Origin of the sequence: Caballeronia sp. SBC1 (assembly GCF_011493005.1) — a bacterium.
In the GTDB taxonomy this organism is placed as follows: Bacteria; Pseudomonadota; Gammaproteobacteria; order Burkholderiales; family Burkholderiaceae; genus Caballeronia.
Window position 1 is genome coordinate 1604932 of record NZ_CP049156.1, and the last position, 56417, is coordinate 1661348.

A 56417-nucleotide genomic window follows, 5' to 3' on the forward strand; every position below is an offset into this window, starting at 1 on the left:
TGATGACCAACGACTAGACGCGTTGATTACGTTGCGTCGCGCGGATGTCCGAGAAGGACCGTCTGAAGTTCAGCGTCGCCGACCACTTCGCCGCGCGAGGAGTCATTGCGCATGATAGAAACCATGCTAGCGAAGGCTAAGCATTGCTCCGGAGTCGCCATAGTCGCGCCAAGTCGCTCGAAACGCGCGAACGCTTCAATAACCTCCGACGACCCATACAGGCAGATACGGCATTTTGCGTCCGCAGTCCTAAAGCCAAGATCTCGCCCTTCCGGGGACTCACGATTCCGGCGCAGATTTGCATGCTCGGATACGGTCTTTAGGTAGTCCGTGTACGCCGCTGTCCTCAGTTCGCGATGGTGTTTTTGCTGGTCCAAATAACGCGTGAAAAGGTATTGAAGGCCAGCGCCGGCCACAACACCGACGAATGCGAATACCGCTGGAACAATGGACGCAAACGGCATAGCAATCCCCAATATGTCGCGGAACGCAGACACTACCGCGGATTCCTGAATCATCGCCTGAGTTCCGCCAGTTCGGCGTGTTCCGGCCGCTGCTTGTTGCCTGCGAATGGCCCTCACTTAAAGGGATAGCCGTCCCCGTCGCGTTCGCTTTGTCCGAGAACAAGCATCGTCGTCACATGACAACGATGCAACTGGCTTTGGTCGTAGCGCTCGCTCAGGATTGGACTGAAGCAGCAACAAACCGTGATAACCAGTACACGACGAGGGTAGGTCGTGAAGAGCTACCCACTCCGACGACGACGACAGACCGACAGCGCCGCTAAATCTGGCGCTGGCTACTCGACGCAGCGCCGCGCTGATGCGCTTGCTAAGGCATCTCCGGAACTGGCAAAGCAGGTTGCGCACGGTGAAGTGAGGATGACCGAGGCAACGCGCTCAAAAGCAAAGGCTCGAAAATTAGAAAGCCACGTTTTATCGTGGCTCTTTAATATTACTGGTGATACCGGGCTTTGAACGCCTGCGTCAACTTCTTGTTGGCGTCGCACAGTTTCATGGGCTTTAGCTGGCCGCCTGTGACACTGGTGAACGCGTGGGTTTTGAGATCTGTCGTGCCGGTGACGCATCCGCACTGTTCGCCGCGGTTGGTGTCCGGCATTTTGTCGGGTACGCCATTCGCATCAAGTTGCCACGCCGCGTCCCTATCGTCCAGCGTCAACTCGCCACCGGGAAGCGAGTTGGTGATGATCCCGCAACGGGTCTCCGCGTGGGCGGTGATCGATAGCGTCGCGAGCAGAAGTGCTGCCACAAGTGTTCGTTTCATTATGGTCCGGTTTTCGTTAAACGTGATGCGGTGAACGGAGAGACTTCGGAGGAACCGACGCGGCGCCGCAATACTTCGCGGCTAGCGTTTCGGCCCCGTTGTCGTTATCGGCATTTCGTCGTGAAAGGTTTAGCGCTAAGCCGGTTCGTTACTCCGTCGACGTTTCTTATAATGGCGATTGGAATAGTTTTCGCGCCGTGAAGGCTCCCTGATTGCTTGACGCGGCCGACGTAGAGCGGGGTGCCAATGGTCCCTTGGCGGGAACCTCAACCAGACTCCGCGTGATGACCTTCCGATCGTCATTGTTGCGCTTCACTTATTCCGAACGTTGGCAGACGATCGAATCCGCAACGAGGTCAAGAAGTTACCAAAGTGGAGCCGTGCAGAACGATAGCTTTGTGGTGACAGCCGAGTGGATCGACGAATACGCTACTGCTAACGGTGCATGGGCGGCCTCGCAGTTGCAGCAAATTGGTGTGACGTGGCCGCTGCGCGGATGGAGGCGCGACGAGGTGGGGCGCGCAACTATAACCGAGCAGAACGCTTTATTTGAGAGGCGGATCTGCTAAGAAAAATGCATCGCCGAGATGACATCATCTCTGTTCTATTCGCCAGGCCGGGCTAACTAGATGACCGTCATTCGAGTCGGTTGAAAACGGCCAAGCGATTAAGGGCTTGTAGTGCGGAACGTCGCAGGCCGACGCCGACCGATCGGGAGCGCACTGTTTCGGTTCTGCGTAGGCTGTCCAGGGTGCGGGAGCCGAGCCGCTCTGGCGCTCTGGTTTTCTGATTGGAGGAGTGCTCGAATGCCGTACAGTTTGACGCGTTCATATGGCAGGCGATTTCCTGCGGGAACGTACAGTACAAGTTCGCCACCGCGAGGGCGATAACGCCATACACGGCCAGATCGAGTCCGCCCGTCGCTGTCTGATACAGCGTCGCACGCAATTGTTTTTCTTCCTCCGAGCGATCGGTCTTTTCTTTCTCAAGTTCCGCGGCGTGCTTACGTAATTGATCGAGCGTCTCGCCGTGCTGGTTGGCAACCGTGGTCTTTAGGTCCCCGAGAGCCCCTTCAAGAGCGTCCAGTCGTGCATCGCAATCACGGGATGGAGCCGTGCTCAAGGTCACAGTACCCGTTGAACTCACCGTGCCTAACGCGGACACTCCAGCCACCGAACAAACGATGTCAGCCGGGAAGCGCGGGAATTCGCGGATTTGCTGTGCGATATAGGCCGGTACCGAGGGGAGGCTGAACTGCTGCCTCGTCCTAGTGACGCCAACCACGATACCAAGCAGACCGCAACCTTGCAGGCAAACACCCGCGACGCGTATTGACGGTTCCGCCCAGTGACTAAGGTACGGAATAGCAGAAACGACCGCCGTGGGAAGCAGCGCCCAAACAGCGTACTTAAGCCACGCTTGCCACGCCCACATGGCGCATAGTCGAAGCCATAGAAGCGTCAGCTTGATATGTCGAGACAGATACGCCGCCATGAGCTACCGCTCCTCATTTATTTATCGAAGGAGTATAGCCGCAGAGGTGCATCGCAACTGCCAAGATGGGCGCTGTTGGACCTACTGACTCCGACTGATGCACGCGAACTGCACACGAAACTACAGTCCGGAAACGACTTTTCAACGTGGTTCAGCAAGCGCGTAGAGAAATACAAATTCGTTGAAAATCAAGACTTTGGAATTGTCCTGCAAACGCAGGGAAAATCAGGTCGCGGTCGCCCGGCGAAGGACTACGCAATCACTCTCGAAATGGCGAAAAGGCTGTCGATGGTCGAGGAGACGGAGATCGGAAAAAAGGCTCAACTTTACTTCATTGAGAGCGAGCGCATTTCGTACGAAGCGAAGCAGTCATCGGCGGATATCGACGATCGCTTTGGATGCTTCAGGTCGCGGTGGCGGGAGGGGATATTACTGCGGCATATCCTTCGCCGGGAGCGGAGTGACATCCGTTGCCACCCAGTCATCCAACAGCGTCCGGAAGCACAGCTAACGCTTCTTTTGACCCAACGCAGCAGACGCGCGCTCGGCCGCGATACGGGCGGCTGCAGCCCTGTCGATGTGAGCCTGCAGCGCTACTTGCGATTGGGAGATTGACGCCTCGATGCGCTCGGCCAACGTGCCTGAAGCGGGCGCGATCGGGCTGAATTGTTTGTTCGGACAGAAGCTGGCGACCGCTGCCCGCGCGAGTTTCAGGCTGTGCTGCACTTCCTGCATCAAAACGTTGTAGGCGTTCACGTCGATGGCGGACTTGTTTTCGATCCAAGCATCGACGGTTTCGGCGATGCCATGCGAAGCGTCATAAAACTCAACAAGCAGAGTTGCGTCCGTTTCCGAAAGATTCTGGAACTGATGAGCCGACGGGTATAAGAGCGGCTTTCTAGGTCGAAACGCCGTCAGTCGGTCGCCTAGTGACTGGTACTTCATCGAAGCTGCAATGAAGTTTGCGGTGAGCCGCCCAAGGATAAAGACGTGCTGCGCGACGACGCGCGCCAGTTCGGGGGTGAAATAGGACCTCGCTGCTTCCATCCTGCGAGCCGCGTCTGCCTTTTCTGCTTCGGCCTTGGTGGTTTCCGAGACCCACGCGCCAGTGAATAGGGCGGCTGCACCGAACAGCGCTCCACCAAGGCTCGCGGCGCTCTCTCTAGTGGGGAAGTGGCAGAGTATGGCTACGCAGCCGACGGCGACGGTAATGGCCGCCATGGCTAGGTTTGGCTTGCCGCGGAAAAATGTCGTCACATTCTCCCGTAAGTTCACAAGGCCGTCGCCGATCTCACTTGGAGTTCTATCGCTCATTATTTTTCGTCGCTCCGTGCTCGAAGGCCACCAGTCTACTAGCCTTCGGCCGCGCGTCAGGGTCGCTGACGGCTTCCCGCTACAATCGCGCAAACAACCTCATGGTTACACTGGCGCATCCTCCCGCGCACGAACAGAAGGCGGCTCACCAATGCAACTTCAGTTATCACGCGGCCTCGACCAAGGACACCACGTCAGGCAGGGAACTGAATGGCTCGCCCTCAGTGATGCTGGAGCGCACACGGTTCCGCTGACGTATGCCGCGTTCGAATTTCGGCTGGCAGTCGAACGCCTCGCAATGCAGTATCTGGGGGAAGTGCGCGGGCGTCCACCGGAAGCGAAAGACCTCGAAGACTTGCGAACGTACAAGACGATGGAGCGCCTTATCTACAAGCTAGGCGGTCATCAACAGATGATAAACGGCCACTTCTCGTTCATGCGACTGGTGATGTCGCTCTTGAAGATCGAACAAAAGATAGTGACGCCTGACTTTGGAAAGATGTCGAACCAATGGCACACATGCAGCAATCTCTGCCACATCGGAGGCATCCTTTTTCTGCAGGATTCTGACTTTGTGCGAAGTGCGTTTGAAGAGTTATCCGCGATTGGCGAGGCGCTAGAAGAACAGGTAAGCGGACAAATTACATGGCCGAACATTACCGACGATGGTTTTCGCGCGCTGCGGACTGGCTTTATTGAAGGGAGCATTACGTCCGATGACGTTTTCTCGTCCTTGAAAAAGATCGGCATATGGGCGGCGGTGACTGTGCCCGACAAGGAGGGCTGGACGCCGGTCGGCGAGCCTATCATCCCCGATCCGCCGAGCGGGCCTGCAACTGCCTGACGAGCATTGCCATTGAGATTCGCCAACGCCGATATAGCGCTATCCCGGACCGCGCCGCACGGCCGCTCAATGGACGATCGCGGCGTGCGAAAGGTCGATTGCTTTGCCTGCCATGGTTTGTCCTATGCGTGATCGAGTTGGCAGAAGGGTTCTGCATATGCCGTCAGTTCGCATGTGCCGTAGCCGCTCGCCGCTTGGGCATCCTGCATGAATCGCTTCGCGATGGCCGGATGGGCCGTGTGTGAGATGCCTGCAAGCCGGGATTGAAGTTATGTGACACATGCCCCCGACGGGCGACGCGCAGCGTCTCACAGAGTCGCTACTGACTTGCCTGAACGACTCGGTGTGCATGTGCTGCAAAACCCGCTTCGAATAAGTAAAAGAGTCCTGCCCGTAAAAAAGTAGCGGTGGGTTTGACTGTGCCGAGGAGACTGTCGCGCCTTTGTGCGGTGACCATTCATCTACTCAAGAGGGCTCGCGCTTCCGCATGTTCCCCCAACTTAGGCACTGTTTCATCGCGGTAGGCGCTACGCCAAACACGACCATTACGCCGTGCCTCTGTTCCGCTAGGGCCGGGCCAGCCCCCCATCGGGTTTCTTCTATGCCGCGCTCCCCTATTGGCGGCGCTGGAAGCCCAAATGCAAAACCCCGCTAAACGCTAAGGTGGGGATTGAAGGATGGGCTAGATCCCGACCGCCAGATTTGCTCAATAGTCCCGTGAAGGACAAATCCGGTGGTCACTCAATCACCGCCTTAAAACTCAGCGGGGTTCGGGTAACGCGAGACTGCATGATACGGGACTATTGAGTTGCATGGCGGCCAAGCCAGCAAACGTAGATTCGCATCACGACATTTCCGTGTGCAAATCCAGCGAGGGGGATCGTAGTGCGCGATAGCCGAGACCCGCGCCAATGATCGCCCTGCGGGCTGTCTGCTTCAGTCGAAAAGCCTTGTTGAATAAGGGAAAATTGATGCGAGCAGTTGAGTATCATCGATCAGCGTCGCAGGGCTCGATGGGCAAGAATATTTACAGGCGGCCGCGCTGCTTGCGCGATGGCGTTACGCCGACCTTGACGTGGCGTTTGCGCTTCGGCTTTGCTGGCGGCACTACGGTGACGGCGTGGCCGTGCGCCGCCTGCTCCGCATCCGGATCGTTGAATGCGGCCCGTGGTTCGCCGGGAAGCAGGCCCCAGTCGTTGAGTTCGCGCCGCCATGAGCCATACTGCTGCGCGCGAGCTAGGGACTTTTCGAGTTCTCGTTCCGCTCTTGTTGCCATGGCTCAGTGGCTTACGCGCTCGCGTAGCGGCTATGGTCTAGGACGGCGAGGCCGATGGCGAAGCGCATGGCTTCATCGCCTTCTACGGTCGCGTAGTGGGCAGCTTGCGCGGTGACCCATTGCAGGGTGCCGCCATTGAACAATGGCCCGGTTGTCCTGGCGGCGGTGGGGCGGCGCAGGTGGACTGGCTGCAAATGAATCGTGCCGACGGGCTGAGGTTTGTTCATAAGTTTTCCGGTGTGTGGATGGTTCGGTTAGCGCTTGGCGCCGCCCATGGCGTACATGACTTCGATGTAGGCGCGCGCAGTCACCGCGATCTGTTTTGGATTGCTTGGGCGCTTCGGTTGCGCTTGTGCCAGGCGCTCGGCGCGCTCGGCTTTCTTCAGCGCCTTCTTCTCGGCCTTCGTGAGCTTGCGGGTGCGTTCGATGAACGCGGGCTGTGCGATCGGCTCAGGTGCTGGCTGCTCGTCCGGCTCGTCGCCATCCCGCTCACAAAAGCCGAGTTCGATGGCCGCGTCCCAGTCGCTGATCCCGTGCTCTGCTGCGTACGCGGTTACGTAGACCCTTACGCCGTCGGTTTCGATAAAGCAGCCATCCCACTCGCCTTGCTCGGTTTCGACGGCATCCGCAACGGACTCAGAAGCGCTCAGGACTGGCTCGACGGCTTCAGGCAATGCCACGGCATCGGCGATGGGCTCTAAAAGCTCTGCGGGATTGCCGCCGCAACGCTGGTTAACCCCGGAATCCCTGAAGCATCCGCGCGAATAGGAGCGGTTATTCTTTACAGAACTCGCCCTTAGCGTGCGCTCGCTTCCGCAATCGCACAGGAAGCGCCACAGCGCCTTACCGGTTCTATCCTTGCCCTCGTACGACACCGCCGTGAGCATGCCGAAGCGCTGGCCGGCGACATCGAAGACCTGCGTTCCCGGTACGCGCTTGATAGATGGCTCGCTGACGGGCTTGGCGACATCAACATGCGCAACGGGAGCGGGAACGGCAACGAACAGCTCCGCGGGCTTGTGGGCGAACGCGGGCCAGTCCTTTGCAATCCACTCGACGAAATCGGCGAGGTCAGAACCGAAGCCGTAGTCGGAAACGGTCTCTTCGAACGATTGGCGATACGCTGCATCCTCTTCGCGGCTGAGTGCAGGCAATGGCTGCGGCCTCGGCTTACGCTGCTTCGCCGCTTCACTCGGATCGCCGAAGACCTGATGCCATGCCGGGGATGCGGCCGGCGCGTCTACCGTCGGCGCTTTGTTCGGCGCTTCGATGCTGCCGTACTTCTTCAGGCGATAGCTTGCCGTTTGGTGGCTTACCCCGGCTTGGCGCGCGGCATATGCGATCGTGTCGGGGCGCGGCTTACGTGGTGCGGGCGTTTCGATGCTGCCGCTGTTCTTCTTCGCGCGAGACCGGGCAGTCCCGGGATTTACCCCGGCTTCGCGTGCGATATCGTTGAACGTCTTCGGCTTCTCGGCGGGCTGCATGACGGTGCCGCTCATGAAGCATTCGACGATCACGCAACCCGGATGGATGCGCGCGACATACCGCTCACACTCGGCGCGACCCGTGCGCAGGCCGATATCCAGCGTGCGCCACTCGCCAGCCGCATTCTCGATGGTGATCGTGGCTTGCTGAAGGTGCGCCCACTTGACCGGCTTAGCGCCTTTGGAATTAGCGCCGCGCTCGACCTCACGCTGTCTGTTAAAACAGTTGATACATAGAGTGAAATCTCGCACAAGTCGGAAGCGGCCGATGTACCGCGTGGCGGTGCTGCCATCGCGCTCGCAACGGATGCAGCTTTGGCTGTTCGCTATCGCGGAGAGTGTATGGCGGTCCATCTTTGGGGTGTCGCCAGCAGCGTGAGCGGCCCCGATTTTGCATCCCTTGCAGGATAACGGGGCATTTGCGCGAGTGTAGTTCGCGGCGCAGGCTTCTTTGGTGAGTACGCAACGGAGGCGATCGCACGTGAATACCTGAAGCGTCTCGAAATCCGGGTGCGGATGGAAATGGACAGATGCAAGGTCCTGCGTGAAGACGGGCAGGATTGTGCTGCGGGTTACTCCATTCTGATTTGCCCCGAATCCCATGTTTCCGCCTATCCGTCTAGTTCCGATAGATAGAGGCTCACGTCACTACTTTTTCCCTCAAAGTGGTCATTTTGCCATGTTGAATATAGGGAAAAGTTGGCCCGATCGGGCACGAAAAAGCCCGGGGTCGCCGGGCTCGTTGCTAACGCATTGCGTGAGGATTACTTAGCGCCAGCCGCGTCGCGCAGGCGCATGCAGAGCCCTGCGTCTACGGTGTTGATCCGGTTGTCGCGCACCTGACTAAGCGCGGCATCGGCCGCCAGTGCATCGGCGGCGCTGAGCTTCCCTGATGCCACTGCTGCCGATGCGATCGCCCGGAAACGCGCCGTGTCCTGGAGAGGCGCGATCCTCGATATCAAGACTGAGCGCTTAGCCACGGCAAGCCTCCTGGAGCGCCTTCATGAGATCGGGTGTCAGGGTGTTGGTGAGGTGGACGCAGGTCTGAATTTTTTGCGCGGTCTGCGGGTCAAGGCGACCATGGTGCATGAGCGTGCTTGCCGCTTTGAGCAGGTCTTCAGGCGACAACGGCTTCGGCTTTTTCTTCGCGGAAATCGACTGTTCACGTAAGGCAGAACCGCCGCTAAGATCGGGCATCGAAGTGCCATACCCGGCCGTGAGCGACTTGCGCAGCGGATTCGCCACGCCGAGATCCTTTGCGACCTTGTCAAACGCGGGTGTGAGGGACTTCAGCATAGAGCCCTTCGGCGCGGCCTTCCGGCCCGCTTTGAGTTGGCGCATGAGTTCCGCTTGGTTGAGGCTGTCCTCCGTCGACACTGCCTTTGCCATCTGCTCTGCGCCGCCGTTCTCGCGCACGTACTGACGAAGGCCGGCGAGCAGCTTGTCGAATGCGCCGGCATTCTTTCCAATGGTGCGCGGCACGCTGTTCGCTTCCAGGACGGCCTTGCGCTTCATGCCCGCACGTTCAGCTTCTGCATCCGGGTCGCGGCGGTGATCGACGCCGATCAATGTCTCGTCCTTCGTGCTCGAAGCGATTGCCTTCTGCGGATTGCTGGGCACGACCGAATGCGTAGAGTGCTGTCCGTTGCCGGTAAGGTGTGCGTGCAGCGCGGATGCATGAGCTTGGCTCTTACCCATGATCGAGTGGGTGCGCACCCCGAGGTTACCGAGCAACGCAGCGTGTGCCTTGCTCCCATCGAAATATGATTCGTACATTTTGGTTCCTTAGCGGCGTCCCGCGATGGTTTTGACGACGTTCGTCTAGTGGAATCGTGCGATCACGTCGGGTGCCGCGGAGTCCGGTTGCGCCATGCGGCGGAAAGTTGCGCCGCATGACTCAATTGCGTGAAGCCGCCTCAGTTTTGAGCTGGCCACTTGCGTACGCGCTTCGGCTTCGGCTTCGGCTTCGACTTGGCCGCCTCAAACATCGGCGCTGGGTCAAATCCCGGGAAGCACGCCTGAAGACCCGCCACCGCCTCGATGACTGCAGACCGCAACGGCGGCACGGTGGTTTTGCTCCTCGCGAGTTTGCTGGCGCAGCGGCTCACGTCAGATACCTCGTCATTCAAGCGCTTTTCTGCGCGCAAAGCCTTCTGGCTCGCCGATAGCTGTTCGTCTGAGTTCTGCGAATACGCGAAATCAAGAGCAACCATCGCATCCAGGTACACGTCGCCGTGCAGGCTTGCCGCGTACGCGAGAAGCACGTAGCGATGTCCGTAAGCGCCGCGCATGCTATTCGGCCCGGTCGTCACTGACTGCACGACAGGTGACCGTGAATTCACGGTGACCTTTGATTCGATTGATGCGATGAGACGCTTCGTTTCCTTCTGCCGCAAGAATGAGTACGGATCATCGTGCTTGGTAGCGAACCCGCGCTCGACCGCAATCTTATGAAGGTCTTTCAGGCGGTAAAGATTGGCGTCGTTCGTGGTGATCTGCGCGCCAAGCACAACCAGTTCCGTTTTCGGTTTATCGGGTTTCATCGTAGCGCTCCTATGCGCGAGTAGTGGGATGAAACCATCCTGAAATCACGACGCAAAACTGATAGCAACTTAGCCGCAGACCAAAAAGTTATCGACTCAGGTGACGCGAAAAAGTCGTGATACGAACATGCAATCAAACGACGCAACTTGAAACCAACCGTGAGGTACTGAATGTGAGTGACCAGACAACGGGGCAGGGCGCGGACCTTATCTCAATCGCAGACGTGGCCGCTTTCCTGTCTATTTCGAAGCAAGCCGCCGCCCGCATCGCTGCTGGCGACAAGACATTCCCCCGCGCTTTCAAGCTCAATGCGCGGACCCTGAAATACAGCCGCGTCGAAGTGCTCGCGTGGCTGGCATCTAAGAAAGGATGACGTGATGACCGCAACGAAACAGACCGCGAAGAAAACCGCCAACACTACGGAGACAGACGTGTCCGAACTGAAGACGAAGATCGAAGCCGCACGGAGCGCCCTGCAAAAGGCTCTTGTCGCCGGTGACCGCACCGACCAACTTCGTGCATACCTGCGCGAGTTGGAGGCAGAACAGCAGCGCGCAATTGATGCGCAAGCTGCTACCGAGGCCGCCAAACGCGTCGCTACGGCATCCGCAGAGGCTGAGCGTGAGGCCCGCATCCGTGAGGCGACGCATGAGCTTGGGGCGGCCCGCCAAGCGCGTTTTGCTGCCATCCATACTGGGCTTGTGCCAGTTACCCGCTCCATCTCCATCTAACCGATACCTGACATAAAGGATTGCTTACCATGACTCACATTCTCGAAAAGCTGGCCCGTGCCCGCGCCGCTCAAGTCGATGCCGCCACGGCCCTCGAACAAGTAACGCAGGCGAATTCTGCGCTTCTCGTTCGCATGGCAGAAAGTCGCGCCAAGTCAGAAGAGGCCGTCCGCGAAACAAAGGCAAATGGCGATCCGGATGGCAAGTGGGCGATGCAGTTGCGCCTTGCTCTTGACGACCAAGCCGACATTAAGAGCATGCTGACTGGCTCGCAGGCGGTGCTCAACGAGCGCTCTGCTGCGGCGTCCGCCGCTACTTCGGCCGCGCACTCGACTGAGTCGGCCGCGCGCACAGAGGAGACCGAGATTCAGGCCAAAGAGCTTGACGACGTTATCCGCGTACTCGACGCGAAGCTGTGCGAGGCCGTGCAGCGCCGCATGGCATGCCAGAACATCATGCATCCCAGCAAATTTGGCGCAACGTCGTGCTTCAAGTTCTACCAAGCGAGTTCGCTGCTGAAGAACATCGTGACCCATTCTCAGGTATCCGCCGGCAACGTCTCATAGGCAATCGAAGGCCCGCCACGCGCGGGGCTTTTCTGAAGCCACCATATGCCTAAGCGCCCTAAAGGGTGCAATCGATGCCCCGCAAATCATTTAACCTCATGGACAAGCATGCAAGTAAAAATCCGTAAGCCCAATATCAAGATTCTTCTGCACAAGGTGGTGACGCGTACGAGTGCTGCTGGCAACGTGTCAAGCGGCACGGGAAGCGGTGCGCCGATGGGCTTCTCGACAAACTCAATTGCGCCATCAACCTTGTCGGCCCCGCTGGGTCAGTCCGATTCAACGGCAAACATTGTTGACGTTACGCCGTGGCTCGGTGAGGGCTCTGTCGTACACGTCCAGAAATCGGTGCGTGACTCGGCGGGCGCGTTTTCGATTGACTTTGTCGATCAGGTGACAAATGGCTTGACGGATACCCTGTCTGCGCTTTTTGAGCCAAACGACATGATTGAGATTCGCTTCGCTTCGGATGCCTATAAGTACGCCGGCGCGCAAGGACAAAAGCTTCCAATCATGATGCGCGGCTTCGTGTCGAAAGTTAGTCGCAGCCAGACCATGAGCGCGGACGGAAAACCGCGCCGTACAGTTCATGTTATGGGCCACGACTATCACAAGATTTTGCAGATCATTCAGATTTTCAACATGCCGTCTACGCCAGAGGCCGCGAACCTCATTTCGAGTTTCCCGATGTTCTCGAAGTACGGGCCAGCCTTCAATGTCCTGAAATCTACAGAATTCCTGCTGACTGTTTTCGGTCAGATCGTCAACAAGTATATATCTGGCATGCAGGTGGCGGGTGCGACATCGGGCGCGGCGTTGGCCGAGATCGCGAGCGATATTCAGGTTCCCGATGCGCTCATGTCGGTGCAACTTGGCGCGTTCAACGGCGGCAATGTGCAGGAACTCCTGCAGGAATATCTCGACGTCGGGCCGTTCAACGAGTTCTTTATTGAGGACCGCGACGCGGGCACATGGGGTCCCGCTGGTCCGTATGCTGTCTATCGCCCCATACCGGCGCTTGGGGCGGCCACTCGCATGCCCCTGCAGCCGATTCAGAATTCCGTGACGACTGGCGTGGACCCGGCGAGCAGCCTGGCGCCGTGGGCGAATGTCGTGCAGATCGATTTGTCGTCAATCATCTCCCTCACTAGCGATCGCTCGGACGCGAACGTGGCGAACCTTTACTGGGTGGATGCGCCGCGCTTCAATATGAACTACGGCCCCCTGACAATGGAGTACGCGACTTACGCCGCGCAGCAGGGCGCAGTTCCGTTCTACCTGACCGGGTATCAGAACGTCAATCCGTTGCTCTACGGCCTTCGCAAGATGGAAGTTCATACGCAGCAGGGCGCCCCGACCGAGACCGACAGCGGGAACGGGACCGCTGCCGGCGCGCAACGCTATGCGAATAAAGACAGCTTCCTCTCATGGATCGACAACCGCCGCAATCTGCTGATCGCCCTGAATCAAGATAATGTCGTATTCGAAAGCGGCGACATGCGGCTCATGGGCCACGAAAAGATTCGCGCCGGGACTTACGTACAGGTCAACTACGGCAACCAGATTCAGTCGCTTCATTACGCGCATTCGGTGACCCACGTATATGAGCCGTTCGGCTCATACTTTACTGAGGTTTCATTTGATCGCGGTACTAATTTCATTGACCGGATCACGGCGAATAAGAGTGGGGTCTCGCCGTATTACTCGGAAATGATTCAACCGGGAGGTCAGTAACGCGGGGACCACAAGGGCAAGCGGGCAAGCGCTCGGCATCGTTGTTGCTGTCTACCCTGTGGCGCCCTTAAGTTTAGTCTAGGGGTCACGGGACCCGTCAGCCAATGCCGGAACGGCTCTCGTCTGACGCATTTGTCACGTTGACCTGGCGTCCGACTGAAGTACTCTCAGGCTGACAGGCATTTGGCTATCGACGCCAGGACGAACATTGGCGTAGTCGAAAGGCAGGGACCGGGCAGAAGCAGCCGGTCGACATAGTCTCGTGGATCGTCGACATTCTCTGTCGATTGGACGATGAGGCCAAGATTACATGGACGGTTCTAACGTATGCAGGCGGCCAACGGGGAGCAAATCAGTCTGGCTCTTTCGGACCCCTTCACATGCGGATTCCCGCAAAAGCAGCGTGAACACTCAAATATGATAGGGCCGATAAATAAAGTCGTTGCCGCGGATGCGCGAATTTAGAATCTCAATCTCGTTTATTCCGTCAATCCACCTTGGAGTGTACTTGAAGGAATTGTTGTTAGGGTCCTCACCGACCAGTTTGTCGAGGTTCTCGATCGAATCCGATAGTGTGACGTAAATCGATTGCTTTTCTCCTGCAATCCCCTGAAGAAAAGTACTTAATACGCCAGGAACTCCCTGAAACCTCTCTGGCTTTGACAGATCAGTCTTTGTTGAGAAGACGTAACGACACTCCGGCCGATGGTTCTTAATTTTCCCGACGAAAACTAACCAAATGGTGGCTAGCACATGATATTCATGTGCCGCGATCGGGAAGACTTCGTATCGGTTAGCGACAGCTGTCGACTTTTGCCGCTTCAGATCAATAGGTTGCGGATCTTTGGAATATAGCTGTTCGATAGGCGCAGAATGCTCGCCGGCTATTGCTCGAAAACTGGTTTTTGGAGTGTAGCGCCGATAACTGAAAACATTCTTTGGATCTAGCGAATTCGGGATATCAATTTCGAAAATATATTCTATGTCCACGGTGAATGCATGGTCGTTGCCATGGGCCTCGTCAAAAAACTCGATTGGTTGCGATAATGAAATAAGCACGGAGCCTTTCTCGGCTATGACGCTTTGAAGGACGGTATTCAGAAAGCAGGGCACACCACCGAAAAAAAAGCCCTCCACATCCTGATAGCCGGTATGAATTCTAAAGACATATCGCCGCGCTGGCTCTTTTCCCTGCGAGAACAGGTGCGCAACAAGGTAAAGATCCCACCACCAAAAATTTGGGGCCACCGCATCCCCTTGGTGTACCGCGATCGGCTTGATCTCGTATCGGTGCAGGTCATTCGGCATGTTATTTCTCCGCTGGTTATTACCTTCGAATTTTGACACTGTCTATGATAAGTTCGATATGGCAAATTAATTCTAGTACGTTTCAAGTATTGGTGATCTAAATGTGGATGTTTTGGCCATTGCTCAGCAATTCACCGGGCCACCATTTTTGGGGGTCGATAGTAATGTTCCGGTATTCGATTTCGCCATAACCTGAGTCGTTAACGGCTATATATACCGGAACCGGATCCCCGCTACCGACTACCGAGAATGTCCCAGCAGAGGATCCAGACACTAAATCGTTGACTTGAACAAGAAACGTCTCGCCCGTTAAGCGATTGTCCCCGTCCAAATAGATCGTGTAAGTCTCATTTTTAGAGGACCGCTGGCTTTGCGGGAGATCATCTGCGTAGTAGGTCCCTGATGGCGCGCTTTCGCCAAAGACCGTGTCTGCAACGTTCCAGCTTGCTTTACCTGAAATTACGCGAACACGCGCGCGAACGTTGAGGCCGTAATGAATCGGGTGCCCATACGGAGGATACGTGCCTGTTCCTGCGACAGGCTGCGCAATAGGATTGCCTACTGGTTCATCATTGACATCGTAATACTGAAACACGAATCGAACGTCATGGTTTGTCCGGTTCTTAAAAAGGTAGTCTTGACCATCGTCGGGTTCATCGGAGCGCTGCGGTTCGTCAGTTGAAGACATTGTTGCGCCTCCCTACCTGGATGAGTGATTGAAAGCCTACGTCTTATCTGTATTGGTCCAGCGTAGGATCAATTCGCGACGGTTACAAGGTTTGCGTCCGCTTTGTCAGTGAAGGATGGGTGCCCTCGGCACATGCCATAATCGACCCGCCGGGGCGGCGTCGCGGTAACGCGTTATGCGAACTGTGGCATGCGTCGCTTCATGAATGCGCGGTCAAGGCTGAGCATGCAGGCGTGAGCATCAATCTGGTCAGGGGGCATCGGTAGTTCTGCGTCGTTAAAAGCAGCTATGCGCAGTTTCATTTGCGCTATTGCCCGTGCTGACGGAGGCGTGCAAGGACTTGTTAGTTGATCGCTGTTAAAGTCAATCGCGCAGCGTGGCGTGCACAAGACGCGCTGGAGCACGCTTCGCCCATGAAGCAGATGACCGGTATTGACTCGATCTGAGTTCGCGATACTGGGCAATGGCTGGGCGGCAAGGCGGCCGTTGCAACGCTCGATTGATTTCAGCACCGAATGACCGCTTCGGGGAAAGAGCAGAGACCGCTTTGGGTCGTTCAGCGACATTCGACACGCTGCGGACTCGTGACGCAACCATAAAGCCAGTGCCCGAATAGCTTCCGGGTGCTGTCGCAAGATCATCCAAAATTCGGGGCGCCTTCGGGTGGCCCTCTTATTTTGTGTGGCCGGGGCCCTTAGTACTTTTGCCCGTTGAGCCGGGCCACGATATCAGTGAGCATGGCATCAATCTTCGGTTTGATCGCGTCCTCTGGCTCACCGTCCTCAATAGCCTGCATCATCTGCACGGTCTGCGACGCGACCCACATGAACAAGCCCGCGCCCGGGTCGCCGAAGGCTTTGGTCTCGTCCGGAAGCAGGTACATGCAGAGCGCCCGGCCGTGCGGCGTGAGTGCAATGGCTGCACTGGCGGCCCGTGCCTCGCGCTGAATGGCCTGTAGTGGATTCTGTGCACCATCATCGCCACGGTGCCACGCGGCGCGCAGGAACAGGACGCGCGAAGCGAACTGCCTGACGAGCGCCTCAATCAATTCCGGGCTGGCGGTGGACGGGCGTCGCGGCACCACTTTTTCGGTTGCTTCCATCGCTGCTCCCTTGTGAACGCACTTTTATTGTTTAAATGCCTAGAGCCGTTCCATGGCACTGTCCCGAGTTTGACGCGCAACTTGATCAACGACTTACTTCTTTGATTCGAAGTTGCCGGGCACGATGCGCGGCGCAACTGTCGAAGTACGAGCTTTTCGCGTGCCGGTCGTCCGTGGTCGTGCGGTTGCTTGCTTGGCTTCTCGGCACGCCTGGCGCGCTGCTTCGGGAATGTGTTCTTTAGATCGCGGATCTCGGCGTCGGTGAGCGTCCGGCTTCCCGGACTGCTTGCAAGTCATTGATTTCATTCAATTCCAGAGCCGATCCGCAATTACCCGCCTCCTCGCACAGCGCTGCCAGCGTAACCATTACGCCGCCGACTTCGCATCAGGCCTATGGCACGTTGCACGCTGCCTGCATCGCTGCGGCTGTCCCCGTGGTGGTTGAGGAGCCGGAGAACGTCCTTAACTGCCTGCTTAGGCTACTTCCGTTTGATCGACATCGATCCCCAGCTTAAAAATGACGCAACAAGTCAATGGCTTGTGCCCCGCTCAGGTCCAGAAACGCCGAAGCAGCGCTTCCGCAAGGACGATGGCTATGCCGACGGCGTACAGGCGCCACGTTGTGCGCCGCTCGAATGCTTCGATTGCAGAGTGCATCGCCTGAGTCCTCGATTCGACCGGCCTAGCCGTGTTGGATACACCATACAACAAAAGGGCGGGGTAAAACTGAGCTAATCTATGCCCGGTCGTGGAGGCGCTTGCCGGTGGCTCCCGTTAAAAGTCCCATGAGAAAGACCTAAATGAAAATGATGAGAGCGGCAACTATTCTGGTTTGCGCTATCAGTTGTCTATCCGGTGCGGCAGGTGCGGCGGTAGAGCAGGCGCATGGTGCCGCTAGTACAGCTAAGGGCGATGGCCGCCATGAAGTGGATAAACCGCCTTTTCAGCAGCCTATTTCAGTCAGTATCGTTAGATCGCCAGAGGATGAGCGAAGATTAGCCGATGGCGATCACAAGGAAGCAGCTAAAGAGTCGAACGATAAACTCGTTGCATATTCGACGGTGGCGCTTGCCGTGGTTACTTTGGCGTTGGCTGTCTGGACTGGGCTGTTATGGAAAGCAACGGTACGACTTGGCCGAGACGCGAAGGAAACCAGCGAAAGACAATCAGAAGAAATGCAAAGGTCTATCGCTGAAGCGACGAGGGCGGCGACGGCAATGGAGGCTGTTGCATTGGCGGCTGGGGTGAGCGCACGCGCCAGTACCGACAGTGTCGCAACATTAAAAGAAGTTACGACAAAGCAGATGCGCGCTTATTTGTCGGTTGTCATGAATGGCGGTGTTTTCCAAGAAAGAGACAAGGGGCTTTATTTTGGAATAAATCCGATTTTGACAAATAGTGGGCATACGCCAGCGCACAGCATACGTTATTGGGCAAAGGCTGGAGTGTATGATTTTCCTCTCCCCGATAATTTTGATTTTTCAGATGGCGAGGATTCGGTGGTGACTAGTTTTGCGCTGGGGCCGCATCAAACAGTTGTGTTAAATGCGAGGCTGCCTGACTTCGTGGATGATGGCGAGGCTCAGGAGATAAAAGCCGGAAGGAATAAGCGAATCCATATTTGGGGCAAGGTGTCGTATTTGGACGTTTTCGGACAGGAGCGTTTTACGCGGTTCTCGCATAATATTTTTTGGTTCGGCCCGGCAGGAGAGGAGAAGTGGAGCGGGACTTACTGTAGTCCATTTAGCGAATCTACATAGACGCCATACGTGTCTGCAGTGGATCGACTACAGGCATCGCTTTCCGGCGTCTGGTGGCGCTGGCGGCGGTTCTGATATCAGACCTCCCTTCCTGAAACGCTCGTCCACGAACAGAGTCCGTCTTTTTTCGAGCGCGACGAAATTTGACTTTGTCTCGGTGCGTCAAGCTTTGTGAGCAGAACCGTGGTTGGTATCCAGGTCGCGAGCGAGCGCCCTTAGCCGAACGACTTCGGATACCAGTCGCTTGATGCCGTGATCTGGACTAGCGACGAGCACTCAGTCGCGCCGTCGTGCGTGCAGTTCGTGTGTTGACGGCGACGAAAAATCGGGCAGTCTGGAGCGAGGCATGCAAGCTCCCGAAAACGGTAAGAAATGTAGGCGAATGAAGTCCCATCTGTAACAAGGGCCTAAGGAATAATATGACACACGGGCATACACGCGTTCCACCGAAAGGCGCTTGCATTTACTGCGGAAAAACCGGTTGCAAACTAACTGATGAACATATTCTCCCGTACTTTATTGGCGGGCAGCACGTGATAGATGAGGCGAGCTGCGACCGTTGTGCGAGGATTACGTCGAAATTTGAACTTGATGTTGGAAGGGATTTGTGGGGTGATGCGCGAGTAAGTTTCGGTGCGCCATCGAGGAGAAAAAACAAACGTCCGAAATATTTTTCTCATCCAAATAAATTCGCGCCTCATTATCCGATAAAGGTTCCGTTCTCAGATTATCCGGCCGCGATGATCTTCTATAAAATGCAGCCTGCCGGAATCTTGGTTGGCTTGCCGTCGAGCGTAAATCAGGCGGGGAGATGGGAACTTATTTCAATCGCAGATAAAGCCAAGCTCAATCAGTTCAAGTTAGAGTACGGCGTTGATCCGATTGCGCGATTTAAACATGTGCCGGATAGCTTTGCTCGCCTTCTTATAAAAATTGCATATGGTCAGGTGCTTTGTTCGCTCGATCCGGCAGACTTCAATGCGATCTGCCTCCCGTACATCTTGGAAGAAGGTAGGAACTATTCATATATTGTAGGAGGGCGTTGGGATCTTCCACCCCCCCTCAGCCGGGAATTGGTTATACGCTCAATACAAATTGCATAAAATTCTCGAACAGATTGTTGATCGTAGTTGATGTCCGACTCGTAGCTAATTGCGAAACTCCGGTTTATCACGTTGTGGTAGGCGATGTAACGGGAAAAGTCGAAATTGCCAAAGTTCTTGCGAAAATCGCGGCCACAGTATCGGTCGAAGTTGCCGCGGATCATAGCTATTCAAAGCCTTTAGATCCTAGTTTTCACTGGATGCCGGCAAGATGGCCATTGCCCGCGTGGCAATAAAACGGCTTTCCCAGAACCGTGAGAAGTGTCAGGCGCGGAGGTTTGGCGGCGCGTCTAGAGATGACCGCAGAGGCTGCTCCCATTCCGAAACGGGCGCCGGCCTCTGTCCCGGAGCGACCGGACCCGTTTTCAGGCGAATGATCCGGATTTATGACGCCAGCTAGCCAATAATGCGGGTTTGGATGCGCGGTTAAGCTATCGTCTGGAAAAGATTCGCTAACTAGTAAAAGCGGTATAGGTCACGGTGAGGCACAAATGGCCAGTTTTTTCGGGGCAATTCAGAATTGGTTCAAAGGGGATTTTTACGGCCGGCACCTTGGACTGATCCTCCAGGAAGTCGGGACTCGTCGGCCGGAGGCGGTCACGTCGTTCGTAAGCGATGTGTTCGGCATTCCCCGCAGGACACTGCGCAACGCGCGTTTTCAAGCCGAATATTCTTTCGTGGGCCAGCGAGGATGGCGTCGCGCTGACCTTGCAATTTTCATTGAGGATGAAGACGAGCCTGTCATTCTCGTTGAGATCAAATATCACGACAAGCCATTGCCCGAGACTAACTTGAAGCCTGCCCAACTCGCCGACTACAAAACTTGGCGTGAAGCCGACAGCAGCAAGCGGCATGTTCTATTGCTTACACGTGAGCTTTATCGGGCCGACGGTATCGAAGTCCGGCGTTGGGACGCACTGACCCATCACTTGCGTAGATATTCGGAGCGCTCTCAGTCCGATCTTGTTGATATGCTGGTTAGTTATCTCGAAGAGGAAGGCAACGCAATGCAGAAAATTGATGGTCACGCGTTGACTCGATACCTGAAGCGATTCGTGTGTGACAGGACTTCAGGCGCGAACAATTTCAGTGGGCCGATCGAATTCTCGAACTTGCTGAAGAACATGCAACTCATTTCCGGATTCTTCCACGGACACTTCAAGGCGGCATGGAAAAATGCCGGTGAAAAAGGGGAAGGCGACAACGGCGCGAGGAAAGTTGCAACTATTGATTTCAGGGTTTTTCCGCGTGTCAAGCCTGCGACCCGAGGCGGGTTGTTGGTCGATGACGAGGGGATGATTGTCGTCGACCGTATGAACGGTGGGCAAATCCTTGTCTTCGCCAGGCACTCGCTCGGTGGCGGCTCAAAATGGCTTCGAGTTAACTACGGTATCTTGCTCGATATCTCTCCCGGCGACAGAAACACCAACCCGCCGAAGACGTACCTTTTCGCCGAGATTTTGGGCCCTGGTTTGATGGTGGTGGAGAAGCGAGTTTGGATCCAGCGTCCAGTCAACTACGCATCCGTGACCGACGATGCAGATCGCACTTCTGGAAAGATCGAATCTAAGCTCAACAGCATCATCCTTGATGCTATCGACCAGACACTGACCGCAGAACTAATCTCGGTGCCAAAGCAGAAAACCGCGATCTCTATGTTGCGAGACTCTTTGGCGAGCGGTGAGCAACCGCTATTTTCGCCAGCGTCGAGCGTTTAAAAGTCCTGTTCGTCGCTTTTCTGAGCTAGCTGTTACGCAGGAGAGCGGATAAGCGCTTGCACGTTCCAAGGAGTGAATGAGCGCCGCACTCTGAAAACTGCCGATTTGCTGACGCATGGTTTAGTGTGCGGGTTGGATCGTCAAGCGACTATCGCGACTGGCAGCAGGTGCTCAGCAGCGCGAACGCAACGCGCGCAGACGCCGGCGTTGAAACAGGATAGCTAGGCGCCGATTGCGTCAGGGGGAAGGATGCCGTTCGATGGGTCCATGCCGCCTCCGCTCATAAAAGCGTGAAAAATCCATGTGGTCCAGATTTGGACCATCTTGCGCGCGCTTCGCGAGCCCGTTCCCGTGCCTTCATTAGCCGAATCAGCACGGCGGTCGCTTGCGCGCGTTCGGCCTGCTTCAGGTTCGACCTTTCCAGCCTATCCTGCCACGCGCTTCACGCTTCCAATGCTGCCCCGTTGTCGGCAACGGTGCTCACGCGTGCGCCTCTTCGCGCTCTTCCTGCTCGCGCCCAATCAGCGACTCTGCCGGGATTCCAAGGCCCTCATGCAGGCGCCGGATCATCGGAAGGGTAAGCTGGCGCGTGCCGTTCAAAACCTCATAGACGCGGTGCTTCGGCCCGATGTACGGAACCATGTCGCCGACGGTCAACCCCTGTTGGTCCATCCTGAACTTGATGGCCTCGATGGGGTCGGGCGGCGGAACTGGATAGTGCTCGTCTTCATATGCGCCAACGATCGCCATCATGATCTCAAGATGGTCGCCTTCCGGCGTGCCGCGATCCGGGTGAGCGTCGAACAGCGCCGAGAGGGTGTCGAGCGCCGCATCGTAGTCTTCCTTGCTGTGAATCGGTCGGATGTCCATGCTCATTTCCTTTGTTCAACGGTGGCCGCGTCCACCTTGTCGTACTCGGCATGCGTGCCGAAGAATTTGATATAGACCGCGCGGTATTCGTATTCGATCCCTGCGATCAGCCGATACTCGTTGCCTTTAATGTTGAAGACCACGCGGTCATTGCCGATGAAACTCGCCGACGCGAACCGGTTCTTTATGTCCTGGGGCGTCCGCCAGTCTGCGCGTGACGCCTCCGCGTACCATGCCCGCAAAGCCTGCGCGGCTGCGGGGTAGTCTTCGCAGGAGGCCATGTAGGTGCTTTTGGAGTAGATTCGCATGTAGACCATGATAGTCCCACCGTGGGACCTGGTCAAGCTGATCGCTTGAGATGCGAGGGGAAGAGCCGGTGCGTCGCTTAGAACCCGGCTGGCGGTGAAATGCTACAGCGGTGCTACGGGAGTTCTAAAATCGAGTCTTAGCTTTACTGGAAAGCCTCGGATGTTTGATCGTTCCTATCCATCATGGGCGCAACGCTGACGCGGCGTGGGCTCGGTTTTAAAGCTGTCGACATGGAAAACTGCTATTTGGGACGTAAGGTGCCTTTTCGGGCATGCCTTTTCGGGCACGGAATCCTTAATTTTACCGTAACGGGCAAAAAGCCGATCGGCCGGCCGAGCGAAGGCGGCCGCGCCAGCCGAACGTCCCAGCAGCGTCAGGGGAACGTCCCGTACGGAGTGCCGTCCCTGGTTTATTTCCGTGCATGCCCACTCACTTGCGCACCCGCATTGCGATGCAGGCTGAACAGGTCCGCCACCCCCAGCAATCCCACCGCCCCCACGATCAAGAACGCGACACTGAAATCCGCGGGCACGACCGTCTGAGCGTCATGACCATGCATCCATTCGGCCAGCCTCAAGGCGATCGCTCCGAGCGCGACGCCGATCCCCATCGTGAGCTGGAACAGTGTGCTCGACAACGCCGACGCGCCGCTCATCTGTGCCTTCGGGACATCGGCGAAACTGAGTGTGTTCAGCGCCGTGAACTGCAGCGAGCGTGAGAGCCCGCTCGCAAACAACACGGCGACGATGATCCAGGTCGGCGTCGTCGGCGATATCAAACTCATCACCGCCAGCGACGCAGCCGCCAGGATTCCGTTCACGATCAGCACCGGACGAAAACCGAAGCGCCGCATGACGGGCGTGGTGACAAGTTTCATCGACAAATTGCCGGCGAACACCGACAACGTCAGCAGCCCGGATTCGAACGCGTTCAACCCGAAGCCGACCTGAAACATCAGCGGCAGCAGGAACGGCGCCGCGCTGATGGCGATGCGAAACAACGAGCCGCCGCCCATCGCCACCTTAAAGGTTTTAATCCGAAGTGCGTTGAGATCGAGTACCGGCTCGGCCGCGCGCCGCACATGCCACCACGCGCCCACGCCCGCAAGAACACCGACCGCGGTCAGCCCGCTTGCGAATGCCCAGGGCGTGTCATTGCGGCCGATGAGTTCCATTGCGTAGAGCAGGGTCGTGCAGGCGAGGCCGCACAGCACGAAACCCAGAAAATCGAAGCGGCGGCTGGCGTGCTCGCGGGTGTTATCGAGGTAACGGAGCGCCACTACCAGGCCGATCAACCCGAGCGGCAAATTCAGATAAAAGATCCAGCGCCACGACGAATACGTGGTGATAAACCCGCCAAGCGGTGGCCCGATCACGGGCGCGACGAGACCCGGCCAGGTGATGATCGAAATGGCGCGCATCAGCCCTTCTTTGGGCGTGGCGCGTAACACCGCGAGCCGTCCGACGGGAACCATCATCGCGCCGCCAATACCCTGCAGCACGCGAGCCGCCGTGAACGTGGGCAGTGTCGACGTCATGCCGCACAGCACGGACGCAACCGTGAACAGGGCAATCGCGCTGCCGAACACGGTGCGCAGGCCGAAACGATCGGCGGCCCAGCCGCTTATAGGGATGAATACGGCAAGGGTCAGCAGATACGACGTAATGCCGAGGCTCAGGTCGACGGGGTGTAGACCGAATGACCGCGCCATCTGCGGCAGCGCCGTGGCGATAATCGTGCCGTCGAGGTTCTCCATGAAGAAGGTCGCCGCGACCAGCATCACGATGACGGAGGAACCGCGTGGGTTCGCCGCGCCGGACGTGGTGCGGGAGAGGTCAGGGGCCTGCATCGAATGCTTCTCTCTTGTTCAGATCTTGAATGAAGGCGGCGATTGAAAAGCTAATGAAAGGCAACTACGCCGCATGCCGTTAGCTTACCGGGATGGGAAGGCGCTGTGGCGATGGGCATCGATGCAGCATGGCCGGGGCTATGGTAGCTTCGGCACTCGGCTAGCGCCTTTAAAACCTGAACACGAACATGGGGAAGCAAGCGATGGAGTATCGGAAACTCGGTGGAACGGATGTCAACGTCAGCCTGATCGGACTGGGCACAATGACCTGGGGCGAGCAGAACACGGAAGCCGATGCGCACGCGCAACTCAACGCCGCTCTTGATTCCGGCATCAACCTGATCGACGCCGCCGAGATGTACCCGGTGCCGCCGCGCCCCGAGACGCAAGGGCGCACGGAGGCGTACATCGGCACGTGGCTGGCAGCGAACCCGGGCGCTCGCGCCAAGGTCGTGCTCGCCACCAAGATCGCGGGACCGGCACGTCAGCCGCACAATCCGCGGCACATTCGCGGCGCAGGCAACCAGTTCGACCGTCAGAACCTGACCGAAGCCGTCAATACCAGCCTCGCACGGCTGCAGACGGATTACGTCGATTTGTACCAGCTCCACTGGCCCGACCGCAGCACGATGACGTTCGGACGCACGAACTATCCGTGGATCAAGGACGAATATACGGTGCCTATTGAAGAGACGCTGACGGTGCTCAGTGATCTCGTGAAGGCGGGCAAGATCCGCTACGTCGGGGTATCGAACGAGACGCCCTGGGGTGTCGCGCAGTTCCTCCAGGCCGCCGATAAACTCGGCCTGCCGCGAATCGTGAGCATCCAGAATCCCTACAGCCTGGTGAACCGGACGTTCGAAACCGGGCTCTCGGAGTTCACGCACAAGGAAGACGTTGGCCTGCTGGCGTATTCGCCGCTGGCATTCGGCTGGCTATCCGGCAAGTATGAGGCGGGCGCGCGTCCGGCGGGCGCACGCATTACGCTGTTCGAGCGATTTGCACGCTACAGCAAGCCGCACACGGTCAAGGCCGTCAGCGGCTACGTGGAACTCGCGCGACGTCACGGCCTGAGCCCGGCACAACTCGCGCTGGCGTTCGTGAACAGCCGGCCGTTCACCACCAGCACGCTGATCGGTGCGACGACGCTCGCGCAATTGCACGAGAACATCGGCAGCCTGGACGTGAAATTGTCCGATGAGATCCTGGCCGAAATCGATGCGCTTCATGAAGCCCAGCCGAATCCCGCTCCCTGATCGTTTCGCTGAAAAGTGTCATACGCTATGGTTACGCTGACTGAAAACGGCCACGATTTTTTACCCATTGCGTTCGTTTTTGCATGGTTTCAAGCGTAAAGTTGTTGTCTCGGTTGATGTCGTAATCGTCTGTCATAAGCCGCGCCGCGCTTGGTTGGCGCGCGCTTCGCTGTTCTTTGGTGACGCGCCAGCTGTCATGGCACTACACTTGCTCGAAGGTCCCGGTTGCCCGCTGTGGTGCCTCTCGTGCCTCAGCGCGCCCTACGCAAAAGGAGTCGTCGCTCATGCCACAAACCCCCTCGAAGTCCTCTTCCGATCTCGACACCCTCGCCATCAACACCATCCGCACGCTGTCCATGGACGCCGTGCAAAAAGCCAATTCCGGTCACCCGGGTACACCGATGGCGCTCGCACCGGTCGGCTTTCACCTGTGGCAAAACCACCTGCGCTATGACCCGACCGAGCCGCTGTGGCCGAATCGCGACCGCTTCGTGCTGTCGGTCGGCCATGCGTCGATGCTGCTGTATTCGCTGCTGCACCTGACCGGCGTGAAAGCTGTCGATCACGCCGGTAAGCCAACGGATGGTCCGGCCGTGTCGCTGGATGACATCAAGCACTTTCGGCAACTGGATAGCAATACCCCGGGTCACCCTGAATACCGCATGACATCGGGTGTTGAAACCACGACGGGTCCGCTCGGGCAGGGGCTGGGAAATAGCGTTGGCATGGCAATGGCCGGGCGCTGGTACGAGTCGCGTTTCAACAAGCCGGATGCGCAGATTTTCGACTATCACGTGTATGCGCTGTGCGGCGACGGCGACATGATGGAAGGCATCTCGCACGAAGCCGCGTCCATGGCGGGGCACCTGAAGTTGTCGAATCTGACCTGGATCTACGACAGCAACCGCGTCACCATTGAAGGCCACACGGACCTGGCTTACAGCGACGACGTGGAAACGCGCTTCAAGGGTTATCACTGGAACACGCTCCACGTTGACGACGCCAACGACGGCGCCGCGCTCGAAGCCGCGCTGAATCAGGCGAAGGCCAACACCGACGGGCCTACGCTGATCGTGGTGAAGAGCATTATCGGCTGGGGCGCGCCGCATAAGCAGGACACCTCCGCGGCACATGGCGAGCCGCTGGGCGTAGACGAAATCAAGCTCGCGAAGAAGTTCTACGGCTGGCCGGAGGACTCGAGTTTCCTCGTGCCGGATGGCGTGTATGAGCACTTCAACGAGGGCATCGGCGCACGAGGCAAGGCGGCGCGCGTTGCGTGGCAAAAGAGTTTCGACGACTACGCGAAGAAGTATCCGGACCTGGCGAAAGAGTTCGCTCAGATCGAAGCGCATGAGCTGCCGGAAGGCTGGGACGCGGACATCCCCACGTTCGACGCCGATGCGAAGGGCATGGCGTCGCGGGAATCGTCGGGCAAGGTGTTGAACGCCATTGCGAAGCGTTTCCCATGGATGATCGGCGGTTCGGCGGATTTGTCGCCATCGACAAAAACCGATATGAAGTTCGAAGGCGCGGGCAGTTTCGAGTACGACAACTATGCCGGCCGCAACCTGCACTTCGGCATTCGCGAGCACGTGATGGGCGCAATTTGCAACGGTATCGCGTTGTCGAATTTGCGGCCCTACGGTTCCACGTTCCTGATTTTCAGCGACTACATGAAGCCGCCCATCCGGCTTTCGTCCATCATGGAAGTGCCGGTGATCTACGTGTTCACGCACGATTCCATTGGCGTGGGCGAAGACGGTCCGACGCATCAGCCGATCGAACAACTTGCGTCGTTGCGCGGCGTGCCGGGACTCAGCCTGTATCGTCCGGGCGACGCGAACGAAGTTGCCGAATCGTGGCGTGCCGCGCTGGCCGAGCCACAACGTCCGGCGTGCATTGTGGTGTCGCGCCAGCCGCTGCCGACTTTCGACCGGTCGAAATATGCTTCGGCGAAGGGTGTTCACAAGGGCGCGTACATTCTCGCCGACGCTGAAGGCGGCAAGAAGCCGGAAGTCATCCTGATGGCGACGGGCAGCGAAGTGTCTGTGTGCGTCGACACCTACGAAAAGCTCAAGAGCGAAGGGATCGCGGCGCGGGTCGTCTCCATGCCGTCATGGGATCTGTTCGAACGGCAGGACAATGACTACAAGGAGTCCGTGTTTCCGCCGGATGTCGACGCGCGCGTGTGCGTGGAGCAGGCAGGTTCGCTCGGCTGGGATCGCTATGTCGGCCGTCTCGGTTCGCAGATCGTGATGCATACGTTCGGGGCGTCGGCGCCGCTCTCCGACCTGAAGAAAAAATTCGGCTTCACGCCGGAACACGTCTACGACGAAGCGAAAAAGCAGATCGAACGCGTCAAAACCAGCCATAAGGAGTAAGCCATCATGCAGATCGGAATCGTGGGATTAGGCCGTATGGGCGCGAACATTGCACGCCGGTTGATGCGCGGTGGGCAGACGTGCGTGGTGTACGACCATGCGCCTGAAGCGACGCAGGCGGTCGTGGCCGACGGCGCGACCGGATCGAGCGATCTGGGCGATCTCGTGCAGAAGCTTGCCGCGCCGCGCTCGGTCTGGTTGATGCTGCCGGCAGGCAAGATCACCGAAGACACGCTGAACGATCTCTACGAGATCCTGGAAGCGGGCGACACGATCATCGACGGCGGCAACAGCTTCTACAAGGACGACATCGTCCACGCGGCGAAGCTGAAAGAGAAGGGCATCCATTTCGTCGATGTTGGCACGTCGGGCGGCGTGTGGGGATTGGAGCGCGGCTATTGCATGATGATCGGCGGGGAGAAGGACGTGGTGCAGCGGCACGATCCGATTCTGTCGGTGCTTGCTCCCGGACGCGGCGATATTCCCGCCACGCCGAATCGCGAAGGCCGCGATGCGCGCGTGGAAAACGGCTATATGCACGTGGGGCCGGTGGGGGCGGGTCACTTCGTGAAGATGGTCCATAACGGGATCGAGTACGGCCTGATGCAGGCGTATGCGGAGGGGTTCGACATCCTGAAGCACAAGTCGTCGGCGGATCTGCCCGAGGCGCAACGCTACGATCTCGATATTGCAGACGTTGCTGAGGTGTGGCGGCGCGGCAGCGTGGTGTCGTCGTGGTTGCTCGATCTGACCGCGGGTGCGCTGGCCGGTAACAGCACGCTCGATAAGTACTCCGCCGAAGTGGCCGATAGCGGCGAAGGGCGCTGGACTATCGAGGCGGCGCTCGAGGAGGCGGTGCCGGCGCAAGTCTTGTCGGCGGCGCTGTATGCGCGGTTCCGGTCGCGCGAAGAGAATTCGTTCGCCGACCGGATGCTATCGGCAATGCGGTTCGGGTTTGGCGGCCACAAGGAGTTCAGTCCAGGACTGAAGTGAGCTGAGTTTTTCGCTGCGCTTGCGTTTGCGGCAAGCGGATTGAATGACGCAAAAAATCCCGTTTCAACTCGCGTTGGAACGGGATTTTTTTGACCACAATGGCTTTGAGCGGTCCTGTATCCCAGTCATTCACTCAACGCATCATCCGTCGACGGAACAGCACTGCGCAGATAAAAAACGGCACGATGGCATAGGCCGCTAATACGGCCACATGCAGCACGACATGTTCTGCCGGCCGGTCGAGCATCGCGGGCCGGATCAGCGCGACTGCGTGCGACAACGGCAACAACAGCGAGACGTTTTGCGCAACCGCTGGCAACTGCGTGAGCGGGAAAAACACGCCGGACAGCAGCAACATAGGCGTGAGCGCGAGCGTCTGGTAGAACATGAAGAAGTCGTAACTCGGCGCCACCGCGGTCACAATCATCGCCGTGCTCGAAAACGCCAAACCGGTCAGCACGATCACGGGCAACGCATAGAGCATTGTCGGAAAACTCGCGTAGCCGAGCACGCCGGCCACCAGCATGATCGCAACGCCCGACAGCACCGACTTGCTTGCCGCCCACACAATTTCTGCGAGCACGATGTCGCCCAACGTGAGCGGCGTATGCATGATCGCTTCCCACGTGCGCTGCACATGCATGCGCGAGAAGCCGGAGTACATGGACTCGAAACTCGCCGACATCATCACGCTCGACGCCACCGTACCCGCTGCAAGAAACGCGACGTACGAAACGCCGTCCACGTGGCCGACCATTAGGCCAAGCCCGAGACCGAGGCCGAACAGATAGATCATCGGATCGGCGAGATTGCCGAACATCGACGCAATCGCGAGCTTTTTCCAGACGAGATAATTTCGCCGCCAGACTGACATCCAGTTCGATGCGTTGGCGGGCATCGCGCTCAGGAACGGCTCGCGCTGAGGCTTGCGCACCGTGCGGGTTACACGCGGCGGCGACGCAGCGGGCACAGACGATTCAGCGGTGTTCACATTCGGTTCGCTCGACATCGATCAGTCCACCATCTCGCGCCCGGTCAGGCGCAAAAACACATCTTCAAGATTGGCCGGCCGGTGCAGATAACGCACGCCGGGCCGTCCCTTTACTCGCTGATGCACGGGCGCGGGGTCATCGACGTAACAAAACAGCGTCTCGCCGCTGATCTCCATGCGACTAACGAACGGCAGCAGTTCTTCGCGAAGGGCTTGCGGATCGGGACCATAGATCTCGATCACGTCGCAGCCGATGACCCGCTGGATGAGGTCGTCGGGTTTGCCTTCGGCCACCTTGCGGCCTTCCTCGATCACGCACAGCCGGTCGCAAAGTCGTTCGGCTTCCTCCATGAAATGCGTGGTGAGCAGGATTGTCTTGCCGCGTGCGAGCAGCGAGCGCAGTCGTTCCCAGATCAAATGCCGCGCTTGCGGATCGAGGCCGGTGGTCGGCTCGTCCATGACCAGTACGTCGGGATCGTTGACCAGTGCGCGCGCCAGCGTCAGCCGCCGCTTCATTCCTCCCGATAACTCGCCGACCCGCGCGTTCGCCTTGCTCTCCAGCCGCGCGAATTCGAGCAGCGACGGCACCACGGCTTCAATCTCGCTGCCGCTCATGCCGAAATACCGGCCGAACACGAGCAGGTTTTCGCGGACGGTGAAGTCAGGATCGAGGTTGTCGAATTGCGGCACCACGCCCACGCGGCGCCGGGCGTAACGGGCGCGCGAGGGGATCGGTTCGTCGACGAGACAGATAGTGCCCGCATCCGGCGCGGTCAGGCCGAGCAGCATCTTGAGCGTGGTCGTCTTGCCCGCCCCGTTGGGACCAAGCAGGCCGAAACACTCGCCGGGTTGGACGTGAAAAGACAGGCCATTGACGACCGTCTTGTCACCGTAATGCTTTTCGACGTCGATAAACTCGATCGCCGGATTTAGCGGCGCGGCCGTCGTGCGGGTTGCATCGCTGGGTAACACTGCTGCATCTGACATGCGCAAACTCAGGTGTTGGGTCGGAGAATGGGTTTGAAGCCGGGTCTGAAGTTGGGCCTGAAGACAAGCTAACTAGTTTAATCGATTGCACCAACGAGGCGCGTCCCGCCTCGCACGCTGCACTGCGGGCGCGCACGCGGGTTATTTCGCGGTCGCCGGGCACTTTTGCAACGCTCGCATCAACGGCTGAAAAGTCCGCCCATCAAGGGATTCACGTTCCTGGCACGGTGTCCGCTTGGCGTTTCGCGAGCAACCGGGCCGCATTAGCGTTTTCCATCGTTGCCACCGTTTCAGCGACGCACCATGATGAAGGCAACGCGGCCCGGGTTTTTGTCGCCCACCTGGCCCACGGGGCAGAATCTGCAACATTTGACGACCGTTTTTTCGATGCCCTTTGCTGCCGTTGTGCAGCGCGGAGAACCACCATGGCGAGCTACCGAAAAATCCTGTTGTGTTACGACGGATCCCGCGAAGGGCGTAAGGCGTTACGTGACGGCGCGAATCTCGCGCTCGACCTGAAAGCCGAAACGCATGTGCTTGCCGTTGTCGACATGCGTTCCAGCATCGCCCAAAGCGCCGGCCTTCTCACCGATATGGCGTGCGGCCGTTTCGAAGACGCCGCCCGGGACATCCTGCGCGAAGGCGTGGAATGGCTGACCGAGCGGGGCGTGCCAGCGCAGGGCCACTTTGCGTTCGGCCATCCGATCGATGAAATTGCCGGGCTCGCTCAGAGCTTGCAAGTGGATTTGGTAGTGGTGGGACATCGGTGCCGCACGGGCCTTGCACGCTGGTGGATGGGCTCGGGCAACACGCCGCTCATGGATCGGGTGTCTTGCAGCATTCTGGTGGCGGTGTCGCCGACGGGCACATCTGCCGAGCAGGAGGATGCCGCGCATGCGGCGAAACCCGCGAAAGCCGAGGCGAATGTCTGATGTGGCCACGGGCCTGCTGAGAGCGGCAGGCGGCTAAACCGGTGCCGCTTTCAGCTAGCAAGCCGGCAATCGGCAGATAGTGGTGGGCAGACAGCAGCAGCTGGACGGACAGTCCCGTTGCTGCAAGAAAGCTGACGGCTCGCCTAGTCGTCGTTCAACTCCACTGCGACCAGTTTCCACGAAAACAACCCGTAGCGCCGGAGAATGGCTGAATAGCGTGCATCGCCGGCTCCATGCTGGTAGTTCACCGCGAAAGTATCGAAACTTCGATACCCCGCCGTGGTTTGCGGCGGCGATTTTGGTGCGGACGGCGAAGCGACGGCAGGTGCCGGTTGGGCGGGCGCGGCGGGTTGGGGCGCCTGTGGGGCTCCCGGAGCACCGACAACCGCGCCGCTCGACTCGGACGGGACTGGCGGTTTCTCGCCTGGATCGCCCCTTGGCGGTATGCCATTGAGAATAGCGGCCACGCCGTCGGGCGTTGCATACGAATCGACCAGCGGGCCGATTAGCGCCGCGCCAATCATGGCGCCGATCATCGCCAACGGATTACCGCTCTTCTGTATGTCGATCTTGCGGGTCAGCAACTGGCCGACCTGGTCCTTCAGACTTTCACGCAGCAACGGAAAGTCGACGTACTGATTCACGGTTTCGGCGTCGCGTGCGTCGGCGGCGCGTTTCAACCGGTCTAGCGCGATATACGGCGACGCATAAATCACACCGAGTACGGCCACGACGGCCACAACCAACAACGTAATAACAACGGACTTGCTGGTACGGGACATACGCTAAGGGGCCTTTTGGCTGATGAAGTGGATGCGGCTCGAATGCAAGAGCAGAGACTGGAGACGACTCAACCCCTAGATGGACCGCAACGGCGCCAGAATTATCCCCGCGTTATCCCTGTAAATATCATTGCTTCTTAAAATCAGGCGAGCAATCCGCCTTCAACGCCTGCCCGCTCCTCGTCGATACAGCGGTCGATCATGCGCGATACCGCTTCAATATTGCCGACCATGATGACCCGCGACTCGCCGCGATAAACCCGCACCGGCGCACGTTGCTCGGCCTGCGTATGCACCGACGCGCTCAGCGATACCCGGGCGAACGCCGGCTGCCGCGAGGGTAGAACGGGCAGTTCGTCGAAGAGATCGGGGGTGTCAACGGGCTTCGATGTCTTGCAGGAGATCAGCGAGCGCAGATGCCGCAAACGGCCGAACTCGCGGAATTGCCGGAACGACAGTGGCGCACGTGCCGTCGGCGCGAACGATGCGGATAAAAAAGAAGTAGAAAACAGCCGGGCGAATCGTTCCATGATGTTTCTCCGATAACCGATGATCGATAACAATAGGACGCGCGCCGGTTCATCGCGAATGCGATGTCCGTCACGCTTTATAGGGCCGGAATTCAAGCACAGCGCGGCTGGAAGCGGGAACACTGGGAACACCCGGAAAATACCCGGAACATTCACCGCCGCGCTGCAAATCAGAAATCAGCAAACAAGATCAAATCAGAAATCAAAGCTCGCCGGAACGAATCAACCCGACTGCAATACCTTCCAGCGCAAAGTCGTCGCTGCCTGAGGCCACGAAGATGTTCTCGTAATCAGGATTTTCAGCGATCAGTTCGACACCGTCTGGACGACGCTTCCAGCGTTTAACCGTTACGTCGTCGCCGAGTCGCGCCACGACAATCTGCCCGTCCTTTGCCTCGTTTTTCTTCTGCACCGCAAGCAAATCACCGTCGAAGATGCCTGCGTCGCGCATGGAAAGACCGCGCACTTTCAACAGATAGTCCGGTTTGCTGGAGAACAGTGCCGGGTCGCAAGCGTAATGCTGGGAGATGTGTTCCTGCGCGAGGATCGGGCTACCGGCTGCCACGCGCCCGACCAGCGGCAAGGACAACTGCATGATGCTGGCGTGCGGCAACGTGAACTGATGAGGCCCGTCGTCAAGGCCGCCGTTGGTCAGCAAGCGAATGCCGCGCGATGAACCCGCGGCCAATTCGATCACCCCTTTACGCGCCAGCGCCCGAAGATGCTCTTCGGCGGAATTAGCGGAGCTAAAACCAAGTTCGGCTGCAATCTCGGCGCGCGTGGGCGGAAACCCCGTGCGTTCGATCGCGCGCTGGATCAGTTCGAAAACCTCTTGCTGCCGCGCAGTCAGTTTGCTCATTTTGGTCACGTGCTTTTGCCCCTTGTATGGCCGGTCGTCCACTGTATGGATGAACAGATGCCTGTAGTTTTATACAGTATTCGGCGCTTTTCAAGCTTTACTTTAAGTTCGACGTCGTCAGAACCACACACAGACCACAAAACGGTGCTGCAACGGCAGTTTGATGGCCGCAACGCCGCTTCCAGCCTTCATTAGCACTTTTTGATCTAAAAGAATGAATAACAATTATTTTTAATAATGAAAGCTCGTCGATAGACTCGGCTGCTCAAACACATAAGACGGGGAACGGGGCAATGCTGAGTCGGAATTCGGGGTGGAGTGCACGTGCAAGGAAGGTGTTTGCCACGGCGGTGATCGGGGCAGCGTCGGCGACTGGGATGATCGCGGGAACGATTTCGCAAGCGCACGCCGACACGTCGTTCCTCAATGTGTCCTACGACCCGACGCGTGAGTTGTACCAGGAATTCAATCAGGCTTTCGGCAAGAAATGGAAGGCTGAAACCGGTGAAACCGTCACGTTCAAACAATCGCACGGCGGTTCGGGCGGTCAGGCGCGCTCGGTCCTCGACGGGTTGCAGGCTGACGTAGTGACGCTGGCGCTTGCTTACGACATCGATGCGCTCGCAACCAAGGGGCTGGTTGCCCCGGACTGGCAGAAGCGCTTGCCGGACAACGCATCGCCGTACACATCGACCATCGTGTTTCTTGTGCGCAAAGGCAACCCGAAGCAGATCAAGGACTGGCCGGATCTGCTCAAGCCGGGCGTGTCTATCGTGACGCCGAATCCGAAGACCTCGGGCGGCGCGCGCTGGAATTACCTCGCGGCGTGGGCGTATGCAGAACATCTGCCTGGCGGCAATGCAACGACCGCGAAGGACTTCGTGACGAAGCTCTATAAGAACGCCGGCGTGCTGGATTCGGGCGCACGGGGCGCCACCACCAGTTTCGTACAACGCGGACAGGGCGACGTGTTGATCGCCTGGGAAAACGAGGCGTTCCTGTCGTTGAAGGAATTTGGCTCGGACAAGTTCGAGATTGTGGTGCCGTCGGTGAGCATCCTGGCCGAGCCGCCGGTGGCGGTCGTCGACAAGGTCGTGGATCGTCACGGTACGCGCAAGCTGGCTGAGGCGTACCTCAAGTATCTGTATAGCGAGGAAGGCCAGGAGATCGCGGCGCGCAATTTCTATCGGCCGCGTTCCACGGCAGTTCCTGCCGCGCTGACGAAGCAGTTCCCGAAGATCAAGCTTTACACCATCGACGACTCGTTTGGTGGCTGGACCAAGGCGCAAAAAACGCATTTCGCCGATGGCGGCGTGTTCGATTCGATCTATCAGCCGCAGTAAGCATAGCGGCTCGAAAGGCAGCATCGCCGGCGCTTTTGCGCTCGCGGTGCTGTAGTCGTAAAGAAGAAGCAACGAACAACACTACGGCCGCACAGACGGCCTTGAAATCAACCCGAAGCTCGACCCCGAAGCGCCGTCCCCGCGGCGCGGCGGAACTGGATGATTCACGCATGACGACCTTCACTTTCCGTAAGCCCAGCGCACTGCCGGGCTTCGGCCTGACGCTTGGGATCACGGTGGCGTATTTGAGCCTCGTGGTGCTGATTCCGCTTGCGGCGACCTTTGCCAAGACCGCCACGCTTGACTGGGCGACATTCGTGCGCGCGGTCACGGCGCCGCGCGTGCTGGCGTCGTATCGGCTGACGTTTACAGCTGCCCTCGGTGGTGCGCTGATCAACGCCGTATTCGGTTTCCTTGTGGCGTGGGTGCTCGTGCGCTACACGTTCCCGTTCAAACGGGTGGTAGATGCTGTCGTCGATCTGCCGTTCGCGTTGCCGACTTCCGTTGCCGGCATTGCGCTTGCCGCAGTGTATGCGCCGAATGGCTGGATCGGCCAGTTTCTCGCGCCGCTCGGGATCAAGGTGGCGTTCACGCCGTTGGGCGTGCTCGTGGCGCTGACGTTTATCGGCTTGCCATTCGTGGTGCGCACCGTGCAGCCCGTGCTGGAAGATTTCGAGCGCGAGCAGGAAGAAGCGGCCGCGTGCCTTGGCGCCACGCGCTGGCTGACGTTTCGCCGCGTGGTGCTGCCGTCGCTGTTTCCCGCGATTTTGACCGGGTTCGCGCTCGCGTTCGCGCGTGCACTGGGCGAATACGGGTCGGTGATTTTCATCGCGGGCAATGTGCCGATGAAGTCCGAAATCACGTCGCTACTGATCATTACGAAGCTTGAACAGTACGACTACGCCGGGGCGACCGCGATCGCCGTGGTGATGCTGTGCGTTTCGTTCCTGATGCTGCTGCTGATCAACACGCTGCAATGGTTCCTGCAACGTCGCACGAGTCGCGGTGGAGCAGGTCCTGCGCCCGCTTCGGCCAGTGCATTGCATATCGACGGGGCGAAAGCATGAGCACCGTCAACCAGAAAACTGTGAATGACACCACAGCCCGCGTGACTGAGCACAGGCTTGATCCGGTTACCGAACCCCGTGCCGTGCGCTGGATCCTGACAGCCGTCGCGCTGATTTTCCTGGCGCTGTTTCTCGTCGTGCCGCTCGTTGCCGTGTTTGCACAAGCGTTCGCGAAGGGCGTGGACTATTACTTCGATTCACTGAAAGACCCCGACGCGTGGTCCGCCATCAAGCTCACGCTGATCGTCGCTGCTATCGCTGTGCCGCTGAACGTGGTTTTCGGCCTGACGGCGTCCTGGTCTATCGCGAAGTTCGAATTCCGCGGCAAGGCCTTCCTCACGACGCTCATTGATTTGCCATTCTCGGTGTCACCGGTCGTCTCGGGCCTGATCTATGTGCTGATGTTCGGTGCGCAAGGCTGGTTCGGTCCTTGGCTCATCGACCACGATGTGCAGATCATCTTCGCGGTTCCCGGCATTGTGCTCGCCACCATTTTCGTCACATTCCCGTTCGTCGCACGCGAACTGATCCCACTGATGCAGGCGCAAGGCAACGACGAAGAAGAAGCCGCGCACGTACTCGGCGCTTCGGGCTGGCAGATCTTCCGCCGTGTGACGCTGCCGAACGTGAAATGGGGTTTGCTGTACGGCGTGATTCTCTGCAACGCGCGGGCGATGGGCGAGTTCGGCGCGGTATCGGTCGTATCGGGCCATATTCGCGGACAAACCGACACCATGCCGCTGCATGTAGAAATTCTCTACAACGAATACAACTTTTCGGCGGCATTCGCCGTGGCGTCGCTGCTTGCGCTGCTCGCGCTGGTCACGCTCGCCCTGAAGCTGCTTGCCGAGCGCCGCATGTCGCAATCGGTCGAAGCAGTGCAGGCGCGGCCCATCGATTTGCCGGTCGCGTCAATCCAGAACTAGAAGGCGAAAATCACCATGAGCATCATCGTTCGCAATTTGCAGAAGCGCTTCGGCGATTTCGTCGCGCTGGATAACGTCTCGCTCGACTTCCCGTCGGGCGAGCTCGTCGCGCTGCTCGGGCCGTCGGGCTGTGGCAAGACCACGCTGCTGCGCGTGATCGCGGGGCTGGAATACGCGGACGCCGGTTCGGTCGTGCTGAACGGCGAGGACGTGGCGGCCGTGGGCGCGCGGGAACGGCAGGTCGGCTTCGTGTTCCAGCATTACGCGCTGTTCCGCCACATGACCGTGTTCGAGAACGTGGCGTTCGGCCTGCGCGTGAAACCGCGCAAGGAGCGGCCGTCGGAATCCGTGATCCGCGAGAAAGTGCATGAATTGCTGAAACTCGTGCAGCTCGACTGGCTGGCGCAACGGTTTCCATCGGAGCTTTCAGGCGGACAGCGGCAACGGATCGCGCTGGCCCGGGCGCTGGCCGTGGAACCGAAGGTGCTGCTGCTCGACGAGCCGTTCGGCGCACTCGATGCCAAGGTCCGCAAGGAACTCCGTAGCTGGCTGCGGCGGTTGCACGACGACCTGCATATATCGACTATTTTCGTCACGCACGATCAGGAAGAGGCGCTTGAAGTCGCGGACCGGATCGTCGTGCTCAATCGTGGGCATGTGGAGCAGGTGGGCAGTCCGCAAGACGTCTATGATCATCCGCAGACGTCGTTTGTGTACGAGTTTCTCGGCGCGGCGAACCGGCTCAAGGGCAGCGTGGATGCGAACGGTTTTGTGGCGCAGGGCGCCGCGCAGCCGATTGCGACCGTTGCGAATTTCGCGGGTCCGGCGTTCGCTTACGTACGGCCGCACGACCTGACGCTGTTCCCAATCGCTACCGGTCATCGCGATGGCATCGTAGTCGATGTCCGCCGTGTCGTGACGCTGGGCGGTTCGGTGCGTGTGGATCTGGAAGGCGCTGAAGGCAACGTGCTGGAAGCGGAACTGGATCGCGAAACCTGGCGTGGATTGAATCTGAATATCGGCGATGGCGTGACCGCCGTGCCGCGTGTTCTGCGCGTGTTCCCGGCGCATTGAGCCTGTTGAATCAAGCATACTGAAAAAGAGAGGCTGACATGAACTTCCAGCAATTGCGTTTCGTACGCGAAGCCGTCCGGCAGAACATGAATCTGACCGAGGTCGCGAACGTGCTTTACACGTCGCAATCGGGTGTGTCGAAGCAGATCAAGGATCTCGAGGACGAACTCGGCGTCGATATCTTCATCCGGCGCGGCAAGCGTCTCACGGGCTTGACCGAGCCGGGTAAAGAGGTGCATCAGGTAATCGAGCGCATGCTGCTCGATGCCGAGAATCTGCGCCGCGTCGCCCGCCAGTTCGCCGATCAGGACAACGGCCATTTGGTGGTGGCGACCACTCACACGCAGGCGCGTTACGCGTTGCCTAAAGTGATCCGCCAGTTCACCGAGGTATTCCCGAAGGTCCATCTCGCGCTGCGTCAGGGCAGTCCGCAACAGATCGCGCAGATGATCATCAATGGCGAGGCGGACATCGGCATTTCGACGGAAGCGCTTGACCGGTATCCGGATATCGTCACGTTCCCGTGCTATTCGTGGCATCACACGGTGGTTGTGCCGAAGGGGCATCCGCTGGTCGGCCGCCAGAACATCACGCTCGACGAGATCGCCGAATATCCGATCGTCACGTATGACCACGATTTCACCGGCCGCTCGCATGTTGACCAGGCGTTTGCGAAAGCGGGCGCGCTGCCGGACGTGGTGCTGACCGCTATCGACGCCGACGTCATCAAGACGTATGTGGAACTGGGCATGGGCATCGGCATTGTGGCGGCAATGGCCTTCGACGAAAAACGCGATACCGAACTCGTCGCGCTCGACACGCAGCATCTGTTCGAAGCCAGCACCACGCGCGTGGGTTTGAGGAAGGGCGCGTTCCTGCGAGCATATGCGTACAGGTTGATCGAAATGTTCGCGCCGCAACTCGATGAAGCGCAGATCGCGGCGCAATTGCGGGAAGCCGCGTAGGGCCTGAAAAGAAGGCTTGAACGAAGGCTTGAAAGAAGGCTTGAAAGAAGGCTTGAAAGAAGGCTTGAGAATCAGCCAGCCGCCGCTCCGCTACAATGACGGCCATGACCTCCTCACACATTTCATTGCCGCGGATCGCGGTGCTGGCCACCGGCGGGACCATCGCGGGCGAGGCCGGCGATGCCGCGAAAACCTCGGGTTACAAGGCCGGCGTGGTCGGCGTCGATAAACTGCTCGGTGCCGTGCCTTCGCTCGCGCAAGTCGCGCAGATTCAGGCCGAGCAAGTAGCGAGCATCGACAGCAAGGACATGGCTCCGGCGCTATGGGCCACGCTCTGCGCGCGGGTGAATGCGTTGCTGGCGCAGGACGATATCGACGGCATTGTCATCACGCACGGCACCGATACGCTCGAGGAAACCGCGTACCTGCTGCATCTGACCGTTAAAAGCGAAAAGCCCGTGGTGCTCACAGCGGCCATGCGGCCGGCCACGGCTTTATCCGCCGATGGCCCCCTGAATCTCCTGAACGCGGTAACGGTGGCGGCAAGCCGGGCATCGTGGAAGCAGGGCGTGCTGGTCGCGTTCAACAACCAGATCCACTGCGCCCGCGACGTGACCAAGACGAGCACCTACGCCGTCGATGCCTTCCGTTCGCCGGAAGGCGGCGCGCTCGGCTGGGTGCAGGACGGGCAGGTGGAATTCCAGCGTTCAGTGGTCAGGCCGCACACGCTGCACAGTCCATTCCAGATGTCCGCTGAACTGCCCGCGGTCGAGATCGTCACGAGTTACGCGGGGGCGTCGCGAGCGGCTATCGATGCATTCGTTGCCGCCGGTGTCAAAGGGCTCGTGATTGCAGGGACGGGCAACGGCTCGATTCATTCGACGCTGCAACAAGCCGTCGCCGATGCCGTGAAACAAGGCGTGGCGGTGGTGCGGTCGTCGCGGGTAGGAGCGGGGCATGTGATGCGCAACGGTGCTGCGCCCGACGATGCACTCGGCTCGCTCACGGCAGGCGCCTTGAACCCGTACAAGGCGCGTGTGCTGCTGATGCTGGCGTTGTCGGCAGGCACTGCGCCGGCAGATTTGCAACGCGTGTTCGATACATACTGATTGTGGAGCAACGCCGGACCTCCGGCGTTGGCGTTGCAGAAGTTCACGCCAGCATCTTCCGATACTGCACAAACCCCGACCGATCTGCGATGCGGTCATATAACAGCATCGCGTCGGTGTTGGTTTCGTGCGTCAGCCACCAGACGCGTGAGCATTGTGCTTCCTCAGCCTTGGCATACACATGCTCGATGAGCTTGCGTCCAATCCCGGCTCCGCGAATATCCGGTTCAACGTACAAGTCCTGCAGATAACAATAATCGCCTGCAGTCCAGCACGACCGGTGCATGATCCAGTGCACCATGCCGACCACACGGCCATCCATTGCCGCCAGTGCGCCGAATACCGGCTCCGCGGGATCGAGCATGCGCGCCCAAGTGCGCAGGGTCGTGTCCATGGGAATATCGGTCTTGTAGAACGCCTGATAACCGCGCCATAACGCCAACCACGCATCGAAGTCGCCAACGGCCACGGATCTGATCTCAATCGGGGGTGTCGATGTCATGGGCGTGGTTTTCCTGGCGTGTGGAGAGGTGAAGGAAATCATAGAGCCCGTTCACGCAGCCCAATAGAGCCAGCGCAGGTCGTTTGCTGGGAGCCACGCGTCGGTTGTCGATCGATCAGAACAACCAGGATACAGATGCGCGCGCTCCCGTACGCCGTGATGCGGGCAGGCCAAAATCAGCCTTCTTTCGCGCAGTCGCTCAAACGCTCGACATCGCCTGACACAATATGTTCGAGATGCCGGGTAATCGATTTGATGGGCCAATCCCACCAGGCCAGCGCCTGGAGTCTCGCAACGACATTGGGCGCGAACCGTTCCTTGAGCGGTTTTGCCGGGTTGCCTCCCACGATCGTATAGGCGGGAACATTGCTGACGACGACCGATCGCGACGACACAATCGCGCCGTCGCCAACCTTGACGCCCGGCATGATGAGCGCGTCGTAGCCGATCCAAACGTCGTTGCCGATGACGGTGTCGCCCTTGTAGGGCAGGTCGCTCATTGCGGGCATGACCTTCTCCCAGCCATTGCCGAATATCTGAAACGGATAAGTGGATATTCCCGAGAGCTTGTGATTCGCCCCGTTCATCATGAACTGGGCACCTTTTGCAATCGCACAGAATTTTCCGATCACCAGTTTGTCGCCAATGAACGGGAAGTGATACAGAACGTTGCGTTCGAAATTCTCCGAGTCTTCAGGATCGTCGTAGTACGTGTAGTCACCAATCACAATGTTCGGATTGCGCACGGTGTTCTTGATGAAACAGACTTGCGGGAATCCCTCCATGGGATGTTTGGTGTCTGGATCAGGACCGTTCATGTGGCCTCCTTGGGACATCGATCGTTGGGCATCAGAAGCCGCGCGGTCTCGGCGTGAGATGTGGCCGATCAGTGTATTGGGAAACCTGTCCGTCGGTCGATCCTGCCGTACATTGTCAAGCCTTGTGAAACCCGCACAACAAAAAACGCGACCCTCGAGTCGCGTTTTTATTCAAGCATTCATTCTGTCATCAAGCCAGCGCGGGAATCCGCAGAACCTGTCCCGGGTAGATCTTGTCCGGGCTTTTGAGCATCGGTTTGTTGGCTTCGAAGATCACGTCGTTCTTCGCGCCGTTGCCGTAGTATTGGGTGGCGATCTTCCAGAGATTGTCGCCCGAAACCACCGTATGAAATTGCGAAACGGGTGTGGGGGTCGGTACGGTCAGTTGATCGTCGACCTTGTCCACATGCTGCACGTTACCCGCTGCCACGAGGATCTTTTCCTTCGTCGCCTGATCGGCAGCCTGGCCGCTCACCGTGACCGTATGCGACGCGCCGTCGAAGCTGACTTGCAGGTTGTCGGCGTTCAAGCCTTGCGCGCGGATATACGCCGCGATTGCGTCGCCTGCCGTCTTGTTAAGCGCGGCGACATCAACGGGGGGAGTGGCGCCGGCGGGCGCTGCTTTAGCTGTGGTCGAAACAGCGCCGAACAACTTCTCGCCTGCGTCCTTGATGAAACTGAGAATACCCATGTTGCAACTCCTGTAATAACCGGATAGATCGGCCTGATAGAGCCGAGCCATTTAGTCTCCAGAACTAAGCGATAGTTCTCCGATTTCACCGATGGAATTGTCAAACTGTGTCGATGGGTATTTTTTGAGCGAATAAGTAAACAAAGAGACAAAGCAAAAAAAGATCCGGCAAGGCGGACACCCGGCAATGACGTCTGACCGACCAAGGCTTCCACGTCATCACCGGGCGCCGCTTGACGGACCCTGCTTTATTGCACTTTCTGCAACCGGCCGGGCGTATGCGTACGTCATTGGCTACGCCTGCTCGTCAGCCGGTTTTCAAGCAGTTCATTCGGCAACCTGATGATTCGACATCAGTTCCAGCGCCTTTACCATTCCCGAGTGATCCCACTCGCGTCCGCCGTTCGCCACGCATACGCTGAACAACTGTTGCGCGCTCGCCGTGTGCGGCAGAGCAAGGCCCAGCTTCTTTGCACTTTCCAGCGCGAGGTTCAGATCCTTCTGATGCAATTCGATCCTGAAACCCGGATTGAACGTACGCTTGGTCATGCGCTCGCCGTGAACTTCCAATATCCGCGATGCCGCAAAGCCACCCATCAACGCACGCCGCACGCGCTCGGGATCCGCACCGGACTTTGAAGCGAACAGCAACGCTTCGGCCACCGCTTCAATGTTCAGCGCCACAATGATCTGGTTCGCGACCTTGCACGTTTGTCCCGCGCCGTTATCGCCGATCAGCGTCACGTTCTTGCCCATGGCATCGAAGAGCGGTTCTGCGCGTTCGAACGCCGCTTCCGGGCCGCCGACCATAATCGTCAGTGACGCTTCACGCGCGCCGACTTCGCCGCCTGACACCGGCGCATCGAGATAGTCGCAACCGAGCGCGTTGATCTTCTTCGCGAACGCTTGCGTTTCGATCGGCGAGATGGAGCTCATGTCAATAACAAGCTGACCTTTCTCCAGACCCGCCGCAACACCGTCCTCGGCGAAAAGGACGTTCGCGACGTCGGGCGTGTCCGGCACCATGATGATGACGATTTCGCTAGCTCGCGCGACGTCGGTCGAGCTGTCGACCAATTTGCCCAGAGAGCGCAGGTCGTCCGGCACGGGATACGCGCCGTTCAGCACTAGCGAATGGCCAGCTTTCTTCAAATTGCGCGCCATGTGCGCGCCCATGATGCCAAGGCCGATAAAACCGATTGTTGCCATTGCGTGTGTCTCCTCCAGTTATGCCACTGCTCGCGCAGTCTTCCAGCCAGCGATTTCCTGCAGCCAGCCAAGGCCGTCCGCAGTCGTGCTGCGCGGTTTGTACTCGCAGCCGATCCAGCCGTCGTAGCCGAGTGAGTCCAGCAGCGAGAACAGGAACGGATAGTTGATCTCGCCCGTGCCCGGTTCGTTGCGGCCGGGGTTGTCGGCGAGCTGAATATGCGCAATCACGGGCAGATTGCGCTTGATCGTGGCAGCCAGTTCGCCTTCCATGCGCTGCATGTGATAGATGTCGTATTGCAGGAACAGGTTGTCCGACCCTACGTCGCGAATCACATCTAGTCCTTCCTGCGACCGGTTCAGCGCGAAGCCGGGGATATCGAAGTGATTGCACGGCTCGACCAGCAGCCTGATGCCTTCTTTCTTCAATGCCGCGGCCGCAAACTTCAAATTTTCGACGATGGTCGCCCGCGCTTCCTCACGGCTCACCGAGGCCGGCGGAATGCCGACGAGACAGTTCAGTTGTGCAACGTTCAGCGCCTTCGCGTACTCGATCGCCCGCGATACGCCCGCACGAAACTCTTCCTTTCGATCCGGCAGGCACGCGATGCCACGCTCTCCGCCTTCCCAATTCCCGGCCGGCAAGTTATGCAGCACGAGCTGGAGATTGTTGGCGTCGAGACGTTGACGCAGGTCGGCCGCCGAGTACGGATACGGGAACAGGAACTCGACCGCTTCGAAGCCCGCATCGGACGCCGCTGCAAAGCGGTCGAGGAACGGCACTTCGTTGAACAGCATGGTCAGGTTTGCGGCAAATTTCGGCATGGTTTCTGTTCTCTCTCAGGCGTTATGCGCAATGGCCGTCGGCGCGTCCTGCTCGCTTTCGGCGAGCGGTTCGAATTCGTTGATCGCATCGATCTCCGTGCCCATCGCGATGTTCGTCACGCGCTCGAGGATCACTTCAACGATGATCGGCACGCCGAATTCCGCGAGCATTCCCTGGGCCTTGCGAAGCGCGGGAGCGAGGTCTTCCGGATTGAAGACGCGCACTGCCTTGCAGCCAAGTCCTTCGGCCACTGCGACGTGATCGACGCCATAACCGTTCAGATCGGGCGCGTTGATGTTCTCGAAGGCGAGCTGGACGCAGTAGTCCATATCGAAGCCGCGTTGCGCCTGACGGATCAGGCCAAGGTACGAGTTATTCACGACCACGTGGATGTACGGCAACCGGAATTGCGCGCCAACGGCGAGCTCTTCGATCATGAACTGGAAGTCGTAATCGCCCGAGAGCGCGACGATCGGCCGTTGCGGGTCCGCTGCGCGAACACCGAGTGCCGCCGGAATGGTCCAGCCGAGCGGGCCGGCCTGACCGCAATTGATCCAGTTGCGCGCCTTGTACACGTGCAGGAACTGCGCGCCAGCGATTTGCGAAAGACCGATCGTCGAGACGTAGCAGGTATCGCGGCCGAAGACCTTGTTCATCTCTTCGTAGACGCGTTGCGGTTTCATCGGCACGTTGTCGAAGTGCGTCTTGCGATGCATCGTGCGCTTGCGTTCCTGGCACTCGCCGACCCACGTGCCGCGATCCTTCAGCTTGCCCGCGGCCTTCCATTCACGCGCCACTTCAACGAACAATTCGAGCGCGAATTTGGCGTCGGAGACAATGCCGAGATCGGGGCCGAACACGCGGCCAATCTGCGTCGGTTCAATGTCGACGTGCACAAATGTACGGCCCTTCGTGTAAACCTCGACGCTACCCGTGTGACGGTTAGCCCAGCGATTGCCGATACCCAATACGAAGTCGGACGCGAGCATCGAAGCGTTGCCGTACCGGTGCGCCGTTTGCAAACCGCACATGCCAGCCATCAGCGGATGGTCGTCGGGGATCGCGCCCCAGCTCATCAGCGTGGGGATCACGGGCACGTTCAGGATTTCTGCGAACTCGACCAGCAGATCTTCAGCCGCCGCGTTCAGCACGCCGCCGCCGGAAACGATCAACGGCCGCTCGGACGCTGTCAGCATCGCCAGCGCCTTCTCGACTTGAGCGCGCGTTGCTTTTGGCTTGTAGACGGGCAGGGGCTCGTACGTGTCAATATCGAATTCGATTTCCGCGAGCTGCACGTCAATCGGCAGATCAACCAGCACCGGACCCGGACGGCCCGAGCGCATCAGATGGAATGCCTGCTGGAACACGCGCGGCACGAGTGCCGGTTCACGCACGGTGACGGCCCACTTGGTCACCGGCTTGGCGATCGATTCAATATCGACGGCCTGGAAGTCTTCTTTATACAGACGCGCACGCGGCGCCTGGCCGGTGATCGCGAGAATGGGGATGGAATCGGCCTGAGCGGAATACAAGCCGGTGATCATGTCCGTTCCCGCCGGTCCCGACGTGCCAATACATACGCCGATATTGCCCGGCGCCGCCCGCGTATAACCTTCGGCCATATGCGACGCGCCTTCCACGTGGCGCGCCAGCACGTGGCCGATGCTGCCGGCCCGTTGCAGGGCGGAGTAGAACGGGTTGATCGCCGCGCCGGGAACGCCGAACGCCATTTCGATGCCTTCTTTTTCCAGCACGAGAACGGCTGCGTCGACTGCTCGCATTTTTGTCATGACTGTCTCCTTCCATAGTTTTCTGCTGCATTGCGCCGTTGCGCAATGTCGTTGATGGGACTTTATGCGTATGCCGGAGTGTTGATAAGATCAGCTAGAGTCGTTTTATCCAATACAAAAAGTATGGAACGGAGGCGCTGATATGGACCGCTACAGGCAGATTGAGACGTTTGTGAGGGTCGCCGAGGCCGGGAGTCTCGCTGCGGCGGCCCTGGAAGAGGGTGTGTCGCCAGTAATTTTGGGGCGGCGTATTGATGCGTTGGAGAAGCGTCTTGGCGTCAAGCTGATGTACCGTTCTACGCGTCGTCTAGTGGTAAGCGAGGAGGGCGCGGCGTTCCTTGAGCGCTGCCGTGGACTGCTGGCGGACTGGAACCAGGCCGAAGACGAACTCGCCGACGGCCAGCGCACCGTTGACGGCCACCTGATCGTCTCGGCGCCGGCTGCCTTCGGACGAATGCACGTGGCGCCTCACGCGCCGGGTTTTCTCGTCGATAAACCCGCGTTACAGATGTCGTTCAACCTGAACGACCGCGTAGCGGACCTGATCCGCGAGGGTTACGACCTGTCGATCCGCATAGGCGGGGCGGTCGATCAGAACTTCGTTGCCGTGAAGCTTGCCGATAACCGCCGGGTGGTTTGCGGCACGCCAGCGTATTTCAAGAAGCACGGCAAGCCGAAATCGCTCGATGATCTGCCGCGCCATAACTGCCTCGCGTTCAATTTGCAGGGCGGGCAGAATCGCGGCTGGTATTTCCGCCGCAACGGCAAACTCGTGACGGTGCGTGTCTCGGGCAACCTGGATTGCAACGACGGCGAACTACTGCACCGCTGGGTGTCGGAAGGGCATGGGCTTGGGTGGCGCTCGACCTGGGAAATCCAGCGTCAACTGGCGACGGGCGAACTGGAAACCGTTCTGGACGAGTTCGCGCTGCCCGATTACGACATCCTCGCGGTCTATCCGCAGCAGCGCTACGTGCCGGCGAAAGTGCGCTACTTCATTGATTATTTGAAGAAAATCTACGCCCAGCCGGACTATTGGAAGCGCGAACGGTGACTCGCCCGGTCTGTGCGGCCCGCATAGGCGCTAAGCCATTGAAAACACAGCGGAAGTAATACGCGAAATGCGCAAATCAGTTGTGTGGGCCGCCGTATCTCGCTATAATCGCTGGCTTCTCTCTTGCCGCACCGGTCCGACGCCCGGGTGGCTTTATATCCTCAAGGAGTAACAATGCGTCATTACGAAATCGTATTTATCGTGCATCCGGATCAGAGCGAGCAAGTGCCCGCCATGATCGAACGGTACAAAACCACGATCACAAGCCACGGTGGTTCGATCCATCGCATCGAAGACTGGGGCCGCCGTCAGCTGGCTTACATGATCGAGAAGCTTGCGAAGGCTCACTACGTGTGCATGAACATTGAATGCAGCCAGGAAACGCTCGAAGAACTGGAACACGCGTTCAAGTTCAACGACGCTGTGCTGCGTCACCTCATCGTCAAGCTGAAGAAGGCCGAAACCGGCCCGTCGCCGATGATGAAGGAAGTTCACCGCGAAGAAGCCAAGAAGGCGGCCAGCCAGCCGTCGACTGAAGCTCATGCAGCTCCGGCCGCAAGCTCGCAGGCAAACTAATCAAGAAGGCGACTTTTGAAGTCGTCGCGTCACCAGGAATCAAGTGAACCGGCTGCAACTGACAGCAAGCGTTGTGGAGCGAGAACCGGTGCGGTACACCCCCGCCGGCGTCCCCATAGCGAGTTGCACGTTGCATCACCGTACGGAAGTCGTCGAAGCGGGCATTGCCCGGCAAATCGAACTGACTCTCCCGGCGGTCGCGGCCGGTGCTGCGAGCGGCAAGCTGGAAAGCCTCACGATGGGCGTAGAAACGCTCTTCACGGGCTTCATGGCGAAGAAAAGCCGCAACGCGCGAACCCTGGTGTTTCACATCACAGAATTGCAGGATATTGGAAAGGACTGAACATGCCCCGCCCGACTGGTAAGAAATTCGACAAACGTCGTCAGCAACAAAACCCGCTCTTCAAGCGCAAGAAGTTCTGCCGTTTCACCGCGGCTAATGTCGAGTCTATCGACTACAAGGACACGGAAACGCTGAAGGACTTCGTTGGTGAGAACGGCAAGATCACGCCGGCTCGTCTGACAGGAACGAAGGCTCACTACCAACGTCAGCTCGATACGGCTATCAAGCGCGCTCGTTTTCTCGCGCTGCTGCCGTACACCGACCTGCACAAGGCCTAATCAGACGACGCAATAAGGAAAAAGCCAAATGCAAATCATTCTTTTGGAAAAAGTCGTCAACCTGGGCAACCTGGGCGACATCGTTCGTGTCAAGGACGGTTACGCACGTAACTTCCTGATCCCGGGCAAGAAAGCCCGCCGTGCAACGAAGGACGCAATCGCGGAATTCGAAGTGCGCCGCGCTGACCTGGAAAAAGTTGCCGCTGAAAAGCTGGCAGCCGCTACGGCCCTGGGCGAAAAGCTGAGCGGCGCGACCGTTCAGATCTCGCAAAAGGCTGGTGTCGACGGTCGTTTGTTCGGTTCGGTGACGAACGCGGACATCGCCGAAGCGCTGAAGAAGCAGGGCCTGGCCGAAGTCGAAAAGTCGCAAGTGCGTCTGGCCGACGGTCCGCTGAAGCTGGTTGGCGATCACGCCATCCAGGTTGCACTGCACACTGACGTGCTTGTCGACGTGACGGTGTCGGTGCTGGGCGAACACGCTTAAGTGTTTCGTCTGCCGGGCCTAGCCCTGGCGTCGATGCAAAAGTAAAGCTGCAGTAAAAGAAAGGCGGGAACCGCGAGCGGTTCCCGCCTTTTTGTTTTCCGGCCTCGCCGCCGCCCGTCATTTCGCCGATAATTCCTCCCCATGAACGCACCGTCGAAAGATCCCCAACTGGATGCGCTGAAGGTCCCGCCGCATTCCATCGAAGCCGAGCAGTCCGTCATTGGCGGCTTGCTGCTGGATAACGCCGCATGGGACCGTATTGCGGACGTGATGTCGCATGGCGATTTCTACCGCTACGACCATCGGATCATTTATGAGGCGATCGGCAAGCTGATCGCGACCACGCGCCCCGCCGACGTGATCACTGTCTACGAGGCGTTGACGAACACCGGCAAGGCCGAGGAAGTAGGCGGCTTGGCGTATCTGAACGCGCTTGCGCAGAACACGCCGAGCGCCGCGAACATCCGCCGGTATGCGGAAATCGTGCGGGATCGGGCGGTGTTGCGTCGCCTGGTGTCAGTCGCCGATGAAATTTCCGCCGACGCCTTTAATCCGCAAGGCAAGGAAGTGCGCCAGTTGCTGGACGAGGCCGAGGCGAAGGTGTTCTCGATCGCGGAAAGCGGCGCGCGTGGCACGCAGGGTTTTCTCGAGATCGGGCCGTTGCTGACGCAAGTGGTTGAGCGCATTGACACGCTTTATCACACCGCGAACCCAAGCGACGTGACTGGTACGCCAACGGGTTTCGTCGATCTGGACCGTATGACGTCGGGCATGCACGGTGGTGAATTGATCATCGTGGCCGGCCGGCCATCGATGGGTAAAACCGCGTTCTCGATGAATATCGGCGAATACGTGGCCGTGGAATATGGCCTGCCGGTGGCAGTGTTTTCCATGGAAATGCCGGGCACGCAGCTCACCATGCGTATGTTGGGCTCAGTCGGCCGTCTGGACCAGCACAGGATGCGTACTGGCCGTCTCACCGACGAAGACTGGCCGAAGCTCACGCACGCGGTGCAGAAAATGAGCGAGGCGCAAATCTTTATCGATGAAACCGGTGGTCTGAACCCAATGGAGCTGCGCTCGCGCTCGCGCCGCCTGGCGCGGCAATGCGGGAAGCTGGGCCTGATCATCGTGGACTATTTGCAGCTCATGTCCGGCTCCGGTTCTGCCGGTGAAAACCGCGCGACCGAAATTTCGGAAATCTCACGTTCACTCAAAAGTCTGGCCAAGGAACTGGATGTTCCCGTGATGGCGCTTTCGCAGCTGAATCGCGGGTTGGAGCAGCGTCCGAACAAACGCCCGATCATGTCCGACCTGCGTGAATCCGGCGCTATCGAACAGGACGCCGACGTGATTCTTTTCATTTATCGCGACGAAGTCTACAACCCGGATACCCCGGACAAAGGGACGGCCGAGATTATTATCGGCAAGCAGCGTAACGGTCCAATCGGCCCCGTTCGCCTCACGTTCCAAGGCCAGTACACGAAGTTCGAGAATTTTGCCGGCGCGCAGAATTTCTATAGCGACTAAGGAACTTAGCCGGGAACTTATCTCCCGTCCGCGTTCGATTTGACGCCGGTCAGGGTGCGACGGTGGTCCCGCGAAGGTACAATGTGGCAGTTTTATGTCAGCGCCATTTTGAGCTACTTTCCGGGATTTTCATGTTTGGACGTTTCATGCCCACCGAGGGCAAATTTTTCGAAATCTTTAATGCGCACGCAAAGTGCATCGTTGACGCCAGTCACGAACTCGAACTGCTGATCGACAACATGGACCAAATGGAGGTCCATAAGCAGAACGTCCAGACCAACGAAAAACGTGCGGACAAGCTCACGCACGAAACCATCGATCTGCTGCACAAGACCTTCATCACGCCGCTCGATCGCGACGAAATCCACAAGCTCATCACGACGATGGACGACATCCTTGACCTGATGGAAGACGTCGCCACCGCCATTTCGCTTTACGACGTGCGCGAATCGACCGCGGAAATGAGCCAGCTCGCGCATATCTGCACGGCGACCTCCGAGCGTGTGCAGCAAGCCGTCATGCTGCTCGCCGACATGAAGCGCGCGAGCGAAATCCTCAAGATCTGCGAAGAAATCGACCGTCTGGAATCGGACGCCGACCGGGTGCTGCGCTCGGCCATGTCGAAACTCTTTCGCGAAGAGGACAACGTCAAGACGCTGATCAAGCTCAAGGCAATCTACGAGTTGCTCGAGACGATCACCGACAAATGCGAGGATGTTGCGAACATCATCGAAGGCATCGTGCTGGAAAACGCCTGATTTCAGCCGCGCCACTCACTCGATAAACGATGCATTCGATTCAACTCGCCCTCTGGGCTGTCATTACGCTCGTCGTGGTCGCACTCGTGTTCGACTTCATGAACGGCTTCCACGACGCCGCCAACTCCATTGCAACCGTTGTGTCCACCGGCGTGCTGAAACCTCAGCAAGCCGTGGCGTTCGCCGCCGCGTTCAACGTCATTGCGTATTTCATCTTCCATTTGAAGGTTGCCGCAACAGTCGGTAAAGGGACGATCGACCCGGCTATCGTCGATCAATATGTGATTTTCGGCGCGCTCGTCGGGGCGATCGGCTGGAACATCATCACGTGGCACTACGGCATTCCGTCGAGTTCGTCACATGCGCTGATTGGCGGCCTGGTCGGTTCCGCGTGGGCGAAGTCAGGGTGGGGCTCGTTGAATATGGACGGCTTGCTCAAGACTGTCTCGTTTATTTTTATCTCGCCGTTGCTGGGTTTTGTGCTCGGATCGCTGTTCATGCTGATCGTTTCGTGGATGTATTTCCGCACGCCACCCTCCAAGGTGGACCGGCGATTCAGACGCTGGCAGCTTATATCGGCAGGGTTATATAGCCTCGGGCACGGCGGCAACGATGCGCAGAAGACCATCGGCATTATCTGGATGCTGCTGATTGCTGCGGGGTATTGGTCAGCAGCGGCCGACGCGCCGCCTATCTGGGTGATCGGCGGATGTTACCTGTCGATGGGGCTCGGTACGCTGTTCGGCGGCTGGCGCATCGTGCGCACCATGGGCCAGAAGATCACGAAGCTCAAGCCGGTCGGTGGGTTTTGCGCGGAGTCGGGCGGGGCAATTACGCTGTTCGTTGCTTCGTTTCTCGGTATTCCTGTTTCGACCACGCACACGATCACAGGCGCGATTGTTGGTGTGGGCGCCACGCAGAAGTTCAGCGCAGTGCGCTGGGGCGTGGCGGGGAATATTGTCTGGGCCTGGATCCTGACCATTCCGGCGTCTGCCGTGATGGCCGCCGCCGCATGGTGGCTCGGACATCGCTTTCTTTGAACGAGCGGCTTTCGGGTGACTTGCTTGCTGTAAGTCACCCGGTCACCCGCAGTCACCCGCGCTTCGTCCGTCAGTGCGTCAGATCAGCGGCGAGCCGACACCGTCCATCGGAATGATTGCACCCGATACGTAACTCGCCCGGCGGCTCGCCAGGAATAGCGCAACGTCCGCGATCTCCTCGGGTTTCGCGTATCGTCCAAGCGGCACCTTTGCCTGGCTTAGCGCCAGCGCTTCATCTCGCGTGACGCCCAGTCGTTGCGCCTCGAGCGCCAGCGATTCCTCCACACGCTCCGTCAACGTCGCACCCGGATTGATCGCGTTGATGCGAATGCCCAGCTTCGCGTAATGATGCGCGAGACCGACGGTTGCCAGCATTAGAGCCGCGTTCGCCGCACCGCCCGCAATATGGATGTCGCTCGCGATCTTTCCACCCATTCCGATGATGTTCACCACTGCACCCGGCTCGGCCTTGGGGTTCGCTTTCAGCCGTTCGGCCATTTGCTTCAGCACGGCTTGCTGAGGGTAGATGCAGGGGAAATATTTCGCTTCCATTGCGGCCTTGTAGCTGGCGGCATCGAGGAGATCGGGATCGTAGCGTTTAGCGGCGCCCGCGCAATTCACCAGAATGTCGATCGGGCCAAGCGCGCCAGTCGCTTCTTCCACCACGTCTTGCGCGCTGTGCGCTTCGTGAAGATCGGCACGCGCGAGATGCACGTGAAAGCCATCCTTCGCGAGTTCTTCGCGAGCGCGGGCGAGATTTGCCGGATCGCGTGAAACAATCGCGACGCGCGCACCTTCCGCTGCAAACGCCCGCGCACACGCGAAGCCGATACCCTTGCTGCCGCCCGTGATGAGCACGATCTTGCCGGCGAGTCCCAAGTCCATGAGGTTCACTCCTTTCGAGGCCGATGATCGATTCGACGGTCAACTCGACACGCGTGGAATCGTTATCGAGACACGATAGCAGACGCTGGGAGATGTGTGCGGTTCGGAGAAACGCGCTGGAAGCGCTCGCAGGATGACGGCTCAGTAGCTACCGTTCGCGAACTTCGCGATAGGGTCGTCGGAGACAGCGGGGCGCGTGGGCGTGAGCAAATTCGTGGAGGCACGCATCACGTGAGCGGCGGGGTCGGACGCGGGGATCCGGCCAGCCGATGAGGGTTGCTGCTCTGGTTGTCTCTCTTGTATCGAACGCACCTGCTGCGCCGCCAGCCGGGCGGTGGGCGGTGGTGGCTCGAAGGCATCGGCAGCGGCCGCGATGGGGTCGGGTGCATTCGATGCCGCCGCGATCGCATTCGATTCAGCCTGTGACTCGCGAGGCGGTGACGTTGCGTTTGCTGATTGCGATTGACGTTGTGCGGCGGAGAGCGAGGAAGGCGGTGGTTCGAACGGATCGGCGCCCGAGCGGGCGGTCGTAATGGCCGGTGAGACGGCGCCCGCCGATTGCGCCTGTCGCTGAGCGGATGACCACGCGGGCGGTGGCGGTTCGAACTGATCGGCGGCGGTACGGTAGGCGCCTGCGGGCGGTGGCGTTGTAGTCGTCATGGCCGGCGGTGGTTTATAACGGTCGCCGACCTGTGCGGCAACTTGCGTCGGTGAACGGCCTGACGCACCATCCGCCGGTACAGGAACCGGGGACGCCAGATAGGTTGGTGTGTCGAACGGAGCTGGAGCAGCTTTCGGCGGCGCGACGCGCCGGATGCCATCGAAACGCTTTGCCCAATACGGATTGGTGAGGTAATCGAGCCGCACGGTGCCGCCTGTCGACGGCGCGTTCACGAAGCGCAGCTTACCCACGTAGATTCCGACGTGCGAATGTGGCCGGCCCGTCGTGTTGAAGAAAATCAGGTCGCCAGGGGCAACTTCGTCGGGTTCAATCGATTCGCCGCGCACGCTCATGTCCGCGGTCGTGCGTGGCAGATTCACCGATGCCGCCCGATCCACCACATAGCGCACAAGCCCGCTGCAATCAAAACCTGCCTCCGGAGTATTGCCTCCCCAGCGATACGGCACGCCCACAAGCGACATCGCCTGAATGGAAATTTCCTCGCGTCCGACGCTGTGATCGACGAAATTCGGGAAGCCGGAGGGTGTGGCGAAGGTGCGATTAGACGCGGTAGCGTTCGATGCAGCCGGCGCACGCGACACCCGCGTCGGCGCGCTGGAGCACGCGGCAACGAGGAGGGTGAGGAGCAGCAGTGACCAAAGTCGACGCATTCGAAAGGGCGAGCTGAGGGTGAACGGAAGGCTCGCCGTCATGGCGGTCTCGCGATACTAGCCCGTCAGACGGAGCTCAAGCAAGTTTTCTTGATAAGTCACTTGAGGTTTACGCTGTAAGTGTTGCTTCGGAGGAACGTGTTTTAAGGTCTAAAACACGATGAAAAGACGAAAAAAAGCCCGGCAAGCGATGCTTGCCGGGCTTTCAAAGCGCGTTGAAAATTTAAAGAATATCGGACGCGTAATCCGCCAGCCGTGAGCGTTCGCCGCGCGCGAGCGTGACGTGACCGCTATGCGTCCAGCCCTTGAAGCGGTCGACCACGTACGTCAGGCCCGAACTGCCTTCCGTCAGATACGGCGTGTCGATCTGCGCGATATTGCCCAGACACACGATCTTCGTGCCCGGACCGGCGCGCGTGACGAGCGTTTTCATCTGCTTGGGAGTCAGGTTCTGCGCTTCGTCGATGATCACGTATTTGTCCACGAAGGTCCGGCCGCGCATGAAGTTCATGCTCTTCACCTTCAAGCGTGACCGGATCAATTCCTGCGTGGCGGCGCGGCCCCATTCGCCGGCGGCGTCGTCGGTTTTTTGCAGGACTTCGAGGTTGTCGTCGAATGCGCCCATCCACGGCTGCATCTTTTCCTCTTCCGTACCCGGCAAGAAGCCGATGTCTTCGCCAACCGGAACCGTCGCACGCGTCACGATGATCTCGTTATAGCGCTTGTCGTCGAGCACTTGCGCGAGGCCGGCGGCCAGCGCCATCAAGGTCTTGCCGGTACCTGCCTGACCCAGCAGCGTGACGAAATCCACGTCCGGGTTCATCAGCAGGTTCAACGCGAAATTCTGCTCGCGATTACGCGACGTGATGCCCCACACGTTGTTTTTGTGATGGCTGTAATCGCGCAGCGTTTGCAGCAGCGCCGTCTTGCCGTTCAACTCGCGCACGATGCCGTAGAACGACGGTTCGCCGTTCTGCGGTTCGAAATAAACGAACTCGTTCACCAGCATGGACGCGCATTGCGGACCGGTCACGCGGTAATACGTCGTGCCCGTCTTGGTGTCCTGCCAGCTTTCCATGCCCTTCGCGTGCTTCGTCCAGAAGTCCGAAGGCAACGCGCGGACGCCGGAATAGAGCAGGTCCTTGTCTTCCAGCACCTGGTCGTTGAAATAATCTTCAGCGGGCAGGCCGAGCGCGTGGGCCTTGATGCGCATGTTGATGTCTTTCGACACCAGCACGACCTGGCGATCCGTACGCTCCTTCTGCAGCGCGCGAACCACGCCGAGAATCTGGTTGTCGGCCTTGCCAACGGGCAGGCCCTCGACCGGCTCAATGTCCGTCAGCGTGGTCTGGAAGTACAGGCGGCCGGTGGCATCGCGATTGCCCAGCGCGGACAACGGCAGTCCGGCGGCCATCTCACCGACGTGCGCCACGAGCGCATCCAGCGTGCGGCTCACCTGACGCGCATTGCGCGCGACTTCCGACATACCCTTCTTGTGGTTATCGAGCTCCTCGAGCGTCATCATGGGCAGATAGACGTCGTGTTCCTCGAACCGGAACAGCGATGACGGATCGTGCATCAGCACGTTCGTGTCGAGTACGAACAGCTTGCCGATCTCGTTTTCCGGCTGGCCACGCTGGCGGCGTTTTTGCTGGCCGCGCGGTTGAGCGGTTGCCACGGTCGCGGCCGGCGCTTCGGAGCGCGACGGCGTGCGCGCTTCGACCGGCGCGCGTGCGACAGCCGGTGTGGTTTCAACCTGTTCGGCCGGTGCCGCAGCGGGTTGCAGCAACGCCGCAGTTTGTTTCGTGCGGCGCGTGCGCGCGGCGGGTGCTGCGTCAGAGGCTTCTACCGCTGAGCCTTTCGCCGCGTTCGCAAGCGTCTCGCTTGCTATAGCGCGCAACGTATTGGCGGTGTTCGCGGCAGCAGGCCGCGAAGCGCCGACGCTGGCGCCAAAATCGGATTCGGTTTCAACTAGATCGCCGTCGCTTGCCTGCTTTTTCGATGATCGGGCAGGCCGGGCTTTGGCTTTGTATTCTTCAGACGGCAGGAGGTTGCCGAGCTTGACGGGTGCGGTAGGCAAAGGCATGGTTTTCCTCGATAGGATTCGGATCGTATGTCGTGCGTCGCCTGT

The 56417-nt window shown here is 58.8% G+C and carries 56 protein-coding genes; 27 read left to right on the forward strand and 29 right to left on the reverse strand.

Annotated features, from left to right (window positions below; translation table 11 throughout):
- Positions 1-954: 954 nt before the first annotated feature.
- Both SBC1_RS07090 and SBC1_RS07095 read right to left on the reverse strand, forming a co-directional pair.
- Entirely contained in the window at positions 955-1284 is a 330-nt protein-coding gene (locus tag SBC1_RS07090; protein ID WP_165089475.1) for a DUF4087 domain-containing protein, read from the reverse strand.
- A gap of 636 nt (positions 1285-1920) precedes the next feature.
- On the reverse strand, positions 1921-2778 hold the full coding sequence (locus SBC1_RS07095) for a hypothetical protein (RefSeq protein ID WP_165089478.1): 858 nt from the start codon (positions 2776-2778) through the stop codon (positions 1921-1923).
- On the opposite strand from SBC1_RS07095, the gene SBC1_RS40505 reads away from it, so the two are divergent.
- A complete protein-coding gene (locus SBC1_RS40505) occupies positions 2755-3393 on the forward strand; it encodes an antA/AntB antirepressor family protein (protein WP_370469590.1) in 639 nt (212 codons plus the stop codon). The two genes, SBC1_RS07095 and SBC1_RS40505, sit on opposite strands and share 24 nt — an antisense overlap.
- Here SBC1_RS40505 and SBC1_RS07105 read toward each other — a convergent pair.
- Positions 3286-3999, reverse strand: coding sequence for a hypothetical protein (locus SBC1_RS07105; RefSeq protein ID WP_243830273.1), 714 nt, complete (start codon positions 3997-3999; stop codon positions 3286-3288). The two genes, SBC1_RS40505 and SBC1_RS07105, sit on opposite strands and share 108 nt — an antisense overlap.
- 244 nt (positions 4000-4243) lie before the next feature.
- On the opposite strand from SBC1_RS07105, the gene SBC1_RS07110 reads away from it, so the two are divergent.
- The gene (locus tag SBC1_RS07110) at positions 4244-4936 is read left to right on the forward strand and encodes a hypothetical protein (RefSeq protein ID WP_165089484.1); all 693 of its coding nucleotides are present in this window, start codon (positions 4244-4246) and stop codon (positions 4934-4936) included.
- 1027 nt (positions 4937-5963) lie between these two features.
- Here SBC1_RS07110 and SBC1_RS07115 read toward each other — a convergent pair.
- The 6 genes from SBC1_RS07115 to SBC1_RS07140 form a co-directional block, all read right to left on the reverse strand.
- Positions 5964-6212, reverse strand: a complete 249-nt coding sequence (locus tag SBC1_RS07115) for a hypothetical protein (RefSeq protein WP_165089487.1) — start codon at positions 6210-6212, stop codon at positions 5964-5966.
- Positions 6213-6223: 11 nt separating this feature from the next.
- Entirely contained in the window at positions 6224-6439 is a 216-nt protein-coding gene (locus SBC1_RS07120; protein ID WP_165089491.1) for a hypothetical protein, read from the reverse strand.
- 27 nt (positions 6440-6466) lie between these two features.
- Positions 6467-8050 (reverse strand): hypothetical protein, encoded by a 1584-nt coding sequence (locus SBC1_RS07125; protein ID WP_165089494.1) that lies wholly within the window; start codon positions 8048-8050, stop codon positions 6467-6469.
- Between the two features lie 410 nt (positions 8051-8460).
- On the reverse strand, positions 8461-8676 hold the full coding sequence (locus SBC1_RS07130; protein WP_165089499.1) for a hypothetical protein: 216 nt from the start codon (positions 8674-8676) through the stop codon (positions 8461-8463).
- Positions 8669-9265: a hypothetical protein gene (locus SBC1_RS07135; protein WP_165089502.1), complete on the reverse strand. Its 597-nt coding sequence runs from the start codon at positions 9263-9265 to the stop codon at positions 8669-8671. The genes SBC1_RS07130 and SBC1_RS07135 overlap by 8 nt, the downstream gene beginning before the upstream one ends.
- A 347-nt stretch (positions 9266-9612) precedes the next feature.
- Positions 9613-10239: a KilA-N domain-containing protein gene (locus SBC1_RS07140; RefSeq protein ID WP_165089506.1), complete on the reverse strand. Its 627-nt coding sequence runs from the start codon at positions 10237-10239 to the stop codon at positions 9613-9615.
- A 173-nt stretch (positions 10240-10412) separates the two neighbouring features.
- Here SBC1_RS07140 and SBC1_RS07145 point away from each other — a divergent pair, with 173 nt between their 5' ends.
- The 4 genes from SBC1_RS07145 to SBC1_RS07160 all read left to right on the forward strand — a co-directional run bounded on the left by SBC1_RS07145 (position 10413) and on the right by SBC1_RS07160 (position 13271).
- Positions 10413-10613, forward strand: coding sequence for an AlpA family transcriptional regulator (locus SBC1_RS07145; RefSeq protein WP_165089510.1), 201 nt, complete (start codon positions 10413-10415; stop codon positions 10611-10613).
- Positions 10614-10617: 4 nt separating this feature from the next.
- Positions 10618-10971, forward strand: coding sequence for a hypothetical protein (locus SBC1_RS07150; protein WP_165089515.1), 354 nt, complete (start codon positions 10618-10620; stop codon positions 10969-10971).
- A gap of 29 nt (positions 10972-11000) precedes the next feature.
- Positions 11001-11537 (forward strand): hypothetical protein, encoded by a 537-nt coding sequence (locus SBC1_RS07155; RefSeq protein ID WP_165987496.1) that lies wholly within the window; start codon positions 11001-11003, stop codon positions 11535-11537.
- A 108-nt stretch (positions 11538-11645) separates the two neighbouring features.
- On the forward strand, positions 11646-13271 hold the full coding sequence (locus SBC1_RS07160; protein ID WP_165089524.1) for a hypothetical protein: 1626 nt from the start codon (positions 11646-11648) through the stop codon (positions 13269-13271).
- A 411-nt stretch (positions 13272-13682) separates the two neighbouring features.
- On the opposite strand, the gene SBC1_RS07165 is transcribed toward SBC1_RS07160, so the two are convergent.
- The 3 genes from SBC1_RS07165 to SBC1_RS07175 form a co-directional block, all read right to left on the reverse strand.
- Complete coding sequence (locus SBC1_RS07165; RefSeq protein WP_165089528.1) at positions 13683-14579, reverse strand: hypothetical protein; 897 nt, start codon at positions 14577-14579, stop codon at positions 13683-13685.
- A gap of 97 nt (positions 14580-14676) precedes the next feature.
- Positions 14677-15267: a hypothetical protein gene (locus SBC1_RS07170; protein WP_165089532.1), complete on the reverse strand. Its 591-nt coding sequence runs from the start codon at positions 15265-15267 to the stop codon at positions 14677-14679.
- A 694-nt stretch (positions 15268-15961) separates the two neighbouring features.
- Positions 15962-16369, reverse strand: coding sequence for a hypothetical protein (locus tag SBC1_RS07175; protein ID WP_165089535.1), 408 nt, complete (start codon positions 16367-16369; stop codon positions 15962-15964).
- A gap of 800 nt (positions 16370-17169) precedes the next feature.
- On the opposite strand from SBC1_RS07175, the gene SBC1_RS07180 reads away from it, so the two are divergent.
- From SBC1_RS07180 to SBC1_RS07190, 3 genes are all read left to right on the forward strand, one after another.
- Entirely contained in the window at positions 17170-18129 is a 960-nt protein-coding gene (locus SBC1_RS07180; RefSeq protein ID WP_165089538.1) for a hypothetical protein, read from the forward strand.
- Between the two features lie 419 nt (positions 18130-18548).
- Positions 18549-19232 carry an HNH endonuclease gene (locus tag SBC1_RS07185; RefSeq protein WP_165089541.1) on the forward strand — a complete coding sequence of 228 codons (684 nt, stop codon included), beginning with the start codon at positions 18549-18551 and terminating at the stop codon, positions 19230-19232.
- Positions 19233-19723: 491 nt separating this feature from the next.
- Positions 19724-20950: a hypothetical protein gene (locus SBC1_RS07190; RefSeq protein WP_165089549.1), complete on the forward strand. Its 1227-nt coding sequence runs from the start codon at positions 19724-19726 to the stop codon at positions 20948-20950.
- Positions 20951-21430: 480 nt separating this feature from the next.
- On the opposite strand, the gene SBC1_RS07195 is transcribed toward SBC1_RS07190, so the two are convergent.
- From SBC1_RS07195 to SBC1_RS07205, 3 genes are all read right to left on the reverse strand, one after another.
- Complete coding sequence (locus SBC1_RS07195) at positions 21431-21826, reverse strand: type II toxin-antitoxin system HigA family antitoxin (RefSeq protein WP_370469591.1); 396 nt, start codon at positions 21824-21826, stop codon at positions 21431-21433.
- The gene (locus SBC1_RS07200; RefSeq protein WP_370469592.1) at positions 21823-22137 is read right to left on the reverse strand and encodes a type II toxin-antitoxin system HigB family toxin; all 315 of its coding nucleotides are present in this window, start codon (positions 22135-22137) and stop codon (positions 21823-21825) included. Before SBC1_RS07200 ends, SBC1_RS07195 begins: the two co-directional genes overlap by 4 nt.
- A 401-nt stretch (positions 22138-22538) precedes the next feature.
- On the reverse strand, positions 22539-23978 hold the full coding sequence (locus SBC1_RS07205; RefSeq protein ID WP_165089576.1) for a DHA2 family efflux MFS transporter permease subunit: 1440 nt from the start codon (positions 23976-23978) through the stop codon (positions 22539-22541).
- A gap of 203 nt (positions 23979-24181) precedes the next feature.
- On the opposite strand from SBC1_RS07205, the gene SBC1_RS07210 reads away from it, so the two are divergent.
- From SBC1_RS07210 to gnd, 3 genes are all read left to right on the forward strand, one after another.
- The gene (locus tag SBC1_RS07210; protein WP_165093109.1) at positions 24182-25234 is read left to right on the forward strand and encodes an NADP(H)-dependent aldo-keto reductase; all 1053 of its coding nucleotides are present in this window, start codon (positions 24182-24184) and stop codon (positions 25232-25234) included.
- A gap of 284 nt (positions 25235-25518) precedes the next feature.
- Positions 25519-27615 carry a transketolase gene (tkt, locus tag SBC1_RS07215; RefSeq protein ID WP_165089595.1) on the forward strand — a complete coding sequence of 699 codons (2097 nt, stop codon included), beginning with the start codon at positions 25519-25521 and terminating at the stop codon, positions 27613-27615.
- Between the two features lie 6 nt (positions 27616-27621).
- A complete protein-coding gene (gnd, locus tag SBC1_RS07220; RefSeq protein ID WP_165089598.1) occupies positions 27622-28608 on the forward strand; it encodes a phosphogluconate dehydrogenase (NAD(+)-dependent, decarboxylating) in 987 nt (328 codons plus the stop codon).
- A gap of 133 nt (positions 28609-28741) precedes the next feature.
- Here the strand turns inward: gnd and SBC1_RS07225 are convergent, their stop codons facing one another.
- Positions 28742-29542 (reverse strand): ABC transporter permease, encoded by an 801-nt coding sequence (locus SBC1_RS07225; protein ID WP_370469615.1) that lies wholly within the window; start codon positions 29540-29542, stop codon positions 28742-28744.
- 78 nt (positions 29543-29620) lie between these two features.
- Positions 29621-30586: a nodulation factor ABC transporter ATP-binding protein NodI gene (nodI, locus tag SBC1_RS07230; RefSeq protein ID WP_165089604.1), complete on the reverse strand. Its 966-nt coding sequence runs from the start codon at positions 30584-30586 to the stop codon at positions 29621-29623.
- Positions 30587-31011: 425 nt separating this feature from the next.
- Here nodI and SBC1_RS07235 point away from each other — a divergent pair, with 425 nt between their 5' ends.
- Positions 31012-31518 carry a universal stress protein gene (locus tag SBC1_RS07235; RefSeq protein ID WP_165089609.1) on the forward strand — a complete coding sequence of 169 codons (507 nt, stop codon included), beginning with the start codon at positions 31012-31014 and terminating at the stop codon, positions 31516-31518.
- A gap of 143 nt (positions 31519-31661) precedes the next feature.
- On the opposite strand, the gene SBC1_RS07240 is transcribed toward SBC1_RS07235, so the two are convergent.
- From SBC1_RS07240 to lexA, 3 genes are all read right to left on the reverse strand, one after another.
- A complete protein-coding gene (locus SBC1_RS07240) occupies positions 31662-32300 on the reverse strand; it encodes a DUF2939 domain-containing protein (protein ID WP_165089612.1) in 639 nt (212 codons plus the stop codon).
- Between the two features lie 143 nt (positions 32301-32443).
- Entirely contained in the window at positions 32444-32830 is a 387-nt protein-coding gene (locus tag SBC1_RS07245) for a hypothetical protein (RefSeq protein ID WP_241202044.1), read from the reverse strand.
- A 202-nt stretch (positions 32831-33032) separates the two neighbouring features.
- On the reverse strand, positions 33033-33689 hold the full coding sequence (gene lexA / locus SBC1_RS07250) for a transcriptional repressor LexA (protein WP_165089616.1): 657 nt from the start codon (positions 33687-33689) through the stop codon (positions 33033-33035).
- Positions 33690-33982: 293 nt separating this feature from the next.
- Between lexA and SBC1_RS07255 the strand changes: the two genes are divergently transcribed.
- From SBC1_RS07255 to SBC1_RS07280, 6 genes are all read left to right on the forward strand, one after another.
- Positions 33983-35032, forward strand: a complete 1050-nt coding sequence (locus tag SBC1_RS07255) for a sulfate ABC transporter substrate-binding protein (protein ID WP_165089620.1) — start codon at positions 33983-33985, stop codon at positions 35030-35032.
- A gap of 170 nt (positions 35033-35202) precedes the next feature.
- Entirely contained in the window at positions 35203-36099 is an 897-nt protein-coding gene (gene cysT, locus SBC1_RS07260; protein ID WP_165089624.1) for a sulfate ABC transporter permease subunit CysT, read from the forward strand.
- A complete protein-coding gene (gene cysW, locus SBC1_RS07265; protein ID WP_165089629.1) occupies positions 36096-37025 on the forward strand; it encodes a sulfate ABC transporter permease subunit CysW in 930 nt (309 codons plus the stop codon). Before cysT ends, cysW begins: the two co-directional genes overlap by 4 nt.
- A 15-nt stretch (positions 37026-37040) precedes the next feature.
- Entirely contained in the window at positions 37041-38099 is a 1059-nt protein-coding gene (locus SBC1_RS07270) for a sulfate/molybdate ABC transporter ATP-binding protein (protein ID WP_165089634.1), read from the forward strand.
- A 38-nt stretch (positions 38100-38137) separates the two neighbouring features.
- Complete coding sequence (locus SBC1_RS07275) at positions 38138-39064, forward strand: CysB family HTH-type transcriptional regulator (protein ID WP_165089637.1); 927 nt, start codon at positions 38138-38140, stop codon at positions 39062-39064.
- A 104-nt stretch (positions 39065-39168) separates the two neighbouring features.
- Complete coding sequence (locus tag SBC1_RS07280) at positions 39169-40173, forward strand: asparaginase (RefSeq protein ID WP_165089642.1); 1005 nt, start codon at positions 39169-39171, stop codon at positions 40171-40173.
- 43 nt (positions 40174-40216) lie between these two features.
- Here the strand turns inward: SBC1_RS07280 and SBC1_RS07285 are convergent, their stop codons facing one another.
- From SBC1_RS07285 to gcl, 6 genes are all read right to left on the reverse strand, one after another.
- Positions 40217-40675 carry a GNAT family N-acetyltransferase gene (locus SBC1_RS07285; RefSeq protein WP_165089648.1) on the reverse strand — a complete coding sequence of 153 codons (459 nt, stop codon included), beginning with the start codon at positions 40673-40675 and terminating at the stop codon, positions 40217-40219.
- A gap of 176 nt (positions 40676-40851) precedes the next feature.
- Complete coding sequence (locus tag SBC1_RS07290; RefSeq protein WP_165089651.1) at positions 40852-41493, reverse strand: Vat family streptogramin A O-acetyltransferase; 642 nt, start codon at positions 41491-41493, stop codon at positions 40852-40854.
- 190 nt (positions 41494-41683) lie between these two features.
- Positions 41684-42184, reverse strand: a complete 501-nt coding sequence (gene lysM / locus SBC1_RS07295) for a peptidoglycan-binding protein LysM (protein ID WP_165093111.1) — start codon at positions 42182-42184, stop codon at positions 41684-41686.
- 327 nt (positions 42185-42511) lie between these two features.
- Positions 42512-43393 carry a 2-hydroxy-3-oxopropionate reductase gene (locus tag SBC1_RS07300; protein WP_165089656.1) on the reverse strand — a complete coding sequence of 294 codons (882 nt, stop codon included), beginning with the start codon at positions 43391-43393 and terminating at the stop codon, positions 42512-42514.
- 18 nt (positions 43394-43411) lie between these two features.
- Positions 43412-44215, reverse strand: a complete 804-nt coding sequence (hyi, locus tag SBC1_RS07305; RefSeq protein ID WP_165089660.1) for a hydroxypyruvate isomerase — start codon at positions 44213-44215, stop codon at positions 43412-43414.
- Between the two features lie 15 nt (positions 44216-44230).
- Positions 44231-46006: a glyoxylate carboligase gene (gene gcl, locus SBC1_RS07310; protein WP_165089663.1), complete on the reverse strand. Its 1776-nt coding sequence runs from the start codon at positions 46004-46006 to the stop codon at positions 44231-44233.
- Between the two features lie 142 nt (positions 46007-46148).
- Here gcl and SBC1_RS07315 point away from each other — a divergent pair, with 142 nt between their 5' ends.
- The 8 genes from SBC1_RS07315 (at position 46149) to SBC1_RS07350 (ending at position 52069) form a co-directional block, all read left to right on the forward strand.
- Positions 46149-47060, forward strand: coding sequence for a LysR family transcriptional regulator (locus SBC1_RS07315; protein WP_165089666.1), 912 nt, complete (start codon positions 46149-46151; stop codon positions 47058-47060).
- Between the two features lie 174 nt (positions 47061-47234).
- Positions 47235-47636: a 30S ribosomal protein S6 gene (rpsF, locus tag SBC1_RS07320; RefSeq protein ID WP_165089673.1), complete on the forward strand. Its 402-nt coding sequence runs from the start codon at positions 47235-47237 to the stop codon at positions 47634-47636.
- A 43-nt stretch (positions 47637-47679) separates the two neighbouring features.
- Complete coding sequence (priB, locus tag SBC1_RS07325) at positions 47680-47979, forward strand: primosomal replication protein N (protein WP_165089679.1); 300 nt, start codon at positions 47680-47682, stop codon at positions 47977-47979.
- Between the two features lie 2 nt (positions 47980-47981).
- Entirely contained in the window at positions 47982-48257 is a 276-nt protein-coding gene (gene rpsR / locus SBC1_RS07330; protein WP_158935384.1) for a 30S ribosomal protein S18, read from the forward strand.
- Positions 48258-48285: 28 nt separating this feature from the next.
- Positions 48286-48741, forward strand: coding sequence for a 50S ribosomal protein L9 (gene rplI / locus SBC1_RS07335; protein WP_165089684.1), 456 nt, complete (start codon positions 48286-48288; stop codon positions 48739-48741).
- Positions 48742-48882: 141 nt separating this feature from the next.
- Positions 48883-50271, forward strand: a complete 1389-nt coding sequence (locus SBC1_RS07340) for a replicative DNA helicase (RefSeq protein ID WP_165089687.1) — start codon at positions 48883-48885, stop codon at positions 50269-50271.
- A 131-nt stretch (positions 50272-50402) separates the two neighbouring features.
- Entirely contained in the window at positions 50403-51029 is a 627-nt protein-coding gene (locus SBC1_RS07345; RefSeq protein WP_165089692.1) for a DUF47 domain-containing protein, read from the forward strand.
- A 29-nt stretch (positions 51030-51058) separates the two neighbouring features.
- On the forward strand, positions 51059-52069 hold the full coding sequence (locus SBC1_RS07350; protein WP_165089695.1) for an inorganic phosphate transporter: 1011 nt from the start codon (positions 51059-51061) through the stop codon (positions 52067-52069).
- A 78-nt stretch (positions 52070-52147) separates the two neighbouring features.
- On the opposite strand, the gene SBC1_RS07355 is transcribed toward SBC1_RS07350, so the two are convergent.
- The 3 genes from SBC1_RS07355 to SBC1_RS07365 form a co-directional block, all read right to left on the reverse strand.
- Positions 52148-52954 carry an SDR family NAD(P)-dependent oxidoreductase gene (locus SBC1_RS07355; RefSeq protein ID WP_165089699.1) on the reverse strand — a complete coding sequence of 269 codons (807 nt, stop codon included), beginning with the start codon at positions 52952-52954 and terminating at the stop codon, positions 52148-52150.
- A 141-nt stretch (positions 52955-53095) separates the two neighbouring features.
- Positions 53096-54286 (reverse strand): C40 family peptidase, encoded by a 1191-nt coding sequence (locus SBC1_RS07360; protein ID WP_165093112.1) that lies wholly within the window; start codon positions 54284-54286, stop codon positions 53096-53098.
- Positions 54287-54509: 223 nt separating this feature from the next.
- Positions 54510-56372 carry a PhoH family protein gene (locus SBC1_RS07365; RefSeq protein WP_165089704.1) on the reverse strand — a complete coding sequence of 621 codons (1863 nt, stop codon included), beginning with the start codon at positions 56370-56372 and terminating at the stop codon, positions 54510-54512.
- Positions 56373-56417: the final 45 nt, after the last annotated feature.

Coding starts and splice junctions, on each gene's coding strand:
- SBC1_RS07290 (WP_165089651.1), bottom strand. CDS start 41,493: ATGAACGGTCCTGATCCAGACACCAAACATCCCATGGAGGGATTCCCG.
- lexA (WP_165089616.1), bottom strand. CDS start 33,689: ATGAGCAAACTGACTGCGCGGCAGCAAGAGGTTTTCGAACTGATCCAG.
- SBC1_RS07190 (WP_165089549.1), top strand. CDS start 19,724: ATGGCCAGTTTTTTCGGGGCAATTCAGAATTGGTTCAAAGGGGATTTT.
- rpsR (WP_158935384.1), top strand. CDS start 47,982: ATGCCCCGCCCGACTGGTAAGAAATTCGACAAACGTCGTCAGCAACAA.
- nodI (WP_165089604.1), bottom strand. CDS start 30,586: ATGTCAGATGCAGCAGTGTTACCCAGCGATGCAACCCGCACGACGGCC.
- rpsF (WP_165089673.1), top strand. CDS start 47,235: ATGCGTCATTACGAAATCGTATTTATCGTGCATCCGGATCAGAGCGAG.
- SBC1_RS07365 (WP_165089704.1), bottom strand. CDS start 56,372: ATGCCTTTGCCTACCGCACCCGTCAAGCTCGGCAACCTCCTGCCGTCT.
- SBC1_RS07095 (WP_165089478.1), bottom strand. CDS start 2,778: ATGGCGGCGTATCTGTCTCGACATATCAAGCTGACGCTTCTATGGCTT.
- SBC1_RS07240 (WP_165089612.1), bottom strand. CDS start 32,300: ATGTCCCGTACCAGCAAGTCCGTTGTTATTACGTTGTTGGTTGTGGCC.
- gnd (WP_165089598.1), top strand. CDS start 27,622: ATGCAGATCGGAATCGTGGGATTAGGCCGTATGGGCGCGAACATTGCA.
- SBC1_RS07090 (WP_165089475.1), bottom strand. CDS start 1,284: ATGAAACGAACACTTGTGGCAGCACTTCTGCTCGCGACGCTATCGATC.
- SBC1_RS07280 (WP_165089642.1), top strand. CDS start 39,169: ATGACCTCCTCACACATTTCATTGCCGCGGATCGCGGTGCTGGCCACC.
- SBC1_RS07150 (WP_165089515.1), top strand. CDS start 10,618: ATGACCGCAACGAAACAGACCGCGAAGAAAACCGCCAACACTACGGAG.
- SBC1_RS07140 (WP_165089506.1), bottom strand. CDS start 10,239: ATGAAACCCGATAAACCGAAAACGGAACTGGTTGTGCTTGGCGCGCAG.
- rplI (WP_165089684.1), top strand. CDS start 48,286: ATGCAAATCATTCTTTTGGAAAAAGTCGTCAACCTGGGCAACCTGGGC.
- SBC1_RS07355 (WP_165089699.1), bottom strand. CDS start 52,954: ATGGACTTGGGACTCGCCGGCAAGATCGTGCTCATCACGGGCGGCAGC.
- SBC1_RS07350 (WP_165089695.1), top strand. CDS start 51,059: ATGCATTCGATTCAACTCGCCCTCTGGGCTGTCATTACGCTCGTCGTG.
- cysT (WP_165089624.1), top strand. CDS start 35,203: ATGACGACCTTCACTTTCCGTAAGCCCAGCGCACTGCCGGGCTTCGGC.
- SBC1_RS07160 (WP_165089524.1), top strand. CDS start 11,646: ATGCAAGTAAAAATCCGTAAGCCCAATATCAAGATTCTTCTGCACAAG.
- SBC1_RS07115 (WP_165089487.1), bottom strand. CDS start 6,212: ATGGCAACAAGAGCGGAACGAGAACTCGAAAAGTCCCTAGCTCGCGCG.
- SBC1_RS07300 (WP_165089656.1), bottom strand. CDS start 43,393: ATGGCAACAATCGGTTTTATCGGCCTTGGCATCATGGGCGCGCACATG.
- cysW (WP_165089629.1), top strand. CDS start 36,096: ATGAGCACCGTCAACCAGAAAACTGTGAATGACACCACAGCCCGCGTG.
- SBC1_RS07185 (WP_165089541.1), top strand. CDS start 18,549: ATGACACACGGGCATACACGCGTTCCACCGAAAGGCGCTTGCATTTAC.
- lysM (WP_165093111.1), bottom strand. CDS start 42,184: ATGGGTATTCTCAGTTTCATCAAGGACGCAGGCGAGAAGTTGTTCGGC.
- SBC1_RS07170 (WP_165089532.1), bottom strand. CDS start 15,267: ATGTCTTCAACTGACGAACCGCAGCGCTCCGATGAACCCGACGATGGT.
- SBC1_RS07155 (WP_165987496.1), top strand. CDS start 11,001: ATGACTCACATTCTCGAAAAGCTGGCCCGTGCCCGCGCCGCTCAAGTC.
- SBC1_RS07105 (WP_243830273.1), bottom strand. CDS start 3,999: ATGGCGGCCATTACCGTCGCCGTCGGCTGCGTAGCCATACTCTGCCAC.
- SBC1_RS07175 (WP_165089535.1), bottom strand. CDS start 16,369: ATGGAAGCAACCGAAAAAGTGGTGCCGCGACGCCCGTCCACCGCCAGC.
- SBC1_RS07255 (WP_165089620.1), top strand. CDS start 33,983: ATGCTGAGTCGGAATTCGGGGTGGAGTGCACGTGCAAGGAAGGTGTTT.
- SBC1_RS07345 (WP_165089692.1), top strand. CDS start 50,403: ATGTTTGGACGTTTCATGCCCACCGAGGGCAAATTTTTCGAAATCTTT.
- SBC1_RS07285 (WP_165089648.1), bottom strand. CDS start 40,675: ATGACATCGACACCCCCGATTGAGATCAGATCCGTGGCCGTTGGCGAC.
- SBC1_RS07180 (WP_165089538.1), top strand. CDS start 17,170: ATGAAAATGATGAGAGCGGCAACTATTCTGGTTTGCGCTATCAGTTGT.
- SBC1_RS07125 (WP_165089494.1), bottom strand. CDS start 8,050: ATGGACCGCCATACACTCTCCGCGATAGCGAACAGCCAAAGCTGCATC.
- SBC1_RS07165 (WP_165089528.1), bottom strand. CDS start 14,579: ATGCCGAATGACCTGCACCGATACGAGATCAAGCCGATCGCGGTACAC.
- SBC1_RS07340 (WP_165089687.1), top strand. CDS start 48,883: ATGAACGCACCGTCGAAAGATCCCCAACTGGATGCGCTGAAGGTCCCG.
- SBC1_RS07210 (WP_165093109.1), top strand. CDS start 24,182: ATGGAGTATCGGAAACTCGGTGGAACGGATGTCAACGTCAGCCTGATC.
- SBC1_RS07110 (WP_165089484.1), top strand. CDS start 4,244: ATGCAACTTCAGTTATCACGCGGCCTCGACCAAGGACACCACGTCAGG.
- gcl (WP_165089663.1), bottom strand. CDS start 46,006: ATGACAAAAATGCGAGCAGTCGACGCAGCCGTTCTCGTGCTGGAAAAA.
- SBC1_RS07270 (WP_165089634.1), top strand. CDS start 37,041: ATGAGCATCATCGTTCGCAATTTGCAGAAGCGCTTCGGCGATTTCGTC.
- SBC1_RS07275 (WP_165089637.1), top strand. CDS start 38,138: ATGAACTTCCAGCAATTGCGTTTCGTACGCGAAGCCGTCCGGCAGAAC.
- SBC1_RS07195 (WP_370469591.1), bottom strand. CDS start 21,826: ATGAGCATGGACATCCGACCGATTCACAGCAAGGAAGACTACGATGCG.
- SBC1_RS07360 (WP_165093112.1), bottom strand. CDS start 54,286: ATGCGTCGACTTTGGTCACTGCTGCTCCTCACCCTCCTCGTTGCCGCG.
- SBC1_RS07205 (WP_165089576.1), bottom strand. CDS start 23,978: ATGCAGGCCCCTGACCTCTCCCGCACCACGTCCGGCGCGGCGAACCCA.
- hyi (WP_165089660.1), bottom strand. CDS start 44,215: ATGCCGAAATTTGCCGCAAACCTGACCATGCTGTTCAACGAAGTGCCG.
- SBC1_RS07315 (WP_165089666.1), top strand. CDS start 46,149: ATGGACCGCTACAGGCAGATTGAGACGTTTGTGAGGGTCGCCGAGGCC.
- SBC1_RS07245 (WP_241202044.1), bottom strand. CDS start 32,830: ATGGAACGATTCGCCCGGCTGTTTTCTACTTCTTTTTTATCCGCATCG.
- tkt (WP_165089595.1), top strand. CDS start 25,519: ATGCCACAAACCCCCTCGAAGTCCTCTTCCGATCTCGACACCCTCGCC.
- SBC1_RS07235 (WP_165089609.1), top strand. CDS start 31,012: ATGGCGAGCTACCGAAAAATCCTGTTGTGTTACGACGGATCCCGCGAA.
- SBC1_RS40505 (WP_370469590.1), top strand. CDS start 2,755: ATGTCGAGACAGATACGCCGCCATGAGCTACCGCTCCTCATTTATTTA.
- SBC1_RS07120 (WP_165089491.1), bottom strand. CDS start 6,439: ATGAACAAACCTCAGCCCGTCGGCACGATTCATTTGCAGCCAGTCCAC.
- SBC1_RS07200 (WP_370469592.1), bottom strand. CDS start 22,137: ATGGTCTACATGCGAATCTACTCCAAAAGCACCTACATGGCCTCCTGC.